Source organism: Aureivirga sp. CE67 (genome assembly GCF_015767245.1).
Classification (GTDB): domain Bacteria; phylum Bacteroidota; class Bacteroidia; order Flavobacteriales; family Flavobacteriaceae; genus Aureivirga.
The window spans coordinates 556,896-614,566 of record NZ_JADOTV010000001.1; the positions used below are offsets into that span (position 1 = coordinate 556,896).

The 57,671-nt window shown below is 30.1% G+C and carries 53 protein-coding genes and 6 tRNA genes (1 of these 59 only partly in view); 18 read left to right on the forward strand and 41 right to left on the reverse strand.

Going from position 1 to position 57,671, the window contains the following annotated elements; translation table 11 throughout:
- The 3 genes from I0K12_RS02400 to I0K12_RS02410 form a co-directional block, all read left to right on the forward strand.
- A partial coding sequence (locus tag I0K12_RS02400) for a PKD domain-containing protein (RefSeq protein ID WP_196885304.1) occupies positions 1-611 on the forward strand: 611 nt, incomplete at its 5' end.
- A 34-nt stretch (positions 612-645) separates the two neighbouring features.
- Entirely contained in the window at positions 646-1,473 is an 828-nt protein-coding gene (locus I0K12_RS02405) for an SIR2 family NAD-dependent protein deacylase (protein WP_196885305.1), read from the forward strand.
- A 122-nt stretch (positions 1,474-1,595) separates the two neighbouring features.
- Positions 1,596-2,306, forward strand: a complete 711-nt coding sequence (locus I0K12_RS02410; protein WP_196885306.1) for a hypothetical protein — start codon at positions 1,596-1,598, stop codon at positions 2,304-2,306.
- Positions 2,307-2,361: 55 nt separating this feature from the next.
- Here the strand turns inward: I0K12_RS02410 and I0K12_RS02415 are convergent, their stop codons facing one another.
- The 10 genes from I0K12_RS02415 to I0K12_RS02460 form a co-directional block, all read right to left on the reverse strand.
- On the reverse strand, positions 2,362-3,756 hold the full coding sequence (locus I0K12_RS02415; RefSeq protein WP_196885307.1) for a T9SS type A sorting domain-containing protein: 1,395 nt from the start codon (positions 3,754-3,756) through the stop codon (positions 2,362-2,364).
- Between the two features lie 112 nt (positions 3,757-3,868).
- Positions 3,869-4,303 (reverse strand): hypothetical protein, encoded by a 435-nt coding sequence (locus I0K12_RS02420; protein WP_196885308.1) that lies wholly within the window; start codon positions 4,301-4,303, stop codon positions 3,869-3,871.
- A 6-nt stretch (positions 4,304-4,309) separates the two neighbouring features.
- Positions 4,310-5,014 (reverse strand): LytR/AlgR family response regulator transcription factor, encoded by a 705-nt coding sequence (locus I0K12_RS02425; RefSeq protein WP_231372683.1) that lies wholly within the window; start codon positions 5,012-5,014, stop codon positions 4,310-4,312.
- Positions 5,015-5,017: 3 nt separating this feature from the next.
- Positions 5,018-6,049 carry a sensor histidine kinase gene (locus I0K12_RS02430; protein WP_196885309.1) on the reverse strand — a complete coding sequence of 344 codons (1,032 nt, stop codon included), beginning with the start codon at positions 6,047-6,049 and terminating at the stop codon, positions 5,018-5,020.
- A gap of 100 nt (positions 6,050-6,149) precedes the next feature.
- On the reverse strand, positions 6,150-6,599 hold the full coding sequence (locus I0K12_RS02435; protein WP_196885310.1) for a DUF2062 domain-containing protein: 450 nt from the start codon (positions 6,597-6,599) through the stop codon (positions 6,150-6,152).
- A complete protein-coding gene (locus tag I0K12_RS02440) occupies positions 6,596-7,255 on the reverse strand; it encodes an START domain-containing protein (protein ID WP_196885311.1) in 660 nt (219 codons plus the stop codon). The genes I0K12_RS02435 and I0K12_RS02440 overlap by 4 nt, the downstream gene beginning before the upstream one ends.
- 11 nt (positions 7,256-7,266) lie before the next feature.
- Positions 7,267-8,235, reverse strand: coding sequence for an NAD-dependent epimerase/dehydratase family protein (locus tag I0K12_RS02445; RefSeq protein ID WP_196885312.1), 969 nt, complete (start codon positions 8,233-8,235; stop codon positions 7,267-7,269).
- Positions 8,228-9,022, reverse strand: a complete 795-nt coding sequence (locus I0K12_RS02450) for an SDR family NAD(P)-dependent oxidoreductase (protein ID WP_196885313.1) — start codon at positions 9,020-9,022, stop codon at positions 8,228-8,230. The genes I0K12_RS02445 and I0K12_RS02450 overlap by 8 nt, the downstream gene beginning before the upstream one ends.
- A gap of 128 nt (positions 9,023-9,150) precedes the next feature.
- The gene (locus tag I0K12_RS02455; RefSeq protein WP_196885314.1) at positions 9,151-10,242 is read right to left on the reverse strand and encodes a helix-turn-helix domain-containing protein; all 1,092 of its coding nucleotides are present in this window, start codon (positions 10,240-10,242) and stop codon (positions 9,151-9,153) included.
- A 48-nt stretch (positions 10,243-10,290) separates the two neighbouring features.
- Complete coding sequence (locus I0K12_RS02460) at positions 10,291-11,166, reverse strand: MBL fold metallo-hydrolase (protein ID WP_196885315.1); 876 nt, start codon at positions 11,164-11,166, stop codon at positions 10,291-10,293.
- Between the two features lie 389 nt (positions 11,167-11,555).
- On the opposite strand from I0K12_RS02460, the gene I0K12_RS02465 reads away from it, so the two are divergent.
- The 4 genes from I0K12_RS02465 (at position 11,556) to I0K12_RS21930 (ending at position 17,922) form a co-directional block, all read left to right on the forward strand.
- Positions 11,556-13,940 (forward strand): outer membrane beta-barrel family protein, encoded by a 2,385-nt coding sequence (locus tag I0K12_RS02465; RefSeq protein ID WP_196885316.1) that lies wholly within the window; start codon positions 11,556-11,558, stop codon positions 13,938-13,940.
- Positions 13,941-15,426: 1,486 nt separating this feature from the next.
- Positions 15,427-15,663, forward strand: coding sequence for a uroporphyrinogen decarboxylase (locus I0K12_RS02470; RefSeq protein ID WP_196885317.1), 237 nt, complete (start codon positions 15,427-15,429; stop codon positions 15,661-15,663).
- 29 nt (positions 15,664-15,692) lie between these two features.
- Entirely contained in the window at positions 15,693-16,784 is a 1,092-nt protein-coding gene (locus I0K12_RS02475) for a glycosyltransferase (protein WP_196885318.1), read from the forward strand.
- Complete coding sequence (locus I0K12_RS21930) at positions 16,774-17,922, forward strand: hypothetical protein (RefSeq protein WP_231372684.1); 1,149 nt, start codon at positions 16,774-16,776, stop codon at positions 17,920-17,922. Before I0K12_RS02475 ends, I0K12_RS21930 begins: the two co-directional genes overlap by 11 nt.
- A gap of 20 nt (positions 17,923-17,942) precedes the next feature.
- Here the strand turns inward: I0K12_RS21930 and I0K12_RS02485 are convergent, their stop codons facing one another.
- The 8 genes from I0K12_RS02485 to proS all read right to left on the reverse strand — a co-directional run bounded on the left by I0K12_RS02485 (position 17,943) and on the right by proS (position 21,903).
- Complete coding sequence (locus I0K12_RS02485; RefSeq protein WP_196885319.1) at positions 17,943-19,166, reverse strand: bifunctional folylpolyglutamate synthase/dihydrofolate synthase; 1,224 nt, start codon at positions 19,164-19,166, stop codon at positions 17,943-17,945.
- A 317-nt stretch (positions 19,167-19,483) separates the two neighbouring features.
- On the reverse strand, positions 19,484-19,735 hold the full coding sequence (rpsT, locus tag I0K12_RS02490; protein ID WP_196885320.1) for a 30S ribosomal protein S20: 252 nt from the start codon (positions 19,733-19,735) through the stop codon (positions 19,484-19,486).
- A 25-nt stretch (positions 19,736-19,760) separates the two neighbouring features.
- Positions 19,761-19,832 (reverse strand) — tRNA-Glu (locus tag I0K12_RS02495).
- A gap of 23 nt (positions 19,833-19,855) precedes the next feature.
- Positions 19,856-19,927: transfer RNA gene (locus tag I0K12_RS02500), tRNA-Glu, on the reverse strand.
- Positions 19,928-19,949: 22 nt separating this feature from the next.
- Positions 19,950-20,021, reverse strand: a tRNA-Glu gene (locus I0K12_RS02505).
- Between the two features lie 22 nt (positions 20,022-20,043).
- A tRNA-Glu gene (locus I0K12_RS02510) sits at positions 20,044-20,115 on the reverse strand.
- 22 nt (positions 20,116-20,137) lie between these two features.
- Positions 20,138-20,209, reverse strand: a tRNA-Glu gene (locus tag I0K12_RS02515).
- Between the two features lie 215 nt (positions 20,210-20,424).
- A complete protein-coding gene (proS, locus tag I0K12_RS02520) occupies positions 20,425-21,903 on the reverse strand; it encodes a proline--tRNA ligase (RefSeq protein WP_196885321.1) in 1,479 nt (492 codons plus the stop codon).
- A 110-nt stretch (positions 21,904-22,013) separates the two neighbouring features.
- On the opposite strand from proS, the gene I0K12_RS02525 reads away from it, so the two are divergent.
- Positions 22,014-23,093, forward strand: coding sequence for a hypothetical protein (locus I0K12_RS02525; protein WP_196885322.1), 1,080 nt, complete (start codon positions 22,014-22,016; stop codon positions 23,091-23,093).
- A gap of 54 nt (positions 23,094-23,147) precedes the next feature.
- The gene (locus tag I0K12_RS02530; protein WP_196885323.1) at positions 23,148-24,488 is read left to right on the forward strand and encodes an OmpP1/FadL family transporter; all 1,341 of its coding nucleotides are present in this window, start codon (positions 23,148-23,150) and stop codon (positions 24,486-24,488) included.
- Positions 24,489-24,565: 77 nt separating this feature from the next.
- Here I0K12_RS02530 and I0K12_RS02535 read toward each other — a convergent pair whose 3' ends face one another.
- The 4 genes from I0K12_RS02535 to I0K12_RS02550 form a co-directional block, all read right to left on the reverse strand.
- The gene (locus tag I0K12_RS02535; RefSeq protein ID WP_196885324.1) at positions 24,566-25,951 is read right to left on the reverse strand and encodes a TolC family protein; all 1,386 of its coding nucleotides are present in this window, start codon (positions 25,949-25,951) and stop codon (positions 24,566-24,568) included.
- Entirely contained in the window at positions 25,948-27,312 is a 1,365-nt protein-coding gene (locus I0K12_RS02540) for an HlyD family secretion protein (RefSeq protein ID WP_196885325.1), read from the reverse strand. The genes I0K12_RS02535 and I0K12_RS02540 overlap by 4 nt, the downstream gene beginning before the upstream one ends.
- Before the next feature lie 44 nt (positions 27,313-27,356).
- Complete coding sequence (locus I0K12_RS02545; RefSeq protein ID WP_196885326.1) at positions 27,357-28,991, reverse strand: ABC transporter transmembrane domain-containing protein; 1,635 nt, start codon at positions 28,989-28,991, stop codon at positions 27,357-27,359.
- A gap of 128 nt (positions 28,992-29,119) precedes the next feature.
- Positions 29,120-29,425 (reverse strand): hypothetical protein, encoded by a 306-nt coding sequence (locus I0K12_RS02550; protein WP_196885327.1) that lies wholly within the window; start codon positions 29,423-29,425, stop codon positions 29,120-29,122.
- A 238-nt stretch (positions 29,426-29,663) separates the two neighbouring features.
- On the opposite strand from I0K12_RS02550, the gene I0K12_RS02555 reads away from it, so the two are divergent.
- Entirely contained in the window at positions 29,664-30,704 is a 1,041-nt protein-coding gene (locus tag I0K12_RS02555; protein ID WP_196885328.1) for an N-acetylmuramoyl-L-alanine amidase, read from the forward strand.
- A 190-nt stretch (positions 30,705-30,894) separates the two neighbouring features.
- On the opposite strand, the gene I0K12_RS02560 is transcribed toward I0K12_RS02555, so the two are convergent.
- The 15 genes from I0K12_RS02560 to mraZ all read right to left on the reverse strand — a co-directional run bounded on the left by I0K12_RS02560 (position 30,895) and on the right by mraZ (position 46,948).
- Positions 30,895-30,968, reverse strand: a tRNA-Arg gene (locus I0K12_RS02560).
- Between the two features lie 32 nt (positions 30,969-31,000).
- Entirely contained in the window at positions 31,001-31,453 is a 453-nt protein-coding gene (locus I0K12_RS02565) for a GatB/YqeY domain-containing protein (protein ID WP_196885329.1), read from the reverse strand.
- A gap of 107 nt (positions 31,454-31,560) precedes the next feature.
- On the reverse strand, positions 31,561-33,435 hold the full coding sequence (ftsZ, locus tag I0K12_RS02570; RefSeq protein WP_410548813.1) for a cell division protein FtsZ: 1,875 nt from the start codon (positions 33,433-33,435) through the stop codon (positions 31,561-31,563).
- Between the two features lie 8 nt (positions 33,436-33,443).
- Positions 33,444-34,790 carry a cell division protein FtsA gene (gene ftsA / locus I0K12_RS02575; protein WP_196885331.1) on the reverse strand — a complete coding sequence of 449 codons (1,347 nt, stop codon included), beginning with the start codon at positions 34,788-34,790 and terminating at the stop codon, positions 33,444-33,446.
- A 3-nt stretch (positions 34,791-34,793) separates the two neighbouring features.
- Positions 34,794-35,483 carry a cell division protein FtsQ/DivIB gene (locus I0K12_RS02580; RefSeq protein ID WP_196885332.1) on the reverse strand — a complete coding sequence of 230 codons (690 nt, stop codon included), beginning with the start codon at positions 35,481-35,483 and terminating at the stop codon, positions 34,794-34,796.
- A 16-nt stretch (positions 35,484-35,499) separates the two neighbouring features.
- A complete protein-coding gene (gene murC / locus I0K12_RS02585) occupies positions 35,500-36,846 on the reverse strand; it encodes a UDP-N-acetylmuramate--L-alanine ligase (protein ID WP_196885333.1) in 1,347 nt (448 codons plus the stop codon).
- Positions 36,843-37,934 (reverse strand): undecaprenyldiphospho-muramoylpentapeptide beta-N-acetylglucosaminyltransferase, encoded by a 1,092-nt coding sequence (gene murG / locus I0K12_RS02590; RefSeq protein ID WP_196885334.1) that lies wholly within the window; start codon positions 37,932-37,934, stop codon positions 36,843-36,845. The genes murC and murG overlap by 4 nt, the downstream gene beginning before the upstream one ends.
- Positions 37,918-39,141: an FtsW/RodA/SpoVE family cell cycle protein gene (locus I0K12_RS02595; protein ID WP_196885335.1), complete on the reverse strand. Its 1,224-nt coding sequence runs from the start codon at positions 39,139-39,141 to the stop codon at positions 37,918-37,920. The genes murG and I0K12_RS02595 overlap by 17 nt, the downstream gene beginning before the upstream one ends.
- A gap of 5 nt (positions 39,142-39,146) precedes the next feature.
- Positions 39,147-40,478 (reverse strand): UDP-N-acetylmuramoyl-L-alanine--D-glutamate ligase, encoded by a 1,332-nt coding sequence (murD, locus tag I0K12_RS02600; protein ID WP_196885336.1) that lies wholly within the window; start codon positions 40,476-40,478, stop codon positions 39,147-39,149.
- Between the two features lies 1 nt (position 40,479).
- Positions 40,480-41,721: a phospho-N-acetylmuramoyl-pentapeptide-transferase gene (gene mraY / locus I0K12_RS02605; protein ID WP_196885337.1), complete on the reverse strand. Its 1,242-nt coding sequence runs from the start codon at positions 41,719-41,721 to the stop codon at positions 40,480-40,482.
- A gap of 10 nt (positions 41,722-41,731) precedes the next feature.
- Entirely contained in the window at positions 41,732-43,198 is a 1,467-nt protein-coding gene (locus I0K12_RS02610) for a UDP-N-acetylmuramoyl-L-alanyl-D-glutamate--2,6-diaminopimelate ligase (RefSeq protein ID WP_196885338.1), read from the reverse strand.
- 37 nt (positions 43,199-43,235) lie between these two features.
- Positions 43,236-45,203 (reverse strand): penicillin-binding protein, encoded by a 1,968-nt coding sequence (locus I0K12_RS02615; RefSeq protein WP_196885592.1) that lies wholly within the window; start codon positions 45,201-45,203, stop codon positions 43,236-43,238.
- A gap of 53 nt (positions 45,204-45,256) precedes the next feature.
- A complete protein-coding gene (locus I0K12_RS02620) occupies positions 45,257-45,589 on the reverse strand; it encodes an FtsL-like putative cell division protein (RefSeq protein WP_231372685.1) in 333 nt (110 codons plus the stop codon).
- Between the two features lie 2 nt (positions 45,590-45,591).
- Complete coding sequence (rsmH, locus tag I0K12_RS02625) at positions 45,592-46,488, reverse strand: 16S rRNA (cytosine(1402)-N(4))-methyltransferase RsmH (RefSeq protein ID WP_196885339.1); 897 nt, start codon at positions 46,486-46,488, stop codon at positions 45,592-45,594.
- On the reverse strand, positions 46,475-46,948 hold the full coding sequence (gene mraZ / locus I0K12_RS02630) for a division/cell wall cluster transcriptional repressor MraZ (RefSeq protein WP_196885340.1): 474 nt from the start codon (positions 46,946-46,948) through the stop codon (positions 46,475-46,477). Before mraZ ends, rsmH begins: the two co-directional genes overlap by 14 nt.
- A 224-nt stretch (positions 46,949-47,172) precedes the next feature.
- Between mraZ and I0K12_RS02635 the strand changes: the two genes are divergently transcribed.
- From I0K12_RS02635 to I0K12_RS02645, 3 genes are read left to right on the forward strand one after another with little or no spacing between them, the layout of a single operon-like run.
- Positions 47,173-47,937: an alpha/beta fold hydrolase gene (locus I0K12_RS02635; protein ID WP_196885341.1), complete on the forward strand. Its 765-nt coding sequence runs from the start codon at positions 47,173-47,175 to the stop codon at positions 47,935-47,937.
- A gap of 5 nt (positions 47,938-47,942) precedes the next feature.
- Complete coding sequence (gene yihA / locus I0K12_RS02640) at positions 47,943-48,554, forward strand: ribosome biogenesis GTP-binding protein YihA/YsxC (RefSeq protein WP_196885342.1); 612 nt, start codon at positions 47,943-47,945, stop codon at positions 48,552-48,554.
- 3 nt (positions 48,555-48,557) lie between these two features.
- Complete coding sequence (locus I0K12_RS02645; RefSeq protein ID WP_196885343.1) at positions 48,558-49,244, forward strand: RluA family pseudouridine synthase; 687 nt, start codon at positions 48,558-48,560, stop codon at positions 49,242-49,244.
- Positions 49,245-49,303: 59 nt separating this feature from the next.
- On the opposite strand, the gene I0K12_RS02650 is transcribed toward I0K12_RS02645, so the two are convergent.
- A complete protein-coding gene (locus I0K12_RS02650) occupies positions 49,304-49,933 on the reverse strand; it encodes a LysE family transporter (RefSeq protein ID WP_196885344.1) in 630 nt (209 codons plus the stop codon).
- A 342-nt stretch (positions 49,934-50,275) separates the two neighbouring features.
- Between I0K12_RS02650 and I0K12_RS02655 the strand changes: the two genes are divergently transcribed.
- Positions 50,276-51,253: a polyprenyl synthetase family protein gene (locus I0K12_RS02655; protein WP_196885345.1), complete on the forward strand. Its 978-nt coding sequence runs from the start codon at positions 50,276-50,278 to the stop codon at positions 51,251-51,253.
- A 35-nt stretch (positions 51,254-51,288) separates the two neighbouring features.
- Here I0K12_RS02655 and I0K12_RS02660 read toward each other — a convergent pair whose 3' ends face one another.
- The 3 genes from I0K12_RS02660 to I0K12_RS02670 are packed head-to-tail and all read right to left on the reverse strand — an operon-like array spanning position 51,289 to position 54,950.
- Positions 51,289-51,720: a thioesterase family protein gene (locus I0K12_RS02660; protein WP_196885346.1), complete on the reverse strand. Its 432-nt coding sequence runs from the start codon at positions 51,718-51,720 to the stop codon at positions 51,289-51,291.
- A 6-nt stretch (positions 51,721-51,726) separates the two neighbouring features.
- Positions 51,727-52,770 (reverse strand): ABC transporter permease, encoded by a 1,044-nt coding sequence (locus tag I0K12_RS02665; RefSeq protein ID WP_196885347.1) that lies wholly within the window; start codon positions 52,768-52,770, stop codon positions 51,727-51,729.
- Between the two features lie 47 nt (positions 52,771-52,817).
- On the reverse strand, positions 52,818-54,950 hold the full coding sequence (locus I0K12_RS02670) for a carboxy terminal-processing peptidase (RefSeq protein ID WP_231372686.1): 2,133 nt from the start codon (positions 54,948-54,950) through the stop codon (positions 52,818-52,820).
- A 506-nt stretch (positions 54,951-55,456) separates the two neighbouring features.
- Here I0K12_RS02670 and surE point away from each other — a divergent pair.
- The 4 genes in view from surE to I0K12_RS02690 are tightly spaced (at most 12 nt apart) and all read left to right on the forward strand, a layout consistent with a single transcriptional unit that may run on beyond the window.
- The gene (gene surE, locus I0K12_RS02675; protein ID WP_196885348.1) at positions 55,457-56,224 is read left to right on the forward strand and encodes a 5'/3'-nucleotidase SurE; all 768 of its coding nucleotides are present in this window, start codon (positions 55,457-55,459) and stop codon (positions 56,222-56,224) included.
- 1 nt (position 56,225) lies between these two features.
- Positions 56,226-56,510: a hypothetical protein gene (locus tag I0K12_RS02680; protein WP_196885349.1), complete on the forward strand. Its 285-nt coding sequence runs from the start codon at positions 56,226-56,228 to the stop codon at positions 56,508-56,510.
- Positions 56,511-56,513: 3 nt separating this feature from the next.
- Entirely contained in the window at positions 56,514-57,635 is a 1,122-nt protein-coding gene (gene lpxB / locus I0K12_RS02685) for a lipid-A-disaccharide synthase (RefSeq protein WP_196885350.1), read from the forward strand.
- Positions 57,636-57,647: 12 nt separating this feature from the next.
- A protein-coding gene (locus tag I0K12_RS02690; protein WP_196885351.1) for a DUF58 domain-containing protein crosses the window boundary here: on the forward strand, positions 57,648-57,671 show its beginning. Its footprint extends 900 nt past the window's final position; only the first 24 of its 924 coding nucleotides appear in the window; the start codon lies at positions 57,648-57,650; its stop codon lies off the right edge, out of view.

Genomic DNA, 57,671 nt, shown 5'->3' on the forward strand with positions numbered 1-57,671 from the left:
CAGATAAAAAAAACAATTTTTATATTGGAGGTAGAACGCATTATGTAATATATTTCGAAGAGGAACCTATAGAATCAAAAGGAGAATACGACTTTATTTTTATGAAATATGGACACGCTAACTGCGAATGTGATGTACCAATTGCTACTTTTAGTTCTAGTCAAAATGAAGAATTAACCCATTTTTTCACTTATGAAGGTTTAGAAGATTATGATACAATCTCTTGGGATTTTGGTGATGGAAATTCTTCTTCTGAAAACAACCCTACACATATTTTTGAAACCTCAGGTACTTATGAAGTTTGTGTAACAGCTTCTAATGATTGTGGAGAAGATACTTTTTGCACAACAGTACAAGCTACTTTGGAAACAGAAGAATACTTTAAAAACCAAACTACAATTTTTCCTAATCCTGCTAAAGACCTTATAAATATTCAAACAAATCTTAGCTTAGAATCTTATTCGATTTATAATTATTTAGGACAAAAAATAATAGCTAAAGATTACACTGAAAATAAAATTGACATACAAAATCTTCCTTCTGGAAATTATTTCCTTGAAATTGTAGATCAAAAAAATAGAAGTCAAAAAATATTTTTTAGAAAAGAATAGAAAAGCTTTATTTCCTATCTTTCGAAAAAAATATATGAAAGAAATTACTATAAAATCTATTCTAAAAGAAGTTTTACAAAAAGAATATCGAAATAAAATTACTTTTTTAACAGGAGCAGGAATCTCTGCTGCAAGTGGAATTCCAACTTATCGAGGTTCTGATGGAATTTGGGTGAAAGGAACAAAATTTCATAAACCTGAAGAGTTTGGAACTTTCGAATATTTTTTAAAAAACCCAGAGGACGTTTGGCAATTTACTATGTTTCGCAAAAAGATGTTTTTGGAAGCAAAACCAAATGTGAATCATGAATTATTAGTTTCTATTGAAAAACAACTTGGAGATCAGTTTCATTTGATAACTCAAAATATTGATAATTTACATCGAAGAGCAGGAAGTGAACGAATTTTTGAAATTCATGGAAATAATCGTGAGATGAAATGTTCGAATGGTTGTAAAGAAATTATTCCGATTCCTGATTCTATTTCTCCGAAAGAAATAGATGAAGATTTACTTAAAGAAGAAATAGAACAATTAAAATGTAAAACTTGTGGAAGCTGGATGCGACCAAATTTACTTTGGTTCGATGAATATTATGATGAAAAAACACATAAAAAACATAGCGCTTTAAAAGTTGCTAAAAACACTGGAGTTTTATTCATTTTAGGTACTTCTGGAGCTACAAATCTACCAATGGAAATTGCACGAACTGTGTTGAAATATGGAAACTATGTGGTAGATGTAAATTTAGAGAATAATCATTTTACAGAGCTTCTTGAAAACAAAAAGAACAAATTGATCATTAGAGGAAAAAGTGAAGATATTTTACCTGAGATTTTGGAAACTATCAATGAATGTAAGTAAGTGTTAAATTATTTTATAAAAAAGGAATCAAAACACTACAATTCATTGATTTTCAAATTCATTATCCATATTTTCGTATAAAAGAAAATTAAAATTATTTCACTTAAAAAAATCAAAAATTCATGAGGATTCTAACATTACTTTTTGCAGTATTTTTTGCAGCCCTGTTTTCAACTTTTAGTCAAAATGAAAAAACTATTTTAGACGAAAAAGGAAATAATTTAGAAGAATTAATTCCTGAAAATTGGAAATTATTAGAATCCACCAAGGGAGATTTGAATAAAGATAATATTGAAGATTTTGTTTTTATTGTTCAAAATACAGAAGCTTCAAATTTCATAAAAAACACTTCTGGTCTTGGTGAAAAAGAAATTGATTTAAACCCAAGAGTTATTGGAATTTATTTTGGAACAAAAAATGGAGAATTTATCAAAGAATTAGAATCAGATCATTTTATTTCTCTTAAAGATAACCCAACAATGGACGAACCTTTAGATGGGTTGGAAATAAGTAAAAAAGGAGTTTTAAATATAGATTTTAGATTTTGGTACTCTGCTGGAACTTGGAAAGTAAAATTATATACTTATAAATTTAGATTCCAAAATAATGAATTTAAAATGATTGGATACGATTCTTCTATCGTACGAAGAAATTTGGGTGATTTTACAAATTATAGCGTAAATTTCTTAACGAATAAAATGAAGATCACAGAAGGAAATTATACAGAAGAAGCGGATTCTGAAACTATCCAATGGAAAAAGATAAAAAATGAAGAGCTTGTCAGTTTAAGTTCTTTTAAAAAACCTTTAGATTGGACTATAAAAAGTCTTTAAACATAAAAAAGCTACTTCGCATTGAAGTAGCTTTTTTTTTGAGATAAACTATAAATTATTTTTTCAATAATTTCAATTTTTGATATTTGTTATCCTTTGTTTTTATTTCAATAAAATAAATTGCAGATTTTAAACTCTTTATAGTTATTTTCTCCTCCGCATTATTATTTCCTTTTAAAACAATTTTTCCTAATTCGTCATATACCATATAAGAATAACCTGTTTCTACTCCTTTAATTTCAACAAAATCTTTAGAAGGGTTTGGATAAATCTTAGCTGAAAGTGTAAACAACTCTACAACATCAAGCGTTTCATCATCTAAATAATTTGGAATTTCATCATTGTCATCATCATCATCTGTTGGATCTCCATTTTCATTTGTATCTTCATCTACAGTTAATACCCCGTCATTATCATCATCTGTATCTAAATAATTTGGAATTCCATCACCATCTGTATCGTCATCAGTTAAAATACCATTCCCATTTAAATCTTCTGTAGAAGATACAACTCCATCATTATCATCATCCGAATTATCACAATCAATAGCATTTACAACTAAGGTTAAAATATTTCCATCAATATTTACAAATAATTCTTGTGTAGAATTCTCAATATTTAACGGAAAGCTTAAAGGATTTACATTCGACTCCGCATCTGCTAATGTAGTATGAATTGAGTAAGTAGTATTCTCAAGTTGGTAATCTTCAGTTAAAATTTGAAAATCTTCTTCACTTATTGCTAAGTCTTCACTTGTACAAAGATAAGTATTGTAAGTTCCCTGATCATAAATAAATCTCCAAGATTCTTCAATCAATTCTTCTTGAAAGATGTTTCTATTTTCTGGAGTAAATGCAACCGAAGCATCGCTATTTTGAATACCTATAAGACCATTTCCATTATTCCACCCTGTACATAATCCTTTATTTTTAATATGAACATCAATGAAATTAGTATTTTCATGAAGTATTACTAAAAAAGATGATTCTTGGTCAGAGCAAGTGTTTCCAAAATGTATTATTTTTTTATACTCAACAATGAATTTTCTTTGAGGAGCCACCCCTTCTATAGAAAGTTTAATAGAATTTTCTCCAAAGTTATCTATAAAAACATCCATATCGTGGTATAGTGCAAAAATTACGTCAGTTGCTTGTTGTTCACTTGGTAATTCAGCATTAAAAGACCAACCAAAATAACCACCAAAATTAGCTGGATTAAATGCCAAAACTCCATCTGTACCAATACCAACCTGGTTTTTAATTGCGCCAAAAAATTCAAAATCAAAAGGGATATCATATGCCGATGATACTACTCCATCAATAGTAAAATTTGTATCTGTAGCATTATCACCTAATGCATCGCTGTAATCAAAAGGAATGGAAACTACTCTATACTGCGCACTCATTTTTATAAAAACAAGCAAAAAAAGAGAAAGTAATGTCTTTTTCATATTATTTAAGTTAAATTATTAACACAAATATATTATATATTTTGTTTAAATAAAGAGTTAAACAAAAATATTTGTTAATAATTTCACAAAAACAATTCTTTTATTTTAAAATTTAACCTAAAGAAGCAAACAAATTCTCATGATGTAAAAAAGCAATTTTAAACTCTTTTTCTGTGATTAAAATAAAATCTCCACTATTAAAAAATAGTTCTTCAAAATTTCTTGGATAAATTTCATGTACAAACTCATAAAATGAATTTGCTTTGACTTTAAATACTTTTTTTAAGGAATAACATTTATCAATCAGAATATAAATGGACTCTTCTTCATTTAAATTTTGATTTCCAATTAATAATTTTGCCAATTCTTCATCTCTTGTTTCTTCATTTAAAAATGGAAATTCTTGATCTTCATAAAACATTCTTACTAATTGGTCAATACTTGGTCCAAAAGGATAACCAGAAACTTCTAAAAAATCATCTTCTGCATAATTCTCATTAATAATTTTCCAAAGTTCCTCAAAAGAAACTAATTCGTATTTCTCCATCTAATATTAAATCTTTTTTATAAAATTCTCATGAAAATATTCTTTGAACGCTCTCCCCAAAGGAATCGCTATATTATTTTCAATAAAAATCTGGTTTCCTGAAACTTTCTGTATGCTTTGCGTATTTATTATATACGACTTATGCACCTGACAAAACTGTTTTTTATTTAATTTTTCTAACCAAAATTTCAACGGATAAGAAGTCAAATGCTTTTTTGTATTTGTAAAAATCTCCGTGTAATCTGCTTCCGATTTTATGTATTGAATTTCTTCAAAAAGAACTTTTATAAAATCATGTCCAGACTTGATGAAAATAAAATCGTTTTCTTCAGAATTCTCCTCTGCTTTTTCTGTTTTCAAAATATTTTCTGCTTTCGAAACTGCTTTTACAAATCGTTGAAAAGAAAAAGGCTTCAGTAAATAATCAACCACATTGTATTCATAGCCTTTTAAAGCATATTCAGAAAAAGCTGTTGTAAGAATAATTTGTGTGTCTTTTTTCAAAATCTCTAAAAACTCCATTCCAGAAATTTTTGGTAAATGCACATCTAAAAAAATTAAATCTACATCATTTTCATTCAAAAAATTCATTGCAGAAATTGCATCCGAAAAAGTTCCTTTCAAATCCAAACTTCCTAAATCAGCAATATATTTTTGCAAAATTCGCTGTGCAGGCGGCTGATCTTCTACTATGATACATTTCAAAATCATTTCTTAAGCATTTAATTTCGTTAAATCCAATTCTAAATTTACTTTGTAAAAATCCGCAGCAGAATCAATTTCTAAATGATGCTGATTTGGATACAATAATAGCAAACGTTTTTGTACGTTTTCTAATCCAATTCCTCCAGAAATCGCATCTGTATTGGAAGTAGACAAACAACTATTTTTACAAGAAAAAAGAAGCTTTCCTTCTGTATTTACTTCCAATGAAATTTCGATAGAAATATTTTCAGATTGACTTGCAGTACTATGCTTAAAAGCATTTTCAATGAAAACATTTAGAATTAATGGTGCAATCTTATAATCTGAATTTTGAATATCAATGTCAAAAGTGATTTCCCCTCTATTTTCTATCTGTAATTTACTCAACTCCGTAAAGTTTTTCAAATGATCAATTTCTTTAGTCAAAGACACAAAATCTTCTCTACAATCGTACAACATATAACGCAAAACGGAGGAAAGCTCTAAAATTATCGTTGGTGTTTTTGGCGAATTTTCAATCGCATAAGCATATAAATTATTCAAATTATTGAACAAAAAATGCGGGTTTATCTGCGATTTTAAATATTGTAATTCACTCTCTTTTACTAGTGATTGAAGTTCTTCTAATTGTTTTTGTTTTTCAATAGAATCGTAAGCGAATTTTGCTCCAACGAAAATTAAAATAATTGGTGCTATTTCTAATAAACTATAAAAAATTCCATGAAAATATTTCCCTCTAGTATCTGGAAAAAATATTTGTTCCAAAACACCTTCTTCTATAAAAATAGCAAAAGTTATAAGCAGTAAAACTCCTATTGTAAATTTTAAATATCTCTTGTTATAAAAGTATTTTGGAAGTAAAAAATAATTGATAAAAAATGCTATAATCGCATAATTTAAAAAGAAAATGAATTGGTAAAAATCAATTTTCGGATTGTGTTTATCAAATGAATAAAACAAAAACAGCAAAATGAAAATTATTGTTTGATAAATAATTTCTTTTACCGTTTTTGATTTATTTATAAAACGTTGTGATTTCATATTACAAAAATACGCTTTATCAAGGGATTAGAAATAAAAATCCGTTGAACAACAATTTTAAACATGAAAACAACAATTTTGAGATTATAAACTGTTTTGACTAGTTCGAAAATTCTTTTTTTAGTCTTTTAGTCAAAATATTTTTGAGAAGAAAATATGCTGCAATAGCATAAATAATTCCTGTAATGATTCCTCCAACAATCAAGGAAAGATAAACTTCTGATCCTGCTTTGAAAATAGTAGAAACAAAATGAATATCTAATTTATCTGGAAAAGCAAAGCCAGATTCGATTCCTAAAACTTTTTGTCCTAACCAATAATTGAAAGAAAAAATAAACAATCCTGTTACTAAATTTGTATTGAAAACAGCAACACACGCAGCTTTTTTATTAAGCTTAAATAAAGAAGCAAAAGCTAACGAAACTAAAACTTGAAAACCTGGAATTGGCATCATTCCGATAAAAGAGCCCATTGCAAAACCTTTTGCTATTTTTTCTGGATTATCTTCAAGTTTAAAAATACTTTTAAAGAGTTTTATAGGGTTTTTCATTCGGATTTCATCAATTTTTGAAGATTTAAAAAAGAATCTATTAGCTTATTCTGTATAATTGGATCTTTGATAAATCTAGGTATTTTAGAATCCGAAATGGAAACTACAGAAAACTCAACACTCAATTGTCCAGACATTGCAGGCATTACTCTCCATTCTGATAAATAGAATTTTTCTCTTCGAAAATCTTTCACATCTGGAATGTATTTAGGTTTTGCGAAAGCAGTAATTACAAAGCCATTTCCTTTCTTTTTTGCAACATGTTCAATAACTAAGTCTTGCTGCGTAAATAAATGTGGAATTTTATACATATAATGCGAAATCCAAGTAGAATCCATGTCTTGAAGTATTTTCATGTCTTTTACATTTTCATTCCATTGTTCTATTTTCTTCGGACTTTTTAATACTTCATACATTTTGTTTAAAGAACCAAAAACCGAAAATTCTGCTTTCATTTCTCTAACTTCTAGAGTATCGCTAAACTTTAATTTTCGATATTTTAATACAATTCCTTTTCTTTTTTTCGCTATTTTCCATTCACTTTTGCTTGCTAGTTCTGTAAACTGCTCCAAATCTGTAAATGAATCTAACTCTCTTTTTTGTGCATTCACAGTTGTAAAGCAAATACACAATATGATCATGAATAAATTTTTCATAAGTAATATTTTTAAGATTTAGTCTTTTCAAAAAATTCTACAGCATCCTGAATTGCATTTTCAATTGGTTGGTATTCTAAATTCAGTGCTTCTTTTGATTTTTGGTTAGAATAAAAATTCTCGATACAAAGTGATTTCATATTTGTAGAATTTATCCCTGTTTTCAGCTTAAAAAAGCGTAAAACATTCCCAAAATAGCCAACTCCTAATAAGATTCCTTTTGGTACTCGAATCATTATTGGATTTTGTTTTGTTGTTTTATTTAGTTTTTGAAAAAATTGTTTGTAGGTAAGATTTTCATTTGCTAAAAGATATTTTTCACCAGAAACTCCAGATTTTAAACTCTGAATAATTCCATTAGCAACATCTTTTACATGTACAAAATTCTTCCCGCCAGAAGGATAAAACAATATTTTCTTTTTCCAACCCATCAAAATAATCTGCCCAGAACTAGGTTTTGTATCATATCTTCCAAGCATAAAAGTTGGATTTACAATAATTGTTTCTATTTTATCTTTATTTTCCAACAAACGATTTTCTGCTTCCTTTTTACTTTTTGCATAAAATGAATTTGTAAAAGGAAATTTCATCTTTTGTTTTTCAGTTCCATCAATTCCTTTTGTTCCAAAGCCTAAAGTATTTGCAGTACTGACAAACACAAACTTTTTCACTTTGGATTTAATCGCTGCATGAAACAGTTGAATTGTTGCATTTGTATTTACTTCCCAATATTGACTATAAGAAGACAAATTCATATCTGTAACAGCAGCAATATGAATCACAGCATCCACATCTTTCAAAACTTCTGTAAAGTCATCAAATAAAGTTCCTTCAATCAATTCTAAATTCGGATGCAGTTTTCCTTGGTATTTGTTTTTATTTCGCAGAAAACCTTTTACCAAATAACCTTTATCCAATAATTCATGAACCAAATTTGTTCCTAACAATCCATTTATTCCTGTTACAAATATCTTACGCATCACTTACTTCTCTTTTTAAAATCCTAGTCATTATCGGAACTTTTATTCTACTTGGAAGCAAAATTGTCAAAAACCACATTAAAGGATTCACTACTATTAATCGTTCTTTTTTCAATAATTGTTTGATGGAATATTTCGCTACTTTTTGTGGTTCTAATAAAGTTATCTTTCCAAAAAAACCTTGCTTTTCTGTTCTTAAAGTCACATCTGGATTTGTTTTCATTGCTCCTGGATTCACAACACTTACAGAAACAGAAGTATTCTTCAACTCCGAAGCCAATCCAAGTGAAAATGAATGAATAAAAGATTTGGAAGCAGGATAAACAGTTTTATATCCAATTGGCGTATGTGCTGCCATACTCGAAACATTCAAAATATATGCATCTGATTGTTTCTTCAGATTTGGTAACAATTGATGCGTCAAAATAGAAGTTGCTTTGACATTTACTTGAATTATTTTATTGATATAATCCATATCTACTTTCTCAAAATTCCTTGTTCCTCCAATTCCAGCATTATTAATCAAAATATTTATTTCATAATTATGATTAATATGATTTGTGAGCTCTTTCAAATTATCATCACAAGACAAATCTGTTTCAAAACACACAGTTTCCACATTATACTTTCGCGAAATTTCTTTAGATAATTTGTTTAAATTTTGGTTTGGTAAACTAATTAGTATGAGATTATTTTTACGCTTTGCAAGTTCAATACAAAACTCTTTTCCTAAGCCTTGACTTGCTCCTGTAACTACCGCAAATTTCTCATTCGTTGGAGTCTTCATCATATTCGATTTAAAATTCAAGTACAAAATTATCGTCAAACTCAGGGAAAAATATCCCGTATTATAAAGTTACACATAATTTATTTCACACTGAAAATCAAAAGAATACAACCTAAAAAAGTTTAAAATTATAATCCTGAACGCTCTTTTTTAAATTCAGAAGGAGTTTTTCCTGTAATTTTTTTGAAAGTAGTATTAAAAGAAGATTTAGAACTAAATCCAGATTCGAAAGCAATTCCTAACATGGATAATTTTTCAGAATCTTTTCCTTGTAATAGAATTTTTGCTTTTTCCACTCGATATTTATTAATGAATTGAGAGAAGTTTTGATTGAAACCATTATTGATAACATAAGACAATTGGTGTGAAGTTATTTCCAATTGATCTGAAAGAATGATTAAATTAATTTCACTGTCTAAATATGGTTCTTTTTCTAGCATTAAAGAATTTAGTTTCGATTTCAATTCTATTAATTTTTCATCAGAAAGTAATTGTTTTTTAGAATTATTCGAAATCGGATTTTCCTGAATATTTTCAATTTCTTCTTTTTGCTTTTTGTCTTTTGGAAAAATTTCTTTTTGCTTTAAAATATTATATGCTGTTGCAAAAATTGTAACCAATACAATTAAATTCATCCATAAATTTAAAGGGAAACCATAAAATAAAATACTGAAAACCGTCATAGAAAAAATCAAAACCATAGAAATAATTATAATTCTCTCTAACCAAACTAAATTGATTTCTAATGTATTTGAAGAAAATAAAAGAATCTGTTTTTGATGTTTTCTAATTTTAAAAAATGAAACAATTATATATAGTAATCCATGAATCAAAACTATTCCAAGAAGTATCGATTTATTTGGAAAACCTGTGATTTGTTTATAAATCAACAATGTGTAATAAATAAATGGTAGAATAAGAAAAATTAGACTTTTCTTGGTGAATTTATAGTTTGGATTCGTAAAATTTAAAACACCCAAATAAAAACAAAGCGGAATCAAGAACTGAGGAATTTTTAAAACAAAATCTAATGTTTCATTTAATTGTTCTTTCTCAAAAATCAAATAAACTTGATCAATCCAATAAGAAGCCCAGAATAACATAAAAAATCCAAACCAAAAATTTGCTTTTTTATTTATTTTTAATGGATTACTTAACAACAAAAATGAAAGTAAAACCAAAGAACCGAAAATTGTTATATCTAGAAAGTCTGTTATCATTAGAATTGTTTGAAAATTCCTTTTTTACAAAGATACTAAAACCTAAATTTAAGAATTCACAGGTTCTTGATTCAATAAATCTCGATGAATCTCTCCTGGATAAATTACACGAATTGGAATCTGAATCTTATATTTTTTACAAAGCTCTAAAATGTTTTTATCAATATCTTCTTTATAATATCTCGAAGAAAAATGATTTAGAACCAATTGTTCCACTTCTATTTCGGAAACCATTTTTAAAACTTCATCTAGTTTACTGTGTTTGTTCGATTTATTTATTTTTGAATCATCTGAATTTTCTAGAAAAGTTGCTTCATGAATCAAGATTTTCGAGCCATTCCATTTTTCATAATCATCAACAGGTGTATCTCCAGAATAAGTCAGAATATTTGTTTTTACAGTTTCCAGCATATTTTCTTTTCCTTTTTCTTTGAAAAGATTTTGAAGCGTTTTTTTATCTAATTCTAAATATTCTAGTTTCAGTTTCTGTTTGGTCTCAAATAGTTTATAACTCAAACTTTTGAAAACTCCTTCAGGAGCATTGATATGTTCGTTTCGGATTGCTTGGATAAAAAAGTCTTTTCGAACTGGAATTTCGGATAAATGCTGAATTGGATTCCATTCTACAAATTTATTTTGCACATCAAATTTGGTTTGAAAATCTCGCATTGCTGGAAAAGAACCACAATCTTTTGGATAATATATTTTCGGAAAACCTTCTCTTGCATTCAAAGCGTTTAATTGAAATAATCCCATCAGGTGATCTCTGTCTGGATGCGTTACGAATATTTCTTTGATTTTTCTGGATTTTTGTAATAATCCAGAACTGACTCCATCTCCTGCGTCTAATAAAATCCCTAGTTCTTCGATAAAAATCCATGTGGAAAATAATGCGGTAGAATATGCTGTAATCGTTAAGTTCATCTTTTTTCTTTCAAAGTTAATTTTTTGATTTGTATAAGCAGTATTTTTCTGTGTTTTCTTGTTTTGCGTTAGGGATTGGAGCAATTGTCTGAGCTCTTTTTTGGCTATTTAGACAAAAAAAGCGAGTGCGGAAAGCCCGACCGGAGGGAACGCCCAAATTGTAATTATTATTTCTAGTATTTCTGTAGTCACGATTTCCTAGATCACACACCTAGCCCCTCTCGAGAAAGGAACGAAATAATCTATATGTTTTATAAAAAGTAATTGTAAGTTCTATTTTTTCATGTAAAAAGATGTTCATCCTTTTTTTTTGGTCGTTTATCGATTCTTTTTTTCTGTTTTTATAAAATGAAAGACTTTTGAATGGAAATTAAAATAAAACAGATAGGATGAACCGAATTATAACACAATTGTTTTTTTTCCTTTTCGTAGTTTTTGGATTACAACAAAATTTTGCGCAAAAAGGAAATGTTCAAATTATTGGAAAAGTAGTGGAAGAAGCTAACCAGCAGCCAATTGCTTTTGCAACAGTTATTTTGAAAAACAAAAACACGAATGAAAACATTTCTGGAACTACGACTTCGGATGATGGTAGTTTTGAGATGACAAGTAAAACTCCTGATTTTTATATCGAGGTAAGTTTTATGGGATTTGCTACAAAAACTATTAAAAACTTTACGACAAAAAATGGTCAAGCTGATTTTGGACTTATTGTTTTAAAGGCAGATGTAGAAACTTTGGAAGACGTGACGATTATTGCTGAAAAATCGCAAACAGAATTCAAATTAGACAAAAAAGTTTTTAATGTTGGAAAAGATTTAATAAGTTCTGGTGCAAGTGCGATGGAAGTATTGAATAATGTTCCGTCTGTAAATGTTAGTATTGAAGGTGCAATTAGTTTGAGAGGAAGTGAAGGAGTTCAGATTTTGATTAATGGAAAACCTTCTGTTTTGACAAATGGAGATAGTAATGGACTTGGAACAATCACTGCTGACATGATTCAGAGTGTAGAGGTAATTACAAATCCGTCTGCGAAATATAATGCGGAAGGAACTTCTGGAATTATCAATTTGATCTTGAAAAAAGATGAGAAAAAAGGTATTAATGGTTCTGTTACTTTAAATACTGGTTCTCCGAACAATCATAGTGTTGGTTTGAGTTTAAATAAAAGAACAGAGAAATTTAATATTTTCAGTCAATTTGGAGTTGGTAGAAGAACTTTCCCTTTTGAGTCTGAAAGAACAAATACGTATCCTGCAACTGCAACTTCTACGGAAAGAGAATTGACTACAATTGGAGACGGGAATAAAAATGAAAAATTCTACAATGTAGTTTTAGGAACAGATTATCATATTAATGAGAATAATGTAATTACACTTTCGGGAAATTTCGCTTTTGAGGATGAAAGTGAAGATTCTGATTTAGCTTATTACAATTATTTGGCTGGAACTTTAAACGAAACTACTTATAGAAACGAGAATACAACTGCTACAAATCCAAAATGGCAGTACGATTTACAATACAAAAAAGACTTTGAAGATCATAAAGACCATTCTTTATTATTAAGTGCTACAGGTTCTTTCTTTGGAAAAGATAAAAAATCATTATTTGAAGATATCAATTCTACAAATAGCTCTGATTTACAAAAAACAGCTACTGACTTTAAAGAAGCAGAATATTCTTTCAAATTAGATTATACACATCCTTTTTGGGAAAAATATAAATTTGAAACAGGTTTTCAGTACGATATGAATGATGTATCAAACGATTATTCTGTAGCAAACTTGATTAATGATGAATATATTATTGATCCAAACTTCACGAATATTTTCGATTATGATCAGAAAGTTTTAGGTGTTTACGGAACTACTTCCTATGAGGGAGAAAAATGGGGAATCATGCTTGGACTTCGTTTAGAAGATACAAACGTAAATACTTTATTAAAAAATACGAACGAGAAAAACGATCAGAAGTACACAAACCTTTTCCCTAGTTTACATTCTTCTTATAAGTTTACAGACGATTTTTCTATGCAAGTTGGATATTCTAGAAGAATCCGTAGACCAAATCTTTGGAACTTAAATCCTTTTACATCTTTTAGAGATAAATTTAATATCTCTGCAGGAAATCCAAACTTACAACCAGAATTTACAGATTCATATGAGTTTACTGCAATTTATAAATTCAACAAAGGAAATGTAAACTTAGGAGTGTATCATTTATATACAACGGATGTAATGGAGCGAATTACTTCTACAGATGGTTTGGTTTACATTACACAACCAGAAAATATTGGAACAAATGCTGCGACTGGTTTAGAGTTAAATATGAAGTATAATCCTTTCCGTTGGTTTACATTAACTGGTAACTTTAATTATAACTATTTCGATAGAAAAGGAGATTATGAAGAAACTTCTTTCGATTTTACAGGAGATCGTTTTACATCAAGAATGACAGGGAAATTTAAACTTCCTGCAAAATTTGATTTAGAAGTTAGTGGAAATTATAGTTCAAAATATAAAACATTACAAGGAGAGAATAATGACAATCTGTTTGCAAACCTTGGTGTTCGTAAGAAAATATTAAAAGGAAAAATGGTTTTAAACCTAAGTGTTCGTGATGTTTTTGCTTCAAGAGTTTTTGAAAGCTTTAGAAACATCGATGGAAACACAGTTTCTTCTACATATAAGAGAGGACGTTTTGTAACATTCGGTGTAAGTTTCGGATTTGGTAAAGGAGAAGCAATGGAATTCTCTGGACATAAACGATTCTAAAACACTAATTAACAGTTAAATGTACGGTTCGAAATTTTAGAATAAATCGAAAAATACTTTTATAATAAAATATAATATTACTATATTAGTAATCGGTAGGAGCCTTCCTACCCTCTTTTTCATAGCAATTTTTCCCCACTTTTTAAGTGGGGTTTTTTATTTCTTTATTTTTTATTCATTTTGCTTTTTAAAACGTGTTATTTTTACATTTATTTGATTCAATTCTAGTTTTTTATTCAAAATCCATAATTCAATATTTATTTACCTAGGAAAATTTTAATTTTTTTCAATATTTCATACTAAGTATTTATACGTAGTTTTTTTCTATTAAATTTTTATTCGTATATTTGAACCTGTGGTAGGAGCCCTCCTACCCTCTTTTTCATAGCAATTTTTCCCCACTATTAGTGGGGTTTTCTTTTTTTAGGACCTACCTAACTTTTATTTCAATTTTTATTTTATTCTAAAATAATTCAAGTTACTTCTGTAAGAAACTTATATTATCACTAATTATGAAATATTTTATCATAAATACAATGTATTTCAATGTGTCTGAAGTACCTAATTCATGGTATTTTTCATTACAAGATGTTAAATAGCATTGTTATTTAAAAAACTCAACGTATATTTGTAGCTGTGGTAGGAGCCCTCCTACCCTCTTTTTCATAGCAATTTTTCCCCACTTTTTAAGTGGGGTTTTTATTTTATAGATATTCCTATTTTTCTTTTAATATTATTTTTAAAATTTTACACTGTTTTTTTCTTAAATAATTCTTCTGAAACCAAATGAGTCTATTCTCGTAGTTGGAATTTATTTTTCTTCCTTAAATGATCCTTTTCATTTTTCTCAGTTAATCTGTACTTCCTTTTAGAGCCTGTTTAAAATTATATCAGAATTTATTTTATAGCTTATTGAATTGCTATTTTGCCGACTTTTTGGGAGTGCATAGCATCGCTATGGACGAGAAAAAAGACAAAAAAGAGCTTTTAAGAAGCATATAAATTTTTTTGATAGAAATTTAAACAGGCTCTTAATTTTATTCACCTAATATCAAATTGTTAAAGTTGAGTTTACCATGTTAAAATTTATTGTTTTAAAAAAATATCATTTTATATTTGACCCGTGGTAGGAGCCCTCCTACCCTCTTTTTCATAGCAATTTTTTCCCCACTTTTTAAGTGGGGTTTTTATTTTATAAATATTCCATTTTATCTTTTTTAAAACTGTTTTTTGCTTTTTTAATATGCAGTAATAGAATAATCTAATTCAAATTGTTAAAATCGAGCTCAAATAAACTATATAAAAAGTTAAATTTCAAAAACTTACACTCAAAACAGTTATCTAAAACATTTCTTTCTAGATATTTATTTTATTGACATCATGAAGAATTTTAAAATCTAAAAACCATAGCTCTTATTGTTAAAAAACCGTTTTAACTATTATAAGTTATGATTTCCCCATAATTTTGCAGAAAAATTTATAAAACATGAATTTAGATATTTCTTATGTAGAAATGGTAGGTTACTTAGCCTCTGTTCTATTAATCATTGCATTTACTTTAAAAAACATTCGTTCACTTAGAATTGTTAATACGTTAGGTTGTTTTACTTTCATGATCTACGGTGTAATGCTAGACATTGCATGGCCAATTGTTATTACAAATGCTTTTATTTTTATTACCAATTTATACTATTTATTTCTAAAAAAAAGAGTAGATTCGTAGCCCTATTGGTGAATCTAAATAAATAATTTTTGAAAAAAGTTGTCATATCAGTAATAAATGATTTAGCTACAGACCAGCGTGTCGAAAAAGTATCTAATACTCTTTTTCAAAATAATTATGAAGTTCTATTGATAGGTAGAAAATTACCAAATAGTCTACCTATCAATAGAAACTATAAAACTCACCGCATGAAGCTTATTTTTAACTCAGGTAAGCTTTTCTATTTAGAATACAATTTTCGTTTATTTTTCTTTCTTCTTTTTACCAAAAAAGACATTTTACTTTCTAATGATTTGGATACACTTCTTGGAAATTATTATGCTGGAAAATTAACTAATACACCTTTAGTTTATGACAGTCATGAATTATTTACAGAAGTTCCAGAATTAATTCATCGACCGAAAACCCAAGCTATTTGGGAGCGTTTAGAAAATAAACTTTTACCTAAAATAAAACATTGCTATACTGTTTGTGATTCTATCGCTACTTTTTACAATAAAAAATACTCAACAAATTTTAAAGTAATAAAGAATGTTCCTGTTTTAAATCCAAACTTTGAGGAATATTCAGAAAAAGACATCCCCTTTTCGTCCAAAAAAGTCTTGATTTATCAAGGAGCTGTAAATGTTGGAAGAGGAATAGAATTAATGATTGATTCGATGAAATTTTTACCAGAAGATTATCAATTATTAATTGTAGGTGATGGAGATATTTTTGATGCTATAAAAGAAAGAGTTTCTGAAAAAAAATTAGAAAATAAAATTCTTATTCTAGGCAGGATTTCTCCTAAAAAGCTTAAATCCATAACAAAAAAAGCACATCTGGGATTTAGCTTAGAAGAAGAATTAGGATTGAGCTATAAATTTGCACTACCAAACAAACTTTTTGATTATATTCACGCTGAAATTCCGGCACTAGTATCAAATCTACCTGAAATGTCTAATATTGTTACAAAATATCAAATTGGTAAAGTTGTAAAAAACCGTGATCCAAAGGCAATAGCAGAGCAAATAATGAGTTTTGAAACTAAATCTTATTCGAAGCAATTAAAAAATGCAAAACAAGATTTAAACTGGAACCATGAATCAACCAAATTATTAACTATTTTTAATGAAATCTAAAAAATTACAACTCAATATCATATCTTTTGATGTGCCATATCCTGCAAATTATGGGGGTGTTATTGATGTTTTTTATAAACTAAAAGCACTTTCCGAAATTGGAGTTGAGATTTTTTTACATACATTCGAGTATGGTAGAGGACAGCAAGAAGAATTAGAAAAATACTGTAAAAAAGTATTTTATTATTCTCGAAATAATTCTCTATCAAAACTTATCTCAAGAAAACCTTTTTTAACCCAATCTAGATACAGTGAAGAGCTTATCAAAAATATTCAAACCAATAATGCTCCAATTCTATTTGAAGGTTTACATACAACTGCACCTCTTTTAGAAAATTTTTCTGATCGTATAACAATGATTCGAGCTCATAATATTGAACATAATTATTACAATGGTCTTTTTAAAAGTGAAACCAATAAATTTAAAAAATTATTTTTCCTATTAGAATATTATAGATTAAAAAACTACGAAGAAATTTTAGCTAAAACAGATTATGTTTTAAGTATTTCACCTTTTGAACATAATTATTTTATTCAAAAATTCAATTCTGTAAAATATATTCCTGTTTTTCATAAACATGAAAATATACAGTTTCAAGGAATTCATGAAGAAAAATTTGCATTATACCACGGTGATCTTAGAGTAGCAGATAATAAAAGAGCAGCTCAATTTGCTATTGATGTTTTTTCAAAACTGGATTATCCTCTAAAAATAATAAGCAGTCATCATAATAAAAAACTAATCGAACAAGCAGATAAATATAAAAACATCTCTTTCATCAAAATAAAATCACAAAAAGAATTAGATGATTATATTCAGCATGCACACATCAATATTTTACCAACTTTTCAGAAAACTGGAATTAAATTAAAACTAATTAATGTTTTATTCTCTGGTAAATTTGCGATAGTAAATAATGAAATGATTAGCGATACTGGATTAGAATCCATGTGCGAGTTGGCCAATACGAAAAAGGAGTTTAGAGAAAAAGTTCTAAAAATGGCACAAAAAGAATTCACCAAAGATGAGTTCGACAAAAGGCAAGAAGGTTTAAAAATCTTCAACACCAAACAAAATGCCTTACAGATAAAAGAATTAATAGAATCAAAACAAGAAACAGAAGTTCTTCAAGACTAAAAGAACTTCTGTTTTTATATTTATATCACTTCTGCAACCACAAAAGTACTTCCTCCAATATAAATCACATCTTTTTCTTTCGCATTCGAAATAGCTGCTTCTTTCGCTTCTGTTACCGAATTGAAAGCTGTTCCTTCAATACCAGCATTTGCTGCTTTTTCAACCAATATTTCCACATCCAATCCTCTTGGAATATCTGGCCTACAGAAATAATAATTTGCATCTTTCGGGAACAAAGCCAAAACTTCCTCCACAGATTTATCATTTACAAAACCAAGCACAATGTGTAAATTTTCATATGGCTCTTCAGAAAGCTGTTTCAAAGTATAAAACAACCCTTCTTTATTATGTGCAGTATCGCAAATAATTTTCGGAGAACTTTCCTGAAGAATCTGCCATCTTCCTTTTAACCCTGTGTTTTGAACCACATGTTGCAATCCACATTTTAATTGTTCCTCAGAAATAGAGATCACTTCTTTGTCTCGCAAGACTTGAATTGCACGAACTGCAGTTTTCATATTTTTTTGCTGATAAGAACCCAATAAATCTGTCGTATACCCCCCCTGAACTTCTCTTTCAGCCAAATGTAAATCCGCAGAAACTTCCTTTGCTTTTTCTTCAAATACAGAAAAAACTTCTTCCTGATATTCTCCAATCACCACTGGAGTATTTTCTTTAATAATTCCAGCTTTTTCACCAGCAATCAAAGGCAAAGTATCTCCCAAAAATTGCACATGATCTTTTCCAATATTCGTAATTACAGAAATTTCAGGTTCAATAACATTCGTAGAATCCAATCTTCCTCCAAGACCAACTTCAATCACAGCAAAATCCACTTCCTTTTCTTTAAAATAACTAAAAGCAAGTCCAACTGTCATCTCAAAAAAAGACAAACTATTCGCCTCTAAAAATGGTTTGTTTTGCGAAATAAAATCCACCACAAAATCTCTCTCAATTTCCTCTCCGTTGATTTTAATTCGCTCCGTATAATTCTTCAAATGAGGTGAAGTATACAGCCCAACTTTATATCCAGCTTCCTGCAACACTGAAGTAATCATATGACTTGTCGAACCTTTTCCGTTCGTACCACCCACATGAATCATCCTGATTTGCCTTTCCGGATGCCCCAAATGCTCCGTTAAATTTAAAATATTTGATAAATCCGCTTTAAAAGCTGTTTTTCCCTTTCGCTGATACATTGGCAACTGAGAAAACATCCAGTTTATCGTTTCTTGATATGTCATAAAAGGATGAAAATTTTTAGTATAAAATTATTTTGAATTGGAGCTTCCCATTTTTCTTCGTTTCCAAAAAACTCAGAAAAAGGTCGGGCTTTCCGCTATATCTTTTGCTCCGTACCTCCGCAAAAGGATGCCGCTGCAATCCCTAAGCCATAGCACAAAGATATTCCAAAAACCAAAACAAAAAACCTCAAAAAACTACAATTTAGACAGAAGATTCTAATTTCGTTTTTGAGAAAAATAAAATGAAGTATCTATAAACAGAAAAACATGTTAGGAAATTATCCTAACATGTTAGTATTTTTATAAAAATTAAAATCTTATAATGCAGCTACGTGTTTAGCTAACTTAGATTTTAAGTTTCCTGCTTTATTCTTGTGAATAATGTTTCTCTTTGCTAATTTATCTAACATAGAAACAACTGATGGAAATAATTCCTCTGCAACAGCTTTATCTTCAGTTGCACGTAACTTTCTTACAGCATTTCTAGTAGTTTTGTGGTAATATCTGTTTCTTAGATATTTAGTCTCGTTACTTCTTACTCTTTTAAGCGCTGACTTATGATTTGCCATTTTAGTTATATATTTTTACAAGTTGTAGTCCGTAGGGGAATCGAACCCCTGTTACCAGGATGAAAACCTGGCGTCCTAACCCCTAGACGAACGGACCATTAAAAAGTTATTAAAAAAAAGTAGTCCGTAGGGGAATCGAACCCCTGTTACCAGGATGAAAACCTGGCGTCCTAACCCCTAGACGAACGGACCATAAAAAGTTATTAAAAAATCGTAGTCCGTAGGGGAATCGAACCCCTGTTACCAGGATGAAAACCTGGCGTCCTAACCCCTAGACGAACGGACCATAAATGTTTATTAAAAAATCGTAGTCCGTAGGGGAATCGAACCCCTGTTACCAGGATGAAAACCTGGCGTCCTAACCCCTAGACGAACGGACCATAAAAGTTATTAAAAAATTAGTAGTCCGTAGGGGAATCGAACCCCTGTTACCAGGATGAAAACCTGGCGTCCTAACCCCTAGACGAACGGACCATTATTTTTGTTATCTAACAAGCTTCATTTCTAAAGCGGTGCAAAGATAATATTTTTTTTTAATTTCAAAATATCTTTTAAAACTTTTTTAAAAATTTCTCAAAGAACAAATTGTTAAAAAACAACCGCATTTCTTTCGATTTGCGGTTGCAAAAGTAAATCTTTTTTTTATTTCTACAAGAATTTTTAAAACTTTTTTTAGTTTTTTTTCGATGTTAATATGCTTTTGCAAACAAGACTCTCTTCGTTGAAGGTTTTCCTGAGAACACACAAACTCCTTCTTCTTCTTTGGCATCCAAAGGAATACATCTAATTGTTGCTTTTGTAAGCTCCTGAATTTTGTCTTCTGTCTCAATTGTTCCATCCCAATGTGCTGAAACAAATCCTCCTTTATTTTCAATTACATCTTTAAACTCTTCAAAAGAATTTACTTCTGTAATGTGCTCATTTCTGTAGTTATGCGCTTTTGAGAAAAGACTTTCTTGAATTTCTTCTAAAAGTTTTTCGATATGCTCTACAACTCCCTCTTGTGGTAAACTTTGTTTTTCTAAAGTATCTCTTCTTGCAAGCTCCAAAGTACCATTTTCCATATCTCTTGGTCCCATTGCAATTCTCACAGGCACACCTTTTAATTCCCATTCAGCAAATTTCCATCCTGGTTTGTGTGTTGTTCTGTGATCAAACTTCACTGAAATTCCTTTAGCTTTTAATCCAGAGATAATTTCATTTGCCTTTTCAGAAATCATGTCTAATTGCTCTTCTGTCTTATGAATAGGAACAATTACAACTTGAATTGGAGCTAATTTTGGAGGAAGTACTAATCCATTATCATCCGAGTGCGTCATGATTAACCCTCCGATTAAACGTGTAGAAACTCCCCAAGATGTTGCCCAAACAAGCTCTTGCTTTCCTTCTCTTGAAGTAAACTTCACATCAAAAGCTTTTGCAAAATTTTGCCCTAAGAAATGAGAAGTTCCAGCCTGAAGTGCTTTTCCATCTTGCATTAATGCTTCGATAGTATAAGTTTCATCAGCTCCTGCAAATCTTTCACTTTCTGATTTTACTCCTTTAATAACTGGCATTGCCATAAAGTTTTCAGCGAAATCTGCATAAACTCTCTGCATTTGCTCTGATTCTGCAATTGCTTCTTGTTTTGTAGCATGAGCTGTGTGTCCTTCTTGCCATAAGAACTCTGCTGTACGTAAGAATAATCTTGTACGCATCTCCCAACGAACAACATTTGCCCATTGATTTACTAAGATTGGTAAATCTCTATAAGATTGAATCCAACCTTTGTATGTATTCCAAATAATTGCTTCCGAAGTAGGACGTACTACTAATTCTTCTTCCAACTTTGCTTCTGGATCTACTCTTAACTTTCCTTTGTTATCAGGATCGTTTTGTAATCTATAGTGTGTTACTACTGCACACTCTTTAGCAAATCCTTCTGCATTTTTCTCTTCTGCTTCGAATAAACTTTTGGGTACGAAAAGCGGAAAATATGCATTCTCATGTCCTGTTTCTTTGAACATTCTATCTAATTCTGCTTGCATTTTTTCCCAGATAGCAAAACCATATGGTTTGATCACCATACAACCTCTTACTCCTGAGTTTTCTGCTAAGTCTGCTTTTACTACTAAGTCGTTGTACCACTTAGAATAATCGTCTTCTCTTTTAATTAGTTTCTTACTCATTCCCTACTTTATTTGGCATAGATATTGTGGCTTTTTAACACAATATCAATAATATTTTGGACAAAATTAGTTAATTTTGATTTCTTCAACAATAAAAACTTATAAGGATTATGAAAGCTTCAGATTTTATAAAAAAACGTAGGCTCCATTTTGGAGTTTTAACTACCCTCGCCATTTTCGTATCTTCATGTGGAAGTTATAATAATGCAGACTATGCAGACAATGATGGAATTTATGCTTCACCTAAAAAAAGGTACACGGCTGACACTGGTGATTACTCACAAAACGATAGTCAAGACAACTATACTTATTTAGATGACACACCAGACACAGAACAAAATACTAACGCTAAAACAGAAGGAAATAATTCACAAAACTACTTTTCACACAAATTAAAAGAGGTTCAACAACAAAACGAGTATACTAATCAAATTTTTACTGACATTGATGCTTATAATAGCCCTGACAGTGAAACAGAAGATGAAGAAACACCAAATTCCGTTTATGAATATCAACCTAATGATGTTGGATCGAATGCTCCTTGGGGATATACAAACGATGTGAGTGTAAATATTTACACTTCTCCTTCTTATGATTATTTATACTGGAATAACTTTGGAACTTTCGGTATAGGTTTCGGTTTTTATCCTAATTGGTATTACTCTCCTTACTATTATGGAGGTTTTTATCCATACAGTTATTGGGGAAGACCTTACAGACCATATTATTCTCCTTACTATCATCACCACAATCATTATTATAATTCACCATATTACAGTAGTACTTACGGTAAGCGTCCTGGATATTATTCTAACAAAAGACCTTACTCAAGAAATCCTAACTATTATTCAAAATATGATAGTAGAAGATCTTCTTCTGTAAATTATAATAAGAGATCAAACACAAGATCTTATTCTTCGGATAAAAAATATAATTCTAGTAGAAGAAGTAATCAATCTACAAGATCTTCTTCTAAATATAAAAATCCAAGATCTAACGATAAATATTACAACAAGAACAGAAATAACTATAAATACAATAACAACAGAAGCTCTTCATCAAAAAGAAGTAATAATTACCAATATAAATCACAAAGTAGTAGTCGAAGCTATAACAGAAATAACAGTGCAACGCACAGAGGAGGTTCTTCTAGAGGTGGTTCTTCAAGTAGAGGGGGTTCTAGAAGATAATTTTAGAATCTAATTTCAAAAAAGAACTAATTTATTAAACTAAACTTTAAACGAATGAAAAAAATATTAGCCTTAACATTATTATTAGCGGCAAGTTTTCATGCTAAAGCACAGATTTCTAGTTATACTGATCTTGGAACAAAATTTACTTCTGAAGATTTAAATGGTACTTCTAGATTTGTGAGTATGGGAGGAGCTTTTGGTGCATTAGGAGGAGATCTTTCTGCAATTTCAGTAAATCCAGCTGGTGCGGCAGTTTTTATGGATTCTCAATTTACGGGAACTCTAGGGTATAGATCTACAGAGTTTAAATCAAACTACTATGGAACACCAACAAATTCAAATGACGATTATTTTAATATTCAACAAATAGGTGTTGTTTTTGTGAATGAATATAATTCTTCAACTTGGTCTAAAGTAGCTTTTGGTTTCAATTATACGCTTTCTACAGATTATGACAATGACTGGAGAGCTGAAGGAAATAGTAATTTCCCTACTTTTACAAAAAGTCCTGATGGAGAATCTGAGCCTTATTTATACACAACTGGACAACGATTTTTAAATGTTTATGAAGGACAAAAGAATAGATACGAATTTTTTATCGCTGCAGATGTAAATGACCAATTCCAGATTGGTGGATCTATTATTTCTTTTTCAAATGATTTGAATCAAAACGTAATTTTAAAAGAATATAATGACGATAATCAAGGAAACGAATTAGATGCTACTCTGGACGAATATTTAGAAGTTAGATCTAATGGTATTGCTCTTAATTTTGGTTTGATTTATAAGCCAATTCAAAGTGTACGTTTAGGTTTATCATACCAAACACCTACATGGTATAGTGTTTCAGAAGCTTATGTAAAGTCTGAAAGAAGATTTTTTAGTATTGATGAAACAACTTATGTAGATAATTTTGATCCAAATTTCTTTGATTATGATTTAAGAACACCTTCTAAAACAACAGCGAGTTTTGCTTATATTTTCGGTAAAAAAGGATTGATTAGTGTAGATTATACTTACCAAAACTATAGTAATATTGAATACGATAATCCTTACAATGATTTCAATAACGAAAATCGATTTTTTAGTCAAAATTTAAATGGAGTTTCTCAATTAAGAATTGGTACAGAGTGGAGATTAAAAAATTTAAGTTTAAGAGGAGGATATAATTATGAACAAAGTCCTTATAAAAATTCTAAAAGCTCTGAAAACATCAATCGAATTGCATTTGGTTTAGGGTATAATTTTGGAAGAGTAAAAATTGATTTATCTTACCAAAATGTGCAGTATGATACTTACTACGATTTTTATCCACAATACGAGCAAGTTGATTTAACGAAACTAAAAGTAAATACAAGCTCTATTCTTGGTTCCGTTTCGATTGAATTATAAAATATGAACGCAATTTTTCAACATATAAGTTTTTTATTATAAAAAAAGAGGCCCTAAAAAGCCTCTTTTATTTTTTCTTATAATTCGATTCCTGAATTTTGTATCAAACTTATTTTTGTTTTCACCAATTTAAATAACAAATCATTATTTTTCAATTGTGCTTCAATCCATTTTTGCTCTCGATAATTAATGGTAAAAAGTGCGCTTTCCCCCAAAAAGAATTTTCGTTCTTCAGCTTTCACTAGTTTTCCATAATTCTTTGTATTCACAATCGCCAATTCTTTTTGTTTCACGATGGAATTATACTCTATCTGATAAGCTTTTATTTTATTCTGAATTTCTAATGTTTGCTGTTTCGTTTGATATTCTAAATCTCGAATCTTATTTTTTGTCAAACGTAAATCTCCTCTTTCTTTTCTTAAAAATATTGGTAAGCTAAATTTCACTTTAAACTTATAATTATCAATATCCAAAGATTGTACAGAATTCAGATTTGGACTTAAAAAATTATACTCTAAATTAATTTTTGGCAACAAAGCATTTTTCTTCAATTTCACATCTAACTTTGAAATATCTAACTTTGATTGCAACATTTTAATTTTCGGATGATTTTCCACTAATTGATCATTTGTAAAAACAGATTGTGCCAATTCTGTAAGTCTATTTTCATTTACTTCAGTTGGTGTTACTTTATTCTGAATTTCAACTGGAACATCTTTTAACCATAAATAATTACTTACATTCAACTTGGCTTTTTCTCGCATCATTTGTGCATTTTCCAAACCAAGTCTTCTGCTATCCAAAATTATTTTAGCTTCTAAAGTATCAATTGCAGCCTTTTCTCCTTGAATAAAACTTTTCTTCGTTGCTTCAAATCTAGTTCTAGCATTCGTCAAAGAATTTTCAAAAACTTGAACATCTAATTCCGATTTGTACCAATAGAAATATGCTAAACTTGCATCATAAATTAAATCTAATATCAATTTACGTTTTTCTTCTTTGGCTAAATTTCCATATTCTTTTGCTTTTTTAACTCCAATATCTCTTTTATTAAAGATAAAATCTTGTGCAATTGGCAATGAAATTCCAACATTATACAAACCATTATCTGGCACAGTTAAACTCGGGTCTAAATACTTTCCGTCGTTATCTTCATAAGTTGCTTTAATATCCACACCATACCAAAGTGGAATTTTAAAAGTAGACGAAAATTCTTTATAATATTTCGTGTCTTTAAATTCTTTTTGAGAAAAGTTCGATTCAATTTTAGGATCAAACAAACCTCTAGATTTTAAAAGTTTTGCCTCTGCATCCAATATTTTCAAATCTGCTTGCTTAGCAATCGGATGGTGCTTTTTCACCAAAGAAATAAAAACATCATAAGAAAGAGTATCTGCTTTTTGCTCTTGAGAAAAAGACCATTGAAAAACAAAACAGAAAAGTAAAAACATTAATTTTCTCATTTCTTCTCTTTTTTAGATGATTTACCTTTACTCGCTTTTGGTGTATAATAATCTGCTGGGAATCCGTTCAACTGACGCCATAATTCATACCAAATCGGCACATCATTAAGAAGTGAAACAGTATTTGCTCCTGTTCCAATCTTAATATTCTTTGGCCATTCTTTTTCTGTTTCATCAGGAATTACCAACACTCTGAATTTCCCATTTTCACTCATAAAAGACTCAATCGTTACTACCTTTCCAGCGAAAGTTCCATAAGAAGTATTTGGCCAACCACTAAAAAATAAAACTGGCCAACCTTCGAATTGAATTCGAACATCTCCTCCTTCGTGAATCAAAGGCAAATCAATTGGAGAAACAAACGTTTCTACAGCAATATCATAATTCACTGGCAAAATACTCACTAACTGCTCTCCTTCTTTGAAAGCTTCACCAATTCCGACACGAATTGCTCTATTCACAATTCCATCTTGAGGCGCTGTAATATAATGTTGACTTCTACGAATCTCATAATTATTCGCTTGATTCTCCAGCTTAGAAACTTGTGCTTTTGTATCCTGAATTACAGATTCTACACTATGAATTTCTCCTCTCAACTTTGACAATTTATCCAAATACGTCGCATTGATCTTGAAAACTTCCAACTCCGCATTTCGGATATCATTTTGCGTGATGTTTAATTTATTTTGCTGCGCAATATATTTCGCTTTCGAATCTTGCCATTTGATTTTCTTCTCTTCTACATCTTTTACAGCTTTCAGACCTTCTTCCTGCAATGTTTTCGCACGATCATATTGAATTTTCGCAATCTGAACATTGTTTTCTAAAGCAACCAAATAAATACTATCATTCTCATATTTCAAATCCAACTGAATCTGTTTATTCTTTGCTTGAGAAATTTTATTTTTTTGCTCTTGTTGCAGCGCTATTATTTGTTGCTCCAAAGCTTTTTGTTTCTCTTTATACGAAACTGTAGAAGCTTTTTTAGCATCTCTTTGTTCTCTTGTTCTTTCTAATAAATTCGGATCTTGATACTCATTTTTAATTTCTGAGATATAAAGTATCGTATCTCCTTTCTTCACGAAATCTCCTTCTTTCACATACCATTTCTCGATTCTTCCAGGAATTGGAGATTGAATCGTTTGTGGTCTTTGATCAGGAGAAAGTGCCGTTACAAATCCTTTTCCTTTCACATTCTGCGTCCATGGCAAAAACATGATGATGATGATTAGTAAAAAGAAAGCCAATAAAAACTTATTGAAAATATTGTAATCTTTTTTCCTTTTTAATCTTTGAAAAGAAGAGTATTTATTTAAATCTACTTCTTTACTTATACTTTTATTTTTAGATATATTTAGCATGATTTTTTCTCTTTAAAACATTATCAAAACAGCCATTAACTCACTTATTTTTCTAAATAATTTTCTTTATTAAAATTGATTACAGAAAAATCTTTCGAAGTAAAATCATGGTTTGTGGCTATAATTAAAATCCATTCCTCATTGTGTTGTAAAAAAGAAATAATCTCTTCCGATTCTTTTTTAGACATTTGAGAAAAAACATGTTCTAACATTAAAACTTTTGGTTTTCTAAAAATCTCTCTAGCTAATAATATTTTCTTAACTACAGTATCTGGCAAATTCGATCCATAAGGTTGAATGATGGTGTCAATTCCATTTTTTAAAGTCTGAATAAACTTTTTCAATTGTAATTTTTCCAACAATAACAACACATCTTCTCTTGAAACATCTGATTTCCCAAGAGCTATATTTTCTAAAATAGATCCTTTAAAAGGTTCTTCTTTAGCTAAAACAATTCCTACATTTTGTAAATATTCATCATGATCTACATGTGAAAATCTATTTTCATTCACTATCAATGATTCTTGATTTTTGGTAGAAATACCACTTAAAATATCAAATAATTGTGTTTCTTTCTTTCCAAAATTATCATGAACGATATATGTTTTTCCTTGCTCAAAAATCATCTTTTTATTTTCAAAAGCTTTGATTCCTTTTAGCTCAATCTTATTTTCTTTTGCTTTAAATGGCAATAATTTACCATCCATTTTTTCTTCCAAATCTTTATCTACCACATAAGCGATTTTTTCTAAAGAAGTCAAAACATCATAGAAAGACTCTAATCCTGTCACTAATTTTTCAACAGAATTAATAATCATCAGAATGATAATTTCCGAGGCAACAAATTGTCCAATATTCAACTTTTGATTTAAAACTAAAATCCCTCCAATTAATAATAATCCAATAGTGATAAACACTTTAAAAGCAATCATTTTTTTGAATTGAAAAAGCAACATTCTAAAATGTCCTTCTCTAGATTGCAAATATTTATCTGTAAGTTTATTATTTTGGTTTAAAATAAAATCCTCACAAGGTTTATTCTTAAAAGTCTTTACTCCAAGTGCAACCTGCTGAATCCAGTAAGCATTTTTATATTTTGTATTCGATTCTTCAATACTAGATTTCAACCCTTTTTCTACAGAATATTTAAACAAAAAGTATAAAATGATAACGAAAAGTAATCCGTAAAAAATAAAGAATGCATTATAAAATGAAAGTAAAAGTAAACCAAAAACGATCTGTAATAAAGCAGCCGGAAAATCAATCAATATCTTCGATAATCCTTTCTGAATACCAACTACATCAAAAAAGTAATTTGCATATTCTGTCGCATGCTTATTTTTAAAAGCATCTAGTTTAATTTTTGGTAATCTGTATGAAAATTCAAAAGAAGTTCTGGTAAATATTTTTTGTTGAATATTTTCCAAAATTCGAATTTGCATTACCTGAAGTCCACCTTGAAAAGCTACTCCCAAAGTCACCACAAATACAAGCACCACCCAAGAAGAAGATACTTGCCCTGTTTGAAGTAAATTAATAATTGCCTGAATTCCTAAAGGAATGGTCAACGACACGATTCCAATAAAAACAGCATAATAACATATTTGTTTTATATCTCGTTTATCCAACGAAAGCATTTTCACCAAACGCCTCCATGAAGTTCTGATTTGTTTTTCCATTATTCCGCCTCTATTTACAAAGAGCTTTGTTAATTGAATTATTCACATTAAAATTATGATAGGACTCTATGTACTCCGTTCGAAACAAATTCAAGCAGTGTACATAAATTTACGATTATTTTAAAGGATTATAATTCCGGAGGAGGTATAAATATTTCTAAAAAAAGATGTTTAAACCTTGATTTTAAACTTTTTTCAATTTTTCTTGAGTAAGAATTCGTAAAAATATTAACAGCTTCCACTTCATAAAAAAGATCATATTTATAGATTTCTTTCAGTTCTTCTTCCATATCTTCCGAAGTTTCTAAAAGCTCTGTATGCTCTTTATTCTCTTCAATTATTACATGAATAGGCTGCATAAAAAACACATAGAAAAACATTGGCAGAACCAATATTTTCAAAAATAAATCGATGATTTTCTTCTTACTATGCATTTTTATTCTTAATTGTTTTGAGTGCAAATATAATAGTATTACTATTAATTATGAGTGTTTAACTAAAAATTAACATTTTCTTAGAGTAAATGGCAGAATATTTATAGCTATGAATTAAAATAATGTATATTTGTTTTTCTCTTGGCTTTCAAATTCTGTAAGTCATTTCCCCCTTATATTTACTTGTGTTCACACAAAATTTTGTAATTTATATAGTAAAATTTACAGCATAAAACTTATGAAAAATTTAGTCCAAAAAAGTATTCTAATAATTCTGTTACTTTTAACATTTTCTGTTCAAAGTCAAACAAAAAATTTAATTGTCACAGCAAGAAAGGGAGATGGAATTTATTCTTTATTAAGAAAACATGGACTAAATCCTTCAAAATATTACAATGCTTTTATCAAACTAAATAAAAAAAGTATCGGGAAGAAAAATCAACTTTTTGCAGGAAGAAAATATAAACTTCCTATTGATAAATCTTCTAAAAAAACAACAACAAAAAATACCAAAAAGCCAAAGAAAACCAATAAGAAAAAAACAATAATGACTTATGAAATCTTTGGTAAAAAACACAAAGATGTAGAACTTGTCGATAATAAATTAGAAGGAGCTGTGTATTATTTGGTTTCTGGTCATGGTGGCCCAGACCCTGGAGCTATTGATAAAATCAACGGAAAACTTATCAGTGAAGACGAATACGCTTATGATGTGACGCTTCGTTTAGCACGTCAATTAATCCAGCATGGAGCAACAGTTTATTTGATTGTAAAAGACAAAAATGACGGAATTCGTGATAAAACTCTTCTAAGCCTTGACAAAGATGAAGTGGTACACCCAAATCTAAAAATTCCACTTCACCACGGAAAAAGATTGAAACAAAGAGCAAATGCAGTCAATAAACTTTATAAAAAGAACAAACCAAAATACCAAAGATTAATCGTTCTTCACGTAGATAGTAGAAGTAAAAATCAGAATATTGATGTATTTTTCTATCATTACAAAGGAAGTAAAACCGGAAAATCTCTTGCTACCACACTTCGAAATACTTTCAAGAAAAACTACAAAAAACACCAACCAAAAAGAAGTTACGAAGGAACTGTTAGCACACGAAATCTATACATGGTCAACAATACATATCCTTCGATGGTGTATATCGAACTTGGAAATATTAGAAATGCAAGAGATCGAAAACGAATCATCAATCCAGAAAATCGTGAAGCGATGGCGAAATGGATTAAAGAAGGAATTTTAATAGATTTTGATAAATTCAATTAAAATATAATCAAGCAAATTTTTGTAATTTTTCTGGGAGCTTCCCATTTTTCTTCGTTTCTAAAAACTCAGAAAAAGGTCGGGCTTTCCACTATATCTTTTTTGCTAAAGCAGCTGAATGAAGAAAAGCAAAAAAGGATGCCGCTGCAATCCCTAAGCCAAAAAAATCGTTTCAAACGAATCAAGAAGAAAATGACCGCGGAAGGATTCGAACCCTCAACCCTCGGAGCCGAAATCCGATATTCTATCCAGTTGAACTACACGGCCAAAAAAAGCTCTTAAAAAAGAGCTTTAATGTTTTATTTAGACAACTTTGCTTTTACAACAGTTGAAATAGACTTTCCATCTGCTTTTCCAGCTAATTTAGAAGAAGCAATTCCCATTACTTTCCCCATATCAGCCATTGAAGAAGCTCCAGTCTCAGCAATAATTCCTTCGATAAATTGCTCTAATTCTTCAGCGCTTAATTGCTCTGGTAAGAATTTAGAGATTACTTCTGCTTGAGCAATTTCAGGTTCAGCTAAATCTTCACGTCCTTCTTTCGTATAAAGAGCAGCACTATCTTTACGTTGCTTCACTAATTTTTGTAACAACTTGATTTCTTCGTCTTCTGATAATCCTTCAGCAGCTCCTGATTTTGTTTGTGCTAATAATAACTCTGATTTGATAGCTCTTAAAGCTTCTAAAGCAATAGTGTCTTTCGATTTCATTGCTTCTTTCATGCTCGTCATGATTTGTTTCTGTAAGCTCATAATTTTAATTTTATGGTACGAATATAAAAAAAAGGAACTCGAAATTCTTAAATTTTACCTCAAGAATTTCGAGCTCTATAATAATCTAAACTCTGGGGAAATTTTTCCTAATCTACATTATCATGTAAAAAAGAATTATTTGATCTAAATTTTAAATCATCTTTATCATCTGTTTCTAAAGATGTTCTAGATTGATTAGTTTGAGACGATGATGTATTTTGATTCAACTCTACTCCCATTCTCTTATAAGCAGGCTCTTTCTCGATATCATCAATATTTTGATTTACCTTGTTTACAAACTTATAATTGAATTCTTTCATTTTCTCTCTTCTTTCTCTAGCTTTTTTCTGTAATTCAGAAATTGTTAGATCTAAAGGAGAAATTTCTCTACTATCATCTCTTTGATCAGGTTCCGATTCTGTTCTGATATTAAAATTCAAATCATCTTCCGTAACAAATAAATCATTTTTGTTTTGTAAATTTTTCGAATCTTTTACAGTTTCATTATCATCATCTAAACTATAATATATTTTTTCTTCAGCAACTGTTGTATTCTGAATAGGTTTTGGTTCTTCAACCTCAACTTCTTTCATCGTATTTACAACAGGTTCTTCTTCTATTTTAATCTCTGAATTTTGCATTTCAAAACTAAAAGAAGTTTGTTGCTTATCCATGTTTGTTTGTTCTTGAATTTCTTTTTTCTCTATTTCTTTTTGAATATCGAAAGAAGTATCTTCAATTTCGTGTACTCTGATTTCCTCAAAAGACACATCTAAATCATGAATAGAATTTACTGAAGATTCTGAAGTAGGATTTGTAGGTTCATTTACTACAACCTCTTCTTTTTCTTCCTTTTTATCATCTATTTTTAAGTGAATTTCAGGTAACTCAATAGTTTTAGGCTTTTCTTCAGCTACAACATCTACTGTTGTTTCTTGATCAGAATCTAAACTATGAATAATCTTTTTAGTCTCCTTGTTAGAGATTCCATCTTGTTGATCAAGATTAAAACCTGTAGCAATTACAGTAACAGAAATTGCTTCTCCTAGGGCTTCATCATCACCAACTCCCATAATAATATTTACGTTAGTTTGTGCTTCCGACTGAATGAAGTCATTGATTTCTCCAATTTCATCAATTGTAATTTCATTAGCTCCAGAAACAATCAATAATAATACATTTTTCGCTCCTGTAATCTTGTTATCATTCAATAATGGTGAATCTAAAGCTTTACTAATAGCCTCAGAAGCTCTACCAGATCCTGAAGATGTTGCAGATCCCATAATTGCAGTACCACTATTAGATAATACAGTTTTCGCATCTTTTAAATCGATATTCTGTGTATAGTGATGTGTAATTACTTCCGCAATTCCTCTTGCAGCTGTAGATAATACCTCATCTGCTTTAGAGAACCCTGCTTTAAACCCTAAGTTTCCGTAAACTTCTCTTAGTTTATTATTATTTATAACAACTAATGAATCCACAAAACTTCTTAAAGTTTCTATACCTACTTTTGCTTGTTCATTTCTCATTTTCCCTTCAAAAGAAAATGGAATTGTAACAATACCAATAGTTAGAAGATCTAATTCTTTTGCCATTTTAGCAATAATAGGCGCAGCTCCTGTTCCGGTTCCACCACCCATTCCAACGGTAATAAATACCATTTTTGCTTTTGTACTTAGCATTGATTTTATCTCTTCAATACTCTCCATCGCAGATTGCTCTCCAACTTCTGGATTTGCTCCTGCTCCTAACCCTTCAGTTAAAGAAACTCCTAACTGAATTTTGTGAGGTACTGGACTATTTTGTAAGGCTTGTGCATCTGTATTACAAACTACAAAGTCTACACCTTTGATTCCTTGCAAATACATGTGATTTACGGCATTACTTCCTCCACCACCTACTCCGATTACTTTTATCACGTTCGATTGATTTTTTGGTAAATCAAATGATATATTATTAAATTCTGTACTCCCCATAATACTAAAATTTATTCTGCGTTATCTAAAAATTCTCGAAACTTGTCTGCCCATTTTTCAAGAATTGATTTTTTATTATCTCGTTGAACTTTTGGTTCTGGTATTGTTTCTTCAACTGGTACCTCTACTGGTTCTGGCTCTGGAATTTCTGGTTCTTCTACTTCTGGTTCTTCAACAACTGTTTGTGGTTTTTTACTTTTTAAACTCAAACCTTTCATTAATAAACCAACAGCAGTAGCATAAGTTGGACTTGAGAATCCTTCATTAGAGTTTCCAGCTAAATGCTCATTAGGATAACCAATTCTAGTATCCATACCTGTAATATATTCTACCAATTGTTTCACATGCTTCAATTGTGAACCTCCACCTGTTAAAACAATACCTGCTATTAACTTTTTCTTAGGCTCTTCATGCCCATAGTTTTTTATCTCTAAATATACTTGCTCAATTATCTCTACAACTCTTGCATGAATAATTTTAGACAAGTTTTTTAGTGTAATCTCTCTTGGCTCTCTTCCCCTTAAACCTGGAATAGAAACAATCTCATTGTCTTTATTTTCTCCTGGCCAAGCTGAACCAAATCTTATCTTTAATAATTCCGCTTGTTTCTCTATGATAGAACAACCTTCCTTAATATCTTCTGTAATTACATTTCCTCCAAAAGGAATTACTGCTGTATGACGAATAATTCCATCTTTAAAAATGGCTAAATCTGTAGTTCCTCCACCTATATCGATAAGAGCAACTCCAGCTTCTTTTTCTTCTTGACTTAAAACAGCATCAGCAGAAGCTAGAGGCTCAAGAGTAACTCCTGAAAGCTCTAAACCTGCATTTTTGATACATCTACCAATATTTCTAATAGATGAAACTTGTCCGATTACAACATGAAAATTAGCTTCTAAACGTCCACCAAACATACCTCTAGGTTCTTTGATTTCTGCTTGACCATCTACTTTATATTCTTGAGGAAGTACGTGAATGATTTCTTCCCCTGGTAACATTACAAGTTTATATACTTGATTAATTAACAAATCAATATCTTCATCATCAATAACTTTATCTGATTTCTGTCTTGTAATATAATCACTGTGCTGTAAACTTCTAATATGTTGTCCTGCAATACCAACAATAGCTTCATGAATCTGTATACCAGAAGAGGCAACAGCTTCATCAATTGCTTTTTGTATGGATTCAATAGTTTGTGTAATATTATTTACCACACCTCTATGTACACCACGACTTGGAGCTTTACCAAGACCCAGCAATTCAATTTTTCCGTATTCGTTTTTACGGCCAATTATCGCTACAATCTTCGTCGTACCAATATCTAATCCAACCGAAACGTCATTGTACTCCATATTTTAATTCTTTACACAGACAACTTGATTGCTGTACTTTAAATTCAACAACTTATATTTATTCTCTTTATTCTGAGCGATAAGATCTTTATATAATGCTTTTAAATTATTAATCTTACTCTCTAGATTTTCTATTGTTCCCAATAAAACTTTTTGGTTTGCAATTCTTAGTTTTAAATAATATTCGTTTTTATTTGTTCTAGTAACTGCAATTACCTGCTTTTCTAAAAAAGCATCTTTCTTTATAAAATTCAATAATCTATGTACTTCTTCTAAATTATTTTCTCTTATATCTCCAGAAAACAAAGGTACTCTTGCAGAGTAATTTTTAGAAAGTGGCATTTTTTCTCCTAATTGATCTATATAAAACACCTCTTTTTTTGTTTGAACTCTACCTATCGGTTCTCTTTGTTTTATTTTCGAGTGTAATTTTCCATCAACGGAAACATAAATATCAGCACTTTCAATCATCGGATGATTATTTACTTTTTCTTCCAATGACTTAACGTCAATTTTACTTTTCAATTGATTTTTAATATCAACTCGTTTTTCCTTTAAAATTTCAATCACATTTTCTGAAGTTAAGAAAAAGTTTTCACCTTTTTCAAATTCAACAGAAACATCTGTAATCGTTCTTCTAGCATTTCTTATAGTTGCAAAACCATAAAGAAACGTTATAAAAACGATCAACATTAATGTTTTAATATGACTAACCTTCATTTTCAAATTTACTTTGAACTTCCTTTATCACTTCTCCAATATCTCCAGCTCCTAGCATCAATACAACTTCAGCATCGGATTCTTTGATATCTGTATATACGTTTTCTTTAGTTCCTAATTTCTTAGAATCTAAAGTAACTTTATCTAAAAGCCAGCTAGAGTTTACACCTTCAATAGGTAACTCTCTTGCTGGGTAAATATCTAACAATATTAATTCGTCAAATTTAGACAAACTTTCTGCAAAATCATCAGCAAAATCAAGAGTTCTAGAAAATAAGTGTGGCTGAAAAACACCTAACACCTTCTTTCCAGGATACATCTCTCTAGCTGTGTCAATTACAGCATTTATTTCTGTTGGATGATGTGCGTAATCATCTATCAGAACAAAATTCTCCGTATTAATTTTATATGAAAACCTTCGTTGAATTCCTTTAAATCTCTTTAAAGATGCTGCAATTTTTTCAATTGATACTCCATATTCACTCGCCATTGCAATAGCAGCCAATGCATTTTTCACATTATGCATTCCTGGCAAAGGTAACTCAATATCGTAAAATGTAGTATTTGGGGATACAAGGTCAAAAGTATAAACTCCATTACGAATTTGCAAATTTATAGCCCTATATTTTGCATTTTCTGAAAATCCGTATTTTATTCCCTCAATTAGTAAACTTTCTTCCACAAATAATGCTCTTTTAACATTATTTGAAAAATCCACAAATGTACTTTCTAATTCCTCTTTATTTCCATAAATATCCAAATGATCTGCATCCATAGAAGTAATACAGGCTACATCTGGAAAAAGCTTCATAAATGAGCGATCAAATTCATCAGCTTCTACTACAGAAATCTCATCTCCACCTAGAATTAAATTCGAATTATAATTCTCCGAAATCCCTCCTAAAAATGCCGTTGCATTAATTCCGTTATCATGTAAAATATGCCCTAACATTGTTGATGTAGTCGTCTTCCCATGTGTTCCAGCAACAGCTAAACAAAGTGAATCTCTCGTAATTTCTCCAAGAACTTCTGCTCTTTTTAAAATATGGAATCCATTTTCTTTAAAATAATTAAACTGTTTATGATCTTTTGGAATCGCTGGCGTATACACTACTAAAGTAGTTGCAGGTTCCAAAAATTCTGCAGGAATCACATCCAATCTATCTTCAAAATTGATTGTTATTCCTGTTTGTTGTAAAGCATTTGTAATAGGCGTCGAAGTTCTGTCATATCCTGCCACAAGCTTATTGTTATTCTTAAAATAACGTGCAAGCGAACTCATACCGATTCCTCCGATACCAATAAAATAAATTGTATGTATTCTAGTTAAATTCAATTTAATAATAATTCTATTTCGTTTACTATATCTTTCGTCGCATTTGGTAAAGCAAGTTTTTTAATATTTTCAGCTAAAACTTTTTGATAAGAATTATCTGAAATTAAACTTTGAAACACCAACTGAAAAGAATCTAACTCAGATTCTTTAATCATTATTGCGCCATTATGATCAACAATTGCTTGTGCATTTTTCGTTTGATGATCTTCTGCTACATTCGGTGATGGAATAAATATCGTTGGTTTTCCAACTAAACATAATTCTGAAATAGAACTTGCACCAGCTCGACTGATTATAAAATCCGAAGCTGCATATACCAAATTCATTTCATTTAGAAAAGCATGAACTTGAACTCCATCTAATTCATCATACTTTTTATATTGCTCGTAATACAGTTTTCCTGTTTGCCAGATTACTTGAATATCTCTTTCTACAAGCCAACCAATATTTTCAGCAATTAGTTTATTTACATTTCTTGCTCCTAAGCTTCCTCCTAGAATTAATAATGTTTTCTTTTCTTTATCTAAATTAAAACGTTCTAAAGCCTTATTTCTGTATTCTGACACATTTAGTAAGTCATTCCTTACAGGGTTTCCTGTTTTTATTATTTTATTTTTTGGAAAAAACCTATCTAAATTGTCATATGCAACACATATTTTATCTACTTTTTTAGATAAAAGCTTATTTGTAATCCCTGGAAATGAGTTTTGTTCTTGAATTAAAGTAGGAATTCCCTTTCCGCTTGCAACTTGTAAAGTTGGCCCACTAGCAAACCCTCCTGTTCCAATAACTACATCTGGTTTAAATTTTCTAATAATTCCTTTAGCTTTCATAATACTTGAAACTAACTTAAAAGGAAACATTAAATTTTTTAAAGACAAACTTCTTTGTATTCCAGAAATCCATAATCCTTTAATCTCGTAACCTGCTTGTGGAACTTTTTCCATTTCCATTCGGTCACTTGCTCCAACAAATAAAAAATTTGCATCCGGATAACGTTCTTTAATTTCATTCGCTATCGCAATTGCTGGATAAATATGTCCACCTGTTCCACCTCCACTCAGTAATATGTTAACCGATTTTTTCATTCAATATTTGTAAAGGATTATCGTATAAATTTTTATTATCTTTTTCTTCTATTTCTTCAAAATCTTCTGAAGTTTCTTCATCTCTAGCTGCACTTACACTAAGAACAATTCCAAGTGCAATACAAGTCATCCAAATCGAAGTTCCTCCACTACTAATCAATGGTAGTGTCTGTCCTGTAACTGGTACAAGATTTACAGCAACTCCCATATTTACCATAGCTTGAAAAACTATGGGGAGACCGACTCCAACTACAACTAGAGTTGCAAAAATGGTCGATGCTTTTTGTGCTACAATTATAATTCTAACTAACAATAGGAAATATAATGTAACAATAACAAAAGCTCCTATAAGTCCTGCTTCTTCTACAATAATTGGAAAAATAAAATCTGAAGTAGATTGTGGCATAAAATTTTTCAAAACACTTTTTCCAAAACCTCTTCCTGTTACTCCTCCACTTACAATTGCTTCTTTTGCTTTTTCTACTTGATAATTACTTTCTGTTTCTCCTGAAAAAAAGTTCTCAACACGTTTAATCCATGTATCCACACGGTTTGGTGCAATTTCTGGAAATGCTTTAAAAGTTAAAACAAAAACCATTAAAACAACGATTCCTGAGCCTAAAATACCTAGTAAATATTTCCAAGGATAACCTCCTATAAAACAAACTAAAAGTACCATTACAAACAAAATAGCTGTTGTTGAAAAGTTTGCTGGCAATATTAATGCTAAAACTACAGCAACTGGCACCCAAAGCTTCCAAATACTTTCTTTAAAATCAATATCTTCATTCTTTCTTTGGGCTAAATATCTTGCTACATAAATCATTAAAACTACACTTGCCAATGTAGAAGGCTGAAAAGTAAAATTCACTATTGGTATCCGCACCCATCTACTTGCATTTGCTCCACCTATTGTTGTTCCTTGCAGCAAAGTATAGACTAACAATGGAATTACAATATAAAGCATCAAAATAGATCCTCCACTGAAATATCGATATGGAATTTTATGTACAAAATAGATTATTCCGAAACCAAAAAACAATAAAAAGGCATGTTTAAGCAAATGTCCCGTCGTCGTTCCATTTCCTACAACATAAACTAAATTAGTACTTGCACTATAAATTGGCATAAACGAAAAAATCGCTAATGTCGCAACTACAGCCCAAATAACTCTATCTCCTTTTAAGTGTTTTAATAATTCCTTCATAAAACTTACAATTCTCTAACTGCATTTTTAAATTGTGTTCCTCGATCTTCGTAGCTTGAAAACAAATCAAAACTTGCACAAGCTGGAGATAATAAAACAGCGTCTCCTTTTTCTGCAATTCGATATGCTTTTCGAACAGCTTCCTCTGCACTTAACGATTCTTCTATCGTTTCTATTACATTTCCAAAAGTGTCAATGATCTTTTGATTATCAACTCCAAGACATATAATAGCTTTTACTTTTTCTCTGACTAATGGCATTAACTCCATATAATCATTTCCTTTATCAACTCCTCCAACAATCCAAACTGTTGGTTTATTCATACTTTCTAAAGCATAATATGTTGCATTTACATTTGTTGCTTTAGAATCATTTATATATTGTACTCCACAAATTTTTAAAACAGATTCCAAACGATGTTCTGCTCCTTCAAAATCTTCTAAACTTTCGCGAATTATTTCATTTTCTACTTTAAATAGCTGCGCTGTCATTCCGGCTGCCATTGCATTCTTCATGTTATGCTTACCTTGTATTGCTAATGCTGCTATTCCCATAGTAAAAGTTTCTGTATTTATGTTTAATACTAAATTATCGCCGTCTAGATATGCTCCTTTATCTAATTTTCTTGAAACTGAAAAAGGTAACAACTGAGCTTTTACTTCATTATTTTCCAACCAATTTTGAATCACAGGATCATCTGCATCATAAATCAGATAATCTTCTTCTGTCTGATTCATTGTAATTCGAAACTTTGAAGCAACATAGTTTTCCATTTTATAATCATATCGATCTAAATGATCTGGAGTAATATTGGTAATAATCGCAACTTTTGGTCGAAATTTCTCAATACCATCCAACTGAAAACTACTTAATTCTAAAACATAACTTTCAAAAGAATCTTTTAAAACACTAGCTGCAAAACTATCTCCGATATTTCCTGCAATACCAATATTTAAATTTCCTTTTTTAAGTATATGATGCGTAAGCAAAGTTGTTGTTGTTTTTCCATTTGAACCTGTAATACCTACAATTTTTGCATCTGTATATTTTACAGCAAATTCAATCTCAGAAATCACTGGAATTCCTTTTTCTTTTAATTCTTGAATCAAAGAAATTTTATCAGGAATCCCTGGACTTTTCATTACTTCATCAGCTTGAAAAATCTTTTCTAAAGAATGTTTTTTTTCTTCAAATGGAATCTCATTATCTAAAAGAACTTTTTTATATTTTTCCTTTATTTCACTTTTGTCTGAAACAAAAACTTCAAATCCTTTACTTTTTGCAAGTAATGCTGTTCCAACACCACTTTCTCCTGCACCTAAAACGACTAATTTCATCTTATCTCAACTTCAATGTAACAATTGTAATCACTGCCAACATAATTCCGATAATCCAGAATCTGTTTACAATTTTACTTTCATGATAACCAAGTTTTTGATAATGGTGATGCAGTGGCGCCATTTTAAATATTCTTCGCCCTTCTCCGTATTTCTTCTTCGTATATTTAAAAAAGCTTACTTGCATTACAACAGATAAATTTTCAATTAAGAAAATTCCTGCTAACACTGGAATCAATAATTCTTTTCTTACTGCAATTGCTAAAACTGCTATTATTCCTCCAATAGTCAAACTTCCTGTATCTCCCATAAAAACTTGTGCTGGATAAGTATTATACCATAAGAATCCAACCAAACCACCAGTCATTGCACTGATAAATACAGTCATTTCTCCAGAGTTTGGAATATACATTACATTCAGATAATCAGAGAAAACAATATTTCCTGAAACCCATGCAAAGATTCCTAAAGTAGCTACAATTATGGCGGAAGAACCTGCTGCTAATCCATCAATCCCATCGGTCAGATTTGCTCCATTGGAAACTGCTGTGATAATAAAAATCACTAAAGGAATAAAAATTAACCAAGAATATTGACGTAAATTATCGCTAATAGAACCTAAAATTGAACTATAATCCAACTCATTATTTTTTAAGAATGGTATTGTAGTTTTCATCGATTTATGTGCCTCTCCAAAAACTTTTGTAGCATCGTGTGTTTGATCTGTTTGTTCAATTTGAGCTACTTCTTCTTTTGGTAATTTTTCTTTAATAGTAACATGTGGATTGAAATATAACATTCCTCCTACTATTAAACCTAAACCAACTTGACCAAGAACTTTAAAACGTCCTTTTAATCCTTCTTTATCTTTTTTAAAGACTTTTATATAATCATCAATAAATCCAATTGCTCCCATCCAAACTGTGGTAATAATCAAAATAATGATGTAAATATTATCTAGTTTATTAAATAATAAAACAGGAATTAATGTTGCTAGAATAATAATTATTCCTCCCATTGTTGGAGTTCCAGCTTTTTCTACTTGTCCTGTTAATCCTAAATCTCTTACAGATTCTCCAATTTGTTGTTTTCGTAAAAAGTTAATAATTCTCTTTCCGAAAATTGTCGAAATCAAAATTGAGAAAACAAATGCCATCGCAGAACGGAATGTCAAATATTGAAACACTCCTGCTCCCGTCAGTTGATAATGTTTGTCTAAATATTCAAATAAATAATAAAGCATTCTTTCTTCTCTAAATTTTAACTTGTTCTAAAAATATTTTTTCTACAACTTGATAATCATCAAAATTGTTTCTTATTCCGTTTATCTCTTGATATGTTTCATGTCCTTTTCCTGCTACTAAAACGATATCCGATTTATCAGCCAATTTAATCGCCATTCGAATTGCTTGTTCCCTATCTGGAATCGAAACTACTTTTGGTTTATTTTCTGGTAAAACTCCCGCAATAATTTGATTTAAAATCTGAATTTCATCTTCAGTTCTTGGATTATCAGAAGTAAAAACTACCTGATCACTCAAATTAGAAGCAATTTGTCCCATTTTTGGACGTTTTTCAGCATCACGATCTCCTCCACAACCAACAACGGTAATCACATTTGCTCTTTCATCTTTGATATCATGAATTGTTTCCAATACATTTTTCAGAGCATCAGGTGTGTGTGCATAATCGATAATTGCAATCGTTCCATTTGGTGAAATCTGGTATTGAAAACGACCAGAAACTGTTTCTAATTCACTCAAAAGTTCCATTGCTCTTAATTGCTCTAAACCTAAAAGTTGTGCAACTCCATAAATCGCTAATAAATTATATGCATTAAAAGATCCAATTAATCTTGTCCAAACTGGCATATTATTAATTTCAATACAAATTCCAGAAATTTGATTTTCTAGAACTTTTCCTTTGAAATCTGCCATTGTTTTTAAAGCATATGTATATTTATTCGCTTTTGTATTTTGAAGCATGATTGAACCATTTCTGTCATCAATATTTACCAAAGCAAAAGCTTCTTTAGATAAATTATCAAACAACATTTTCTTCACATCACGATATTCTTTAAAAGTCTCGTGATAATCTAAATGATCATGTGTTAGATTGGTAAAAACAGCTCCATCAAAATTTAAAGCTTCTGTTCTATTTTGATGAATTCCATGAGAACTCACTTCCATAAAACAATGTGTCACACCAGCATCCACCATTTTTCTCATCAAAAAATTAATTGATAAAGAATCTGGAGTTGTGTGTGTTGCATTTATATCTTCGTCGTGTATTTTATTTACAACTGTTGATAAAAGTCCAGTCTTGAAACCAGCTTTTTCAAATAAATTATACAACAATGTAGCAATTGTTGTTTTTCCATTTGTACCAGTAATTCCAACCAACTTCAGCTCTTTCGAAGGATTTCCATAAAAATTGGAAGCCATTCTTGCTAAAGCTTTTGTCGAACTTTGTACAATTATATAGGTAATAGTATCTTTTGTTTCCTTTGGTTTTTCTTCACAAACAATCACAGAAGCTCCCAATTCTATTGCTTTTTCTATATATCGATGTCCATCAACAATAGTTCCTCTAACTGCAACAAAAATGTCATTTTCTGTAACTTTTCTAGAATCAAAAGTTATATTATTAATAGGTGTATCCATATTTCCTAGAATTTCTTCTATGGATACATTTAATAATATGTCTTTTAATAATTTCATACTTCCTTTGTTAGATCAATTCTTTATTCCTTTAATTCTACAATAAATCCAAATAAATTGTATTACCCTTTTTTATTTTTTCTCCATTTTTAATAGACTGTTTCTTTACGACTCCAGTCCCTTTATACTTCACATTTAAACCTAAATTTTCTAAGATTGAAATTGCATCCATCCCTGGCATTCCAACTACATTAGGTACAATTGTTATATACTTTTCAGAAACTTCAAAATACTTCTCAAACTTATTGTCTAGTTTTTCAGAGTTTACCGTTCCTGACTCCATTTCAATTTCTGAAGGAGTATCCGTATAAATCTTTTGCGCAATTTTCTTAAAAACAGGCGCAGCTACTGTAGCACCATAATATCCTTTTGATTTTAAAGGCTCATGAATTACTACAATACAAGAATATTTAGGCTCATCTGCAGGAAAATAACCTACAAACGATGAAATATATTTTTGGTTTGAATAATATCCTCCTCCAATCTTTTTTCCATTTGCATCTCTTTCAATTGGAATCCACTTTTTAGCAGTTCCAGTTTTCCCAGCCATAGAAAAATTTGAAGTATAAATATTTTTTGCTGTTCCACGTTTCACAACGTTTTCCATCATGACTTTTACTTTATCAATTGTTTCCTGTGAACAAATTTCATCTTCCAATACAGTTCTATCAAAAGTTTCTACCACGGCATTTTGATCACGTAATTCTTTGATGAATTGGGGTTTTACCATTTCACCATTATTCGCAATTGCATTATAAAAGGTTAATGTTTGAAGTGGAGTAAGTGAAACTCCATATCCCCAAGCCATCCATTGTAATGAAATTCTTGACCAATCTTTATCAGATGGTTTTCTGATTTTTGGTTTTCCTTCTCCTTTTATTTCAAGTCCAATCTGTTTATCCAATCGCATTTTAGTTAATCCATCTACAAATTTCTTTGGATTATTTTTATAATGTTCTTGAATAACTTTTACAATTCCAATATTCGATGAAACTTCAAAGGTTTTGGCAACCGAAATTTTACCAAAACCTCCTGCATGCGAATCAATCACATTGCTATTATATACTTTATAAACTCCATTCCCAGTGTTTACCACTTGTCCTGTATCAATTACTTGATCCTCCAAAGCAACTACCAAACTCATCAACTTAAATGTTGATCCTGGTTCATGAGATTCATAAACTGCATAATTTCTTTTCTCGTAATAGTTCCCTTTAGATGTTCTTGCAAGATTCGAAATTGCTTTAATTTCCCCTGTTTTGGTTTCCATTACAACAACTGAGCCATGTTCTGCCTCAAATTTATGCATCTGCTCCATAAGCGCAGTACTTGCAATGTCTTGAATATTCACATCGATAGTTGTAACTACATCTTGTCCATCTTTTGGTTCTACTTCATTGTCATCATTGATAGGCTTATATAAATCTTTTGCGATTTTCTGCTTCATTCTCCATCCAGAAGTACCTTTTAAATACTTACTAAACGCACCCTCAATTCCAACTCTCCCTCTATAATCATCATATCCAATTGTTCGCTCTGCAACTTTTCCTAGTGGATGTTCTCTTACAGTACTTTGTTCTGCAATAAATCCACCACGATGAAGTCCTCTTCTAAAAATTGGAAAACTTTTCATTTTCAAATAATCATTATATCCCAAACCTCTTGCGATAAATAGATATCTATTTTTATTTTTTCGAGCTCTTTTTATTTTATTTTTAAAATGTTTTGGAGTATTTCCTAACATTTTGGCCAACTCGATAGAAAGAGAATCTATATTTTTTTTAAATAAATCATCCGAAATATTTGGTGAAGCAGCGTCCATTCGAATTTCATATTTAGTAACAGATGTTGCTAACAAACTTCCGTCTTCGGCATAAACATTCCCTCTATTTGCATGAATTGTATCTCGTTTTACTTCATTTGCAGATAGACTTCGATATTTATCTCCTTCACTAAATTGAATATTGAAAATTTTAAAAATAATAGACACAAAGAATACTAACATCAATGTAAATATGATGTAAAGTCGTTTCAATATGTACTTTTTCTCAACCAATACTAATCTTCTTTAGTTATTACTTTTATTTTTTTTGGTGGATGTCCTAAAGGATGCAAACCTTTTTCTGATACTTTTTCTCTGATGGTAGATTCGAGTTTTAGTTTTACAACTTTCGAACGGTTATCTACATACTCTGCTCTCAACTTTAACAACTCTTTATTGAGGTTATTAATTGTCATTATCTTTTGATCTGCCTTATGAGAACTTCCAATCATTATTAAAAACAATAGAACTACAAAAACAATAATTTGCCAATTTCTGATAGAATCTTTACTTACAAGAAACTTTACCTTTAAGAAATCATAAATTTTTTGTTTTAATAATTGCATCATAATTAAATACGTTTTGCGATTCTTAATTTGGCGCTTCGAGCTCTGTTGTTTTGTTTTATTTCTTCATTTGTTGGAATAATCATTTTTCCAACTTTTTTGAAAGGAACACTTACATTTCCGAAAAAATCTTTTTCTGGTTCCCCATCAAACATTCCATTTCTAATAAATCTTTTCACCAAACGATCTTCTAAAGAATGGTAAGAAATCACACTTAATCTTCCATTTTTTTCTAATAAATCAGTAGTTTGTAATAAAAATTCTTTTAAAACTTCCAACTCTTGATTTACTTCGATACGAATCGCTTGATAAATTTGAGCTAAAATTTTATGCGCTTTTGATTCAGGTAAAAATTGTTTCAAAGCTTCTTTTAACTGAAAACTCGTCTTGATTGGCGAATCTTCACGAACTTCTACAATTCTACTTGCAATTGCTCTAGAATTTCTTAACTCTCCATATTGAAATAAAATATTTGCTATTTCACTTTCTTCGTAGTTATTTACAATCTCATATGCCGAAAGACCATCACTTTGGTTCATTCGCATATCTAGCTCTCCATCAAACCTCGTAGAGAAACCTCTTTCTGCAGCATCAAACTGATGTGATGAAACTCCTAAATCTCCTAAAATTCCATCCACTTTTTGTACACCATAAAATCGTAAATAACGACTTATGAATCTAAAGTTTTGAGGAATTAAAGTAAATCTTGGATCGTCAATAATATTTCTCTGTGCATCTTCATCCTGATCAAAAGCGAATAATTTCCCATTTTCTCCAAGTCTACTCAAAATTTCTCTTGAGTGTCCTCCTCCTCCAAATGTAACATCTACATACGTTCCATCTGGTTTGATATCCAATCCATCTACACTTTCTTTCAACAACACAGGGTTATGATATTCCATCTTCAATATTATTTAAGTTTCCCATGACTTCTTCTGCTAATAAAGCAAAGTCATCTACAGTATTTTCAATTGTTTTTTCATACGCATCCTTAGACCAAATCTCAATGATATTAATCGCCGATGCTTGCACTATTTCTTTCGTGATTCCAGAATATTGTTGTAAATCTTTCGGAATAAGCAACCTACCAGAACTATCCAATTCAATCATTTTCACTCCTGCTGTAAAGCTTCGAATAAAGTCATTATTCTTCTTCACAAAACGATTTAGCTTATTAATTTTAGACATCATCAGGTTCCATTCTGCCATTGGATAAAGCTCCAAACATGGCTGAAACACAGATCTTTTCAGAACAAAACCTTCATGCAAAACAGTCTCCAACTGCTTCTTCAATGGAGAGGATAGCATTACTCTTCCTTTTGCATCCATTTTAGCCTCATATGTCCCAATTAGATTCAACATCCACAATAGTACTATTAATCATCAAAAGTAACAATAATTTACCACTTTTTCCCACATTAAAACACTTTGTTGATAACTTTTATGAGTTTTTTCTAATATTTAGTTAAAAACTTGAAAAACAATTTTTTAAAACTTAATTTCAAGGGATTCTATATATAGTGTCAAAAAAATATGATTTTATTATAAAAAAACTATATTTGTGCTTGCTTTAAACCCGAATATTGATGAGTTATAAACTTATAAAAGAAGATAAATTCAATTATATAGAAGTTGGTGAGGGACAACCTATTGTTGTTCTACATGGTTTGATGGGAACATTAAGTAATTTTAGTGGAATTTTAGATTATTTTCCTACAAAAGGATATAAAATTTTAGTACCAGAATTACCAATATATGATTTACCTCTTATTAAGACAAATGTTAAAAATTTAGCAAAATATCTTAATGAATTTATCAAGCATAAACAATTAGAAAATGTAATACTTCTAGGAAATTCTCTTGGAGGACATGTTGCATTATACTATGCGAAGCTTTATCAAGAAAACGTTAAAGCTCTAGTACTTACAGGAAGTTCTGGATTGTATGAAAACTCTATGGGAGATACTTATCCAAGAAGAGGTGATTATGATTTTATCAAGGAAAAAGTACAAGACGTATTCTTTAAACCAGAAACTGCTACAAAAGAAATCGTTGATGAAGTTTTTAGTACTGTAAACGATAGAAATAAAGTAATCAAAACCTTAGCAATTGCTAAAAGTGCGATACGTCATAATATGGCTAAAGATTTACCAAATATCAATGTTCCAACTTGTTTAATTTGGGGTAAAAATGATACGGTAACTCCACCAGAAGTAGCCGATGAATTCCATGATCTTTTATCTAATTCAGATTTATACTGGGTAGATAATTGTGGACATGCAGCAATGATGGAAGTTCCTGAAGAATTTAATGAAATCTTAATAAAGTGGTTTTCTGAGAAAAACCTATAATTTTTATGAAAATAACTAAAAGCGAATTTGTAATTAGCAACACAGATGTAAGCAAATGCCCGAAGGACGCTATCCCAGAATATGCTTTTATTGGAAGATCAAACGTAGGAAAATCCTCTTTGATCAATATGCTTACTGGAAGATCTAGTCTTGCTAAAACTTCTAGTACTCCAGGGAAAACACAATTAATCAATCATTTTAAAATAAATGATCAATGGTTTTTAGTGGATTTACCAGGATATGGATATGCACAAGTTTCTAAGACAAAAAGACAAACTTTTCAAAAATTTATCAAAGATTATTTTGTTCAAAGAGAACAATTAGTTTGTTCATTTGTATTAGTAGATTCTCGTCATTCTCCACAAAAAATTGATGTAGAATTCATGCAATGGCTAGGAGAAAATGGAATTCCTTTTGGAATCATTTTCACAAAAGCTGATAAATTAAAATCTTCTCAATTGAATAAAAATATTCAAGCTTATAAAAAAGAGTTATTAAAAACTTGGGAAGAACTACCAATTAGCTTTGTCACTTCTTCAGCACACAAAAAAGGTGGTGAAGATTTATTAAATTTTATCGACTCTGTAAATGAGGATGTCAAAGATAATTTTAAATAAAAAATGGCATCTACAAAAGATACTTTAAAGGTTATTTATGAAGATAACCACATCATTGTCGTAAACAAACAGGTTGGAGATATTGTACAAGGTGATAAAACTGGCGACACTCCACTTAGCGACATTGTAAAAGAATATATAAAAGATAAGTACAACAAGCCTGGAAATGTTTTTCTAGGTGTTGTACATCGATTAGACAGGCCAACTACAGGAATTGTCGTTTTTGCAAGAACTTCGAAAGCTTTGGAGCGAATGAATAAAATGTTTAGAGAACATAAGGTTCAAAAAACATATTGGGCAGTCGTAAAGAATGAACCTCCAAAACAAAAAGACACTTTAACACATTATTTAAAGAAAAATCCAAAAAATAATAAAGCTTCTCATTTTGTAAAACATGTAGAAGGCAGCAAAAAAGCTATTCTACATTATGAAGTTTTAAAGAAATTGGAAAACTATTATTTACTTCAAATTTTATTGGAAACTGGAAGACATCATCAGATCAGATGTCAACTTTCTGCAATTCATTGTCCAATCAAAGGAGATTTAAAATACGGATCAAAAAGAAGTAATAAAAATGCAGGAATTCATCTTCATTCTAGATTTATAGAATTTACGCATCCTGTATCTAAAGAAAAAATTTCTCTTACAGCAGATTTACCAAAAGATCCTATTTGGAATGCTTGTAACTAAAATAAAAAACTCTCAGCAAAATACTGAGAGTTTTTCTTTTTATATATTCTTTATTTATTTTAAGCTAAAAACATTTTTACCAGTTGAAAAGATCCAATTACAAATAAAATTGCTCCAATTCCTTTGTTTAAATATTTGGAGATATTTTGCACTTTATTTTGAATCAAAACACTCAGTTTTCCATATAAAAATAAAGCTAAAAACTTCCCTACATACACTCCCATAAAAAACAGAATTAACTCATCTAAAGGACGCATAATATTTATTGGAAGCCATTGTTTACTTTCTACAAAAGTAAAAGCAAAAAGCCAAAAAACAAGTACTGGTGGGTTTATTAATGCAAGTAAAAACCCTTTCATCACATTAGAAAAAGAAGATTGTTTTGATTTCTTCTCTTTCTGTTCTTTTTTCAAGAAAAACAAAGTAGCTCCTACAATTACTAAAACCACTGCAATAATCACATTGATTATCTTATTTTGACTAATAAAATCATTTACAAGCATGCTACAGTGTAGCGCAAAATAAGAAAGAATTATCTCGGCGAAAGCTGCTGCAATTACAATTTTCATTGCAGAAATCAAGTTGTACCTAATTGTAGTGTGTACAACAGATAAATTTACAGTACCCAAAGGCAAAGCTCCTAGAAAAGCTAGAGAAACACCAAAGAATAAGTATAATAAATTCATCATGATATTGTAGTTATAATTTCAATTAATTCTAATATTTAGTTGTAAGAATTTTCATTCATTACAAAAATATTACTGTTTTATGATTATTTAACCCAAAAATATCTAAAAACTATCACATCAAATCTTAAGCCAATTTTCAATATTTTAACAAAAATGGATTTTACTTTCATTTATCTAATTTATTTACTCATAGCAAAATACAGTATTTAATATTAATTAGATGTTATTAAATTATCTCTATTTTTTATAAAATTTTAATAGTATCTTTTAATAATATTAAATCATCATAATAAGAAAAGAGTTTTATAGAAAATCTTATCTTTGACGACCGAAATTTTTAAGATGAAGCCAGTAGAGTTAATAAAACAGCCTATTTTAGAGGAAATGGAACTCTTTGAAGAAAAGTTCAAAGAAGCAATGCAGACGAAAGTTCCTTTACTTAATAGAATTACTCATTATATAATTCGACGAAAAGGAAAACAAATGCGACCAATGTTTGTATTTCTTGTTGCAAAAATGGTTTCTAATGGTGATTTCAAAGAAAGAACATATCGTGGAGCTTCTGTTATCGAGCTAATTCATACAGCAACTCTTGTTCATGATGATGTTGTGGATGATAGTAACAGAAGACGTGGATTTTTCTCTATCAATGCACTTTGGAAAAATAAAATCGCCGTTTTAGTTGGAGACTTTCTACTTTCTAAAGGTTTATTACTCTCTATAGATAATGACGATTTTGATGTTTTAAAACTAATTTCTATTGCAGTTCGAGAGATGAGTGAAGGAGAACTTCTTCAAATCGAAAAAGCGAGAAGATTAGATATTACAGAAGATGTTTATTTTGAAATTATTCGTCAAAAAACTGCAACTTTAATCGCTGCTTGCTGTGGAATTGGTGCTGCTTCTGTAAATGCTTCGAAAGAAGAAATCGAAAAAATGAGACTTTTTGGAGAATATGTAGGTATTGCTTTCCAAATTAAAGATGATTTATTCGATTATGGTGAAGAAAAAATCGGGAAGCCTACAGGAATTGATATCAAGGAGCAAAAAATGACACTTCCTCTGATTCATACTTTAAACACTTGCTCGGAACAAGACAGAAAATGGCTAATCAAATCTGTAAAAAAACACAATCATAATAAAAAACGAGTAAAAGAAGTAATTCAGTTCGTGAAAGATAATGGTGGAATGGAATACACTATTGAAAAGATGAACGAATACCACAAAAAGGCAATGGATATTTTAGAAACCTATCCGGAGTCAGAATATAAAACTTCTTTGAAGACAATGGTAAATTATGTTATCGAAAGAAAAAAATAGCTTAAGAATTAACTTAAGCTATTTTTTTTAGACTTTTATAAAACTACAAAATCTGAAGTTCTATCTACTTTATCCATCATTTCTAGAATATCACTTGGCGGAACGGATAGTTTTCTTTTTGCTAAATCCAACCAAGCTCCTGTTACAATTACTTCTGCAGCAACCACTCCATTTGGCTTGATGATTTGATGTTGAAACTTAAATCGATCACCATTTTCAGACATTCCAGCCAAACAAACAGTTACTGTAATATCTTCTCCTAAATTAATTTCTCTTAAAAAATTTGTTTCTTCTTTGAATAAAATTGGACCAAGATTCATTTTGTTTAACTTCAAAATATCAAATCCATTTTCCATCAAAAATCGAACTCTTGCTTCTGCTGCATAATCATTATAAGCAGAATGTCTCATATGTCTGTTTGGGTCAAAATCTGCCCATTTACTTTTAAAAGTATATTCTAATTTCATTATTCTTTATTTAACATCTAATATATCTCTCAGCGAATTTCCAATCATCATAAAAGCCATTACTAAAGACATAATTGCTAATCCGGGAACTATCGCCAAATAGGGTTTCCCTAAAATAATATAATTATAATTATCCTTAATCATTCCTCCCCAAGAAGGTGTTGGTGGTTGCGCCCCAATTCCAAGAAAACTTAACCCACTTTCTACCAAAATTGCTGCTGCAAAATTAGCTGCCGATATCACAATAATTGGCCCAACTATATTTGGTAAAATATGTTTCAAAATAATTCGAAAATCAGAATACCCTAAAACTTTTGCTGCTTGCACATATTGCATTTCTTTCACACTCATTACCTGTCCACGAACTACACGTGCTACTTCTACCCACATTGTCAATCCTACAGCAATAAAAACTTGCCAATATCCTTTTCCTAAAGCTAAAGTTATGGCTATTACTAAAAGTAAGGTTGGAATTGACCAAGTAACGTTTATAATCCACATAAAAAAAGCATCGACTTTCTTCCCGTAATATCCAGAAAGCGCTCCAATAGGAATTCCAATCACCAAGGAAATAAAAACTGCTATAAACCCAATAAAAAAGGAAATACGAGCTCCAATAATCATTCTACTCAGTAAATCTCTTCCATATTTATCTGTTCCTAAAAGAAACGTTTTTTTAGAAATATATTTTTCTACATCTCCATTCCACTCAGAAATTGGGTAAGCTTTTTCTTTTAAAACCTCTGGATTCTCAGCGTACTCTTTTACAAATACGCTATCATTTTTTATTCTATAAGAAGAAATAGCAAGTTCTGTTGCAGTTGTTTTTTTTCCATAAAGAAGTGTTTCAAAAAATCCTGTTTCTTCTTTTTTCAATTCGGGGAATTTTAATATTTCCACAGAAAAACCAGGTCTTTTAGAATGAATTTCCAGATGCATCGAATTGGCATTTGAAGAATCATCTGGAGCTATGAAATAAGCAAAAATAGCAACCAAAAATAGGATTGCAATCCAACCTAAACTAAAAGCTCCAAGTAAATGACTTTTCATTACTTGGAGCTTTGTACTTTTATTTTTTTTCACCAAAATAACAAAATCTAATTTTGCACTAATTTAGGTGATTTTACTTTAAGTTTTTCTAATACTTTTAATGCTTCATCAACATAGATATCTTTTGCAAGATTTTTATGCCAATTCTTACGCTTATCTCCTAAAATTGTATCTACAGCAATTAAAGGTAATTCGTAAGTTGGAGATTTGAATTGTAATTCTGTTTTGAAATCTTTAATCCCATCAAACTCCTTACTCTCAGCATCTCTCTTATCTACATCTTTCACATAATCATCATAGTTTAAATACACAGTATTATCATTCTGAATATCTTTTAACCATCTTGCATTTTTATTAATTAAATCAAAGTATGAATTCTTATTAATTTCTTTTTGACTTTGCTTAATTACTTCGTCATAATTCGTATATCCTTTCCAAGTATTGTAAGAAGCTGCCTCAATCATATCCCATGGAAGTGGGTTTTCTTGATCTCTTTCTCCAATATCCATGAATTGATACCTATCCGGAATTACGATATCAGAACTAACCCCTCTTAATTGTGTAGAACCTCCGTTAATTCTATAGAATTTTTGAATCGTAACTTTCAAATCTCCTAATGGTTTTGGATAGTTGTAAGCTTGGTTTAAAGAATATAAAGTTTGTACTGTTCCTTTTCCGAAAGTTTGCTTACTTCCGATAATTACCGCTCTTTTATAATCTTGCATCGCAGCTGCTAAAATCTCAGAAGCTGATGCTGATAATTCATTTACTAAAATTACTAAAGGTCCATCCCAAACAATTCCTTCTGATTGATCAAACTTTACATTTGGTGACTTATCTCTATATTTTACTTGAACCACAGGTCCTTTATCAATAAATAATCCAGCGATATCAATTGCAGTAGAAAGAGATCCTCCTCCATTATTTCTTAAATCAATAACTAATCCTTTAACTCCCTGAGCTTTTAAACTTTCCACTTCGTGTTTCATATCTGTAGCGGCAGTTCTTTTGTCATCTTCTTTAAAATCAATGTAGAATTTTGGTAAATTAATTACACCATACATATTTCCATTCATTTCTACTGTCGAAGATTTTGCAAAAGTTTCTTCTAATTCGACTTCATCACGAATAATTGGAATTATCTCAACACTTCCATCTATCTTTTTTACAGTTAAACGTACTTCGGTTCCTTTTTTTCCTTTGATATATTCAATTGCATTACTCAATCGCATTCCTACAATATCTACAGGCTCCTCTTCTCCTTGTCCTACTTTAAGAATAATATCTCCTGCTTCTAATTTTCCATCTTTCCATGCTGGTCCTCCAGAAATTAACTCTACAACCTTCGTATAATCTTTTTCTCTACTAAGTCTTGCACCAATACCTTCAAAAGTTCCTGAAATACCTACGTCAAAATCTTCTTTACTTTTTGGAGTTAAGTAGTTTGTATGCGGGTCAAAAACCATTGTCATCGCATTTAAATAAATAGAAAAAGATTGATTATGATCTAATTCATCTAAAAACTCAAAATACCTTTCCATATTATTTTTCACACTCTCACGAGCTTCTTTCTCTAAATCTTTTCTAGATTTTTTCTCAAACTCCTCACCGTCTTTTTCTTTATTTTTCTGAAGTTCTTCGCTATCGTATAATGAAGATAAAACACTTGCTTTTAATTGCTTTCTCCATCTTTCTTTTACACCTTCTGTTCCTTCTCTATAAGGACGGTTTTCATAATCAATATCAAAAGTCTCTTTTTCTTTAAAATCAAAAGGTTTTGCAAGAATATCTACATAATATGTTTTTGCTTCCGCTATTCTTTTCTTATATCTGTTATCTACAAGTTTGAAGAAAGTCAAATCTTCTTGTTTGATCTGATTATCTAATAAAGTTTTATACATAGAAAACTCATCAATATCTTCTTGTGTAAAATATCTTTTAGACGGATCTAAAGAATTTAAGAAATTATCATAAAAAGTTTCTGAAAATTCGTTATCAATTCTATGTGGCTCGTAATGTAAATTTTTTAATACATATCGGATGATACTTATTTTTAATCGATCTTCTTCATTTTGATCATAGACTTTTTTTATCTGGAAACCAAATAAAACACCTGCCAATAAAATTATTGGTATAATTATTTTATAATTTCGCCTCATAAATTTGATGATTTTACGCATTTATTTAGTATTTAAAACTAAAAATATAAAAATAGCTTCAATACTAGTATGAATTACTAAAAAATATGTTAAAATGTATTTTCCCAAAGGTACTGAAAAAATATATTTTCTTTTTTATAAAATATTTTATTTTCTCATGAAACCCCTTTGTTTTCTTAGCTTTTGTCGAAATATTTCTCTAAAAATTTCAACTTGAATACATTATTGAAGCAATACTTTTGCCAATATAACATTTTTACTCAATTATCTTACCAAAGTAAATAATACTTATCATTTTAAGCAGTAAATATTTTATTAATTATTTCATAAATATTGATTTTAAACTTATCCCAAGATCAATTATTGATTTTAAACCTCAAGCCTATATTTTTTGACATATATTATTTTTTCAATAAAATTTCTTCAATTATTATGTAAATATTTCATTCTTTATTATTTTTTAAAACAAAAATTTACTTTACTTCATTTATTTAATTAGCTTTGTTCTAAATAGAAAAACTTTTTAAATGAAAGAAAAGCCATTAATTTTAGTAACTAATGACGATGGAATCACGGCTCCAGGTATCAGAAACCTTATCAAGGTTATGAACGAAATTGGAGAAGTTGTAGTTGTTGCACCTGATAGCCCACAAAGTGGAATGGGACATGCAATTACACTAGATTCTACATTACATTGTCAGAAAGTTATTATAGACGACGGACCACAGACAGAATATAAAACTTCTGGGACACCGGCGGATTGTGTAAAAATGGCAAAAAGCGAACTTCTGAAAAGAAAACCAGATTTATGTGTTTCTGGAATCAATCATGGTTCCAATTCATCTGTAAACATTATTTACTCTGGTACAATGAGTGCAGCTATCGAGGCTGGTATTGAAGGAATTCCTGCTATTGGCTTTTCATACTTGGATCATTCTTGGAATGCCGATTTTTCGAAATTAAATGATTCTATAAAAAATATTGTTATAAACGTTTTAAACAACAAATTACCAGAAGGAGTAGTCTTAAATGTTAACTTTCCAAAATTGGATACGGACTTTAAAGGAATTAAAATCTGTAGACAAGCAAGGGCAAATTGGGAAGAAAAAATGGACAAAAGAACCAATCCACAGGGAAAAGAATATTATTGGCTTACTGGTAAATTTGTAAATATGGACAAAGGAGAAGACACAGACGAATGGGCATTGGCAAATGGTTATATTTCCGTTGTTCCTGTACAATTTGACTTAACAGCACATCACTTTATACAACAATTAAATACTTGGAACTTTTAAAATGAATATGAAAAAAGAAATGGCCATAGGGTTTTTCTCAGGAATCATCGCTACAGCTGTAGGGTTATATTTATATCTACAACTTGCTTTTGATAGCGATTTTGATACTTCTTTAAAAAGAATAATGGAAGAAGGTTTATTTGGGAAAGTAATTAGTTTAGCAGCAATCGCAAATCTTGCTGTATTTTTTATTTTTATTAAAAAAAACAAAGACTACAGAGCAAGAGGAGTATTACTTGCAACAATCGTTATTGCTGCGGTAACCATGATTATTAAATTTTTATAATAAATGAAATATTATATAATTGCAGGAGAAGCTTCAGGTGATTTACACGGATCCAACTTGATGAAAAGTATCTTGAAAAAAGATCCAGAGGCTGAGTTCCGATTTTGGGGAGGAGATTTAATGCAAAGTGTAGGTGGAACTTTGGTAAAACATTACCGAGATCTTGCTTTTATGGGGTTTATAGAAGTTTTGATGAACATCAAGACGATTCTTAAAAATATCAAATTTTGTAAAGCTGATATTTTAGAATACAAACCGGATACTATTATCTTTATTGATTATCCAGGGTTTAATATGCGGATTGCAGAATTTGCCAAAAATCACGGAATCAAAACAGATTATTATATTTCGCCACAAATTTGGGCTTGGAAAGAAGGACGAATCAAAAAAATCAAACGAGATGTTGATGAAATGTATGTGATTCTTCCTTTTGAAAAAGATTTTTATGAGAAAAAACATCAGTTCCCAGTTCATTTTGTAGGACATCCTCTTATCGATGCTATTGCGGATAGAACGCAAGTAGACGATAAAACTTTTAGAACTGAAAATAATTTAGATCTAGAAAAACCAATCATTGCACTACTTCCTGGAAGTAGAAAACAAGAAATTACAAACATGTTGGAGGTAATGCTTTCTGTAACAGAAAATTTCCCTGAATATGAATTTGTAATTGCTGGTGCTCCTAGCCAAGATTTTAGTTTTTACGAACAATTTATCACAAAAGACAATATTAAGTTTATCAGCAACAAAACCTACGATTTACTTTCACTTTCGTATGCTGCTTTGGTAACTTCTGGAACCGCAACTTTAGAAACTGCTTTGTTTAAAGTTCCTGAAATTGTTTGTTATAAAACGAGTAATATTTCTTATCAAATTGCAAAAAGACTTATTAATCTTAAGTTTATTTCTTTGGTAAATTTAATTATGGACAAAGAAATCGTTGTAGAATTAATTCAAGGTGAGTTCAATAAAAAACGTTTGACTTCAGAATTGGAAAAAATCTTAACGATGAAAAAACGAGAAGAACTTTTTGAAAACTATTATGATTTGGAAGAAAAATTAGGAGGAAAAGGAGCCTCTGACAATACTGCTGAATTAATTATAAACGATATTAAAAAAGCATAAAAATAATTTTCTATGAATGAGATTTCTGTTTCACAA

What these genes read in the sequence shown, in the direction of transcription:
- surE (WP_196885348.1), top strand. Translation starts at nt 55,457, where the DNA reads ATGAAAGAAAAGCCATTAATTTTAGTAACTAATGACGATGGAATCACG.
- ftsA (WP_196885331.1), bottom strand. Translation starts at nt 34,790, where the DNA reads ATGGAGTACAATGACGTTTCGGTTGGATTAGATATTGGTACGACGAAG.
- I0K12_RS02615 (WP_196885592.1), bottom strand. Translation starts at nt 45,203, where the DNA reads ATGTTAGTATTCTTTGTGTCTATTATTTTTAAAATTTTCAATATTCAA.
- I0K12_RS02665 (WP_196885347.1), bottom strand. Translation starts at nt 52,770, where the DNA reads ATGAAAAGTCATTTACTTGGAGCTTTTAGTTTAGGTTGGATTGCAATC.
- proS (WP_196885321.1), bottom strand. Translation starts at nt 21,903, where the DNA reads ATGAGTAAGAAACTAATTAAAAGAGAAGACGATTATTCTAAGTGGTAC.
- I0K12_RS02595 (WP_196885335.1), bottom strand. Translation starts at nt 39,141, where the DNA reads ATGAAGGAATTATTAAAACACTTAAAAGGAGATAGAGTTATTTGGGCT.
- I0K12_RS02425 (WP_231372683.1), bottom strand. Translation starts at nt 5,014, where the DNA reads ATGATTTTGAAATGTATCATAGTAGAAGATCAGCCGCCTGCACAGCGA.
- I0K12_RS02455 (WP_196885314.1), bottom strand. Translation starts at nt 10,242, where the DNA reads ATGATAACAGACTTTCTAGATATAACAATTTTCGGTTCTTTGGTTTTA.
- rsmH (WP_196885339.1), bottom strand. Translation starts at nt 46,488, where the DNA reads ATGGAATATCATAACCCTGTGTTGTTGAAAGAAAGTGTAGATGGATTG.
- I0K12_RS02405 (WP_196885305.1), top strand. Translation starts at nt 646, where the DNA reads ATGAAAGAAATTACTATAAAATCTATTCTAAAAGAAGTTTTACAAAAA.
- mraY (WP_196885337.1), bottom strand. Translation starts at nt 41,721, where the DNA reads ATGCTTTATTATTTATTTGAATATTTAGACAAACATTATCAACTGACG.
- I0K12_RS02485 (WP_196885319.1), bottom strand. Translation starts at nt 19,166, where the DNA reads ATGACATATCAAGAAACGATAAACTGGATGTTTTCTCAGTTGCCAATG.
- I0K12_RS02415 (WP_196885307.1), bottom strand. Translation starts at nt 3,756, where the DNA reads ATGAAAAAGACATTACTTTCTCTTTTTTTGCTTGTTTTTATAAAAATG.
- I0K12_RS02440 (WP_196885311.1), bottom strand. Translation starts at nt 7,255, where the DNA reads ATGAAAAATTTATTCATGATCATATTGTGTATTTGCTTTACAACTGTG.
- I0K12_RS02410 (WP_196885306.1), top strand. Translation starts at nt 1,596, where the DNA reads ATGAGGATTCTAACATTACTTTTTGCAGTATTTTTTGCAGCCCTGTTT.
- I0K12_RS02610 (WP_196885338.1), bottom strand. Translation starts at nt 43,198, where the DNA reads ATGAAATTATTAAAAGACATATTATTAAATGTATCCATAGAAGAAATT.
- I0K12_RS02635 (WP_196885341.1), top strand. Translation starts at nt 47,173, where the DNA reads ATGAGTTATAAACTTATAAAAGAAGATAAATTCAATTATATAGAAGTT.
- I0K12_RS02420 (WP_196885308.1), bottom strand. Translation starts at nt 4,303, where the DNA reads ATGGAGAAATACGAATTAGTTTCTTTTGAGGAACTTTGGAAAATTATT.
- I0K12_RS02565 (WP_196885329.1), bottom strand. Translation starts at nt 31,453, where the DNA reads ATGAGCTTACAGAAACAAATCATGACGAGCATGAAAGAAGCAATGAAA.
- rpsT (WP_196885320.1), bottom strand. Translation starts at nt 19,735, where the DNA reads ATGGCAAATCATAAGTCAGCGCTTAAAAGAGTAAGAAGTAACGAGACT.
- I0K12_RS02435 (WP_196885310.1), bottom strand. Translation starts at nt 6,599, where the DNA reads ATGAAAAACCCTATAAAACTCTTTAAAAGTATTTTTAAACTTGAAGAT.
- murD (WP_196885336.1), bottom strand. Translation starts at nt 40,478, where the DNA reads ATGAAATTAGTCGTTTTAGGTGCAGGAGAAAGTGGTGTTGGAACAGCA.
- I0K12_RS02445 (WP_196885312.1), bottom strand. Translation starts at nt 8,235, where the DNA reads ATGCGTAAGATATTTGTAACAGGAATAAATGGATTGTTAGGAACAAAT.
- I0K12_RS02465 (WP_196885316.1), top strand. Translation starts at nt 11,556, where the DNA reads ATGAACCGAATTATAACACAATTGTTTTTTTTCCTTTTCGTAGTTTTT.
- I0K12_RS02550 (WP_196885327.1), bottom strand. Translation starts at nt 29,425, where the DNA reads ATGCATAGTAAGAAGAAAATCATCGATTTATTTTTGAAAATATTGGTT.
- I0K12_RS02660 (WP_196885346.1), bottom strand. Translation starts at nt 51,720, where the DNA reads ATGAAATTAGAATATACTTTTAAAAGTAAATGGGCAGATTTTGACCCA.
- I0K12_RS02645 (WP_196885343.1), top strand. Translation starts at nt 48,558, where the DNA reads ATGGCATCTACAAAAGATACTTTAAAGGTTATTTATGAAGATAACCAC.
- I0K12_RS02430 (WP_196885309.1), bottom strand. Translation starts at nt 6,049, where the DNA reads ATGAAATCACAACGTTTTATAAATAAATCAAAAACGGTAAAAGAAATT.
- I0K12_RS02650 (WP_196885344.1), bottom strand. Translation starts at nt 49,933, where the DNA reads ATGATGAATTTATTATACTTATTCTTTGGTGTTTCTCTAGCTTTTCTA.
- I0K12_RS02535 (WP_196885324.1), bottom strand. Translation starts at nt 25,951, where the DNA reads ATGAGAAAATTAATGTTTTTACTTTTCTGTTTTGTTTTTCAATGGTCT.
- I0K12_RS02655 (WP_196885345.1), top strand. Translation starts at nt 50,276, where the DNA reads ATGAAGCCAGTAGAGTTAATAAAACAGCCTATTTTAGAGGAAATGGAA.
- murG (WP_196885334.1), bottom strand. Translation starts at nt 37,934, where the DNA reads ATGAAAAAATCGGTTAACATATTACTGAGTGGAGGTGGAACAGGTGGA.
- yihA (WP_196885342.1), top strand. Translation starts at nt 47,943, where the DNA reads ATGAAAATAACTAAAAGCGAATTTGTAATTAGCAACACAGATGTAAGC.
- I0K12_RS02680 (WP_196885349.1), top strand. Translation starts at nt 56,226, where the DNA reads ATGAATATGAAAAAAGAAATGGCCATAGGGTTTTTCTCAGGAATCATC.
- I0K12_RS02670 (WP_231372686.1), bottom strand. Translation starts at nt 54,950, where the DNA reads ATGCGTAAAATCATCAAATTTATGAGGCGAAATTATAAAATAATTATA.
- I0K12_RS02470 (WP_196885317.1), top strand. Translation starts at nt 15,427, where the DNA reads ATGAATTTAGATATTTCTTATGTAGAAATGGTAGGTTACTTAGCCTCT.
- lpxB (WP_196885350.1), top strand. Translation starts at nt 56,514, where the DNA reads ATGAAATATTATATAATTGCAGGAGAAGCTTCAGGTGATTTACACGGA.
- I0K12_RS02545 (WP_196885326.1), bottom strand. Translation starts at nt 28,991, where the DNA reads ATGGAAAAACAAATCAGAACTTCATGGAGGCGTTTGGTGAAAATGCTT.
- mraZ (WP_196885340.1), bottom strand. Translation starts at nt 46,948, where the DNA reads ATGTTGAATCTAATTGGGACATATGAGGCTAAAATGGATGCAAAAGGA.
- I0K12_RS02530 (WP_196885323.1), top strand. Translation starts at nt 23,148, where the DNA reads ATGAAAAAAATATTAGCCTTAACATTATTATTAGCGGCAAGTTTTCAT.
- I0K12_RS02540 (WP_196885325.1), bottom strand. Translation starts at nt 27,312, where the DNA reads ATGCTAAATATATCTAAAAATAAAAGTATAAGTAAAGAAGTAGATTTA.
- I0K12_RS02620 (WP_231372685.1), bottom strand. Translation starts at nt 45,589, where the DNA reads ATGATGCAATTATTAAAACAAAAAATTTATGATTTCTTAAAGGTAAAG.
- I0K12_RS02580 (WP_196885332.1), bottom strand. Translation starts at nt 35,483, where the DNA reads ATGTTGATCGTTTTTATAACGTTTCTTTATGGTTTTGCAACTATAAGA.
- I0K12_RS21930 (WP_231372684.1), top strand. Translation starts at nt 16,774, where the DNA reads ATGAAATCTAAAAAATTACAACTCAATATCATATCTTTTGATGTGCCA.
- I0K12_RS02555 (WP_196885328.1), top strand. Translation starts at nt 29,664, where the DNA reads ATGAAAAATTTAGTCCAAAAAAGTATTCTAATAATTCTGTTACTTTTA.
- I0K12_RS02460 (WP_196885315.1), bottom strand. Translation starts at nt 11,166, where the DNA reads ATGAACTTAACGATTACAGCATATTCTACCGCATTATTTTCCACATGG.
- I0K12_RS02450 (WP_196885313.1), bottom strand. Translation starts at nt 9,022, where the DNA reads ATGAAGACTCCAACGAATGAGAAATTTGCGGTAGTTACAGGAGCAAGT.
- I0K12_RS02525 (WP_196885322.1), top strand. Translation starts at nt 22,014, where the DNA reads ATGAAAGCTTCAGATTTTATAAAAAAACGTAGGCTCCATTTTGGAGTT.